Source organism: Nonomuraea sp. NPDC001831, from assembly GCF_042892035.1.
Lineage (GTDB): Bacteria > Actinomycetota > Actinomycetes > Streptosporangiales > Streptosporangiaceae > Nonomuraea.
The window spans coordinates 1-54,330 of record NZ_JBIATU010000022.1 but is presented as its reverse complement, the minus strand read 5'-3'; the positions used below and the strand labels follow the sequence as shown (position 1 = coordinate 54,330).

Annotated in this window: 59 protein-coding genes and 1 pseudogene (1 of these 60 only partly in view); 34 read left to right on the top strand and 26 right to left on the bottom strand. The window is 73.3% G+C overall.

The genetic code is table 11. The annotated features are described in order from the left end of the window. The 3 genes in view from ACFYYW_RS43865 to ACFYYW_RS43855 are tightly spaced (at most 33 nt apart) and all read right to left on the bottom strand, a layout consistent with a single transcriptional unit that may run on beyond the window. On the bottom strand, positions 1-67 hold the 5' end (the start) of the coding sequence (locus ACFYYW_RS43865; protein ID WP_387659156.1) for a class I SAM-dependent methyltransferase. The gene continues 746 nt to the left of window position 1, outside the view; 67 of the gene's 813 nt are visible here — the first part of the coding sequence; it begins with the start codon at positions 65-67; the stop codon falls past the left edge of the window. Positions 68-76: 9 nt separating this feature from the next. Further along, positions 77-532 (bottom strand): transcriptional regulator, encoded by a 456-nt coding sequence (locus ACFYYW_RS43860; protein ID WP_352330606.1) that lies wholly within the window; start codon positions 530-532, stop codon positions 77-79. A 33-nt stretch (positions 533-565) separates the two neighbouring features. After that, complete coding sequence (locus ACFYYW_RS43855; RefSeq protein WP_387659152.1) at positions 566-1,495, bottom strand: alpha/beta hydrolase; 930 nt, start codon at positions 1,493-1,495, stop codon at positions 566-568. Between the two features lie 129 nt (positions 1,496-1,624). Between ACFYYW_RS43855 and ACFYYW_RS43850 the strand changes: the two genes are divergently transcribed. Next, positions 1,625-1,846, top strand: coding sequence for a hypothetical protein (locus ACFYYW_RS43850; RefSeq protein WP_387659149.1), 222 nt, complete (start codon positions 1,625-1,627; stop codon positions 1,844-1,846). 237 nt (positions 1,847-2,083) lie between these two features. Next, complete coding sequence (locus ACFYYW_RS43845; RefSeq protein WP_387659146.1) at positions 2,084-2,914, top strand: DUF4240 domain-containing protein; 831 nt, start codon at positions 2,084-2,086, stop codon at positions 2,912-2,914. A gap of 21 nt (positions 2,915-2,935) precedes the next feature. Here the strand turns inward: ACFYYW_RS43845 and ACFYYW_RS43840 are convergent, their stop codons facing one another. Beyond that, on the bottom strand, positions 2,936-3,781 hold the full coding sequence (locus tag ACFYYW_RS43840; protein ID WP_387659143.1) for a DUF4158 domain-containing protein: 846 nt from the start codon (positions 3,779-3,781) through the stop codon (positions 2,936-2,938). Positions 3,782-4,129: 348 nt separating this feature from the next. On the opposite strand from ACFYYW_RS43840, the gene ACFYYW_RS43835 reads away from it, so the two are divergent. From ACFYYW_RS43835 to ACFYYW_RS43825, 3 genes are read left to right on the top strand one after another with little or no spacing between them, the layout of a single operon-like run. Next, complete coding sequence (locus ACFYYW_RS43835) at positions 4,130-4,672, top strand: sigma-70 family RNA polymerase sigma factor (RefSeq protein ID WP_364394084.1); 543 nt, start codon at positions 4,130-4,132, stop codon at positions 4,670-4,672. Beyond that, positions 4,669-5,550, top strand: a complete 882-nt coding sequence (locus ACFYYW_RS43830; RefSeq protein WP_387659139.1) for a hypothetical protein — start codon at positions 4,669-4,671, stop codon at positions 5,548-5,550. Before ACFYYW_RS43835 ends, ACFYYW_RS43830 begins: the two co-directional genes overlap by 4 nt. A gap of 46 nt (positions 5,551-5,596) precedes the next feature. Continuing rightward, entirely contained in the window at positions 5,597-6,820 is a 1,224-nt protein-coding gene (locus tag ACFYYW_RS43825; protein WP_387659136.1) for an acyltransferase family protein, read from the top strand. Between the two features lie 32 nt (positions 6,821-6,852). On the opposite strand, the gene ACFYYW_RS43820 is transcribed toward ACFYYW_RS43825, so the two are convergent. Together ACFYYW_RS43820 and ACFYYW_RS43815 are read right to left on the bottom strand one after the other, a co-directional pair. Beyond that, positions 6,853-8,235, bottom strand: coding sequence for a DJ-1/PfpI family protein (locus tag ACFYYW_RS43820; protein WP_387659133.1), 1,383 nt, complete (start codon positions 8,233-8,235; stop codon positions 6,853-6,855). 119 nt (positions 8,236-8,354) lie between these two features. After that, the gene (locus ACFYYW_RS43815; protein ID WP_387659130.1) at positions 8,355-9,335 is read right to left on the bottom strand and encodes a GlxA family transcriptional regulator; all 981 of its coding nucleotides are present in this window, start codon (positions 9,333-9,335) and stop codon (positions 8,355-8,357) included. Positions 9,336-9,493: 158 nt separating this feature from the next. On the opposite strand from ACFYYW_RS43815, the gene ACFYYW_RS43810 reads away from it, so the two are divergent. From ACFYYW_RS43810 to ACFYYW_RS43785, 6 genes are all read left to right on the top strand, one after another. Next, a complete protein-coding gene (locus ACFYYW_RS43810) occupies positions 9,494-10,333 on the top strand; it encodes an alpha/beta fold hydrolase (protein ID WP_387659127.1) in 840 nt (279 codons plus the stop codon). A 514-nt stretch (positions 10,334-10,847) separates the two neighbouring features. Then, positions 10,848-12,995, top strand: coding sequence for a peptidase domain-containing ABC transporter (locus tag ACFYYW_RS43805; RefSeq protein ID WP_387659124.1), 2,148 nt, complete (start codon positions 10,848-10,850; stop codon positions 12,993-12,995). A 59-nt stretch (positions 12,996-13,054) separates the two neighbouring features. After that, positions 13,055-13,216: a hypothetical protein gene (locus ACFYYW_RS43800; RefSeq protein WP_352328664.1), complete on the top strand. Its 162-nt coding sequence runs from the start codon at positions 13,055-13,057 to the stop codon at positions 13,214-13,216. 82 nt (positions 13,217-13,298) lie between these two features. Beyond that, a complete protein-coding gene (locus ACFYYW_RS43795) occupies positions 13,299-13,457 on the top strand; it encodes a hypothetical protein (protein WP_352328666.1) in 159 nt (52 codons plus the stop codon). An 89-nt stretch (positions 13,458-13,546) separates the two neighbouring features. Continuing rightward, positions 13,547-14,530, top strand: a complete 984-nt coding sequence (locus ACFYYW_RS43790) for an MvdC/MvdD family ATP grasp protein (RefSeq protein ID WP_387659120.1) — start codon at positions 13,547-13,549, stop codon at positions 14,528-14,530. Positions 14,531-14,560: 30 nt separating this feature from the next. Further along, positions 14,561-15,652: a TIGR04500 family putative peptide maturation system protein gene (locus ACFYYW_RS43785; RefSeq protein ID WP_387659117.1), complete on the top strand. Its 1,092-nt coding sequence runs from the start codon at positions 14,561-14,563 to the stop codon at positions 15,650-15,652. A 147-nt stretch (positions 15,653-15,799) separates the two neighbouring features. On the opposite strand, the gene ACFYYW_RS43780 is transcribed toward ACFYYW_RS43785, so the two are convergent. Beyond that, a complete protein-coding gene (locus ACFYYW_RS43780) occupies positions 15,800-16,459 on the bottom strand; it encodes a DUF998 domain-containing protein (protein WP_387659114.1) in 660 nt (219 codons plus the stop codon). A gap of 63 nt (positions 16,460-16,522) precedes the next feature. Here ACFYYW_RS43780 and ACFYYW_RS43775 point away from each other — a divergent pair, with 63 nt between their 5' ends. Then, a complete protein-coding gene (locus ACFYYW_RS43775) occupies positions 16,523-16,837 on the top strand; it encodes a YciI family protein (protein WP_352328917.1) in 315 nt (104 codons plus the stop codon). Beyond that, positions 16,837-18,921, top strand: coding sequence for a sigma-70 family RNA polymerase sigma factor (locus ACFYYW_RS43770; RefSeq protein WP_387659111.1), 2,085 nt, complete (start codon positions 16,837-16,839; stop codon positions 18,919-18,921). Before ACFYYW_RS43775 ends, ACFYYW_RS43770 begins: the two co-directional genes overlap by 1 nt. Here ACFYYW_RS43770 and ACFYYW_RS43765 read toward each other — a convergent pair whose 3' ends face one another. Both ACFYYW_RS43765 and ACFYYW_RS43760 read right to left on the bottom strand, forming a co-directional pair. Then, a complete protein-coding gene (locus ACFYYW_RS43765) occupies positions 18,922-19,233 on the bottom strand; it encodes a GNAT family N-acetyltransferase (protein ID WP_387659306.1) in 312 nt (103 codons plus the stop codon). A 27-nt stretch (positions 19,234-19,260) separates the two neighbouring features. Then, positions 19,261-20,172: a LysR family transcriptional regulator gene (locus ACFYYW_RS43760; RefSeq protein ID WP_387659108.1), complete on the bottom strand. Its 912-nt coding sequence runs from the start codon at positions 20,170-20,172 to the stop codon at positions 19,261-19,263. A gap of 108 nt (positions 20,173-20,280) precedes the next feature. Here ACFYYW_RS43760 and ACFYYW_RS43755 point away from each other — a divergent pair, with 108 nt between their 5' ends. Both ACFYYW_RS43755 and ACFYYW_RS43750 read left to right on the top strand, forming a co-directional pair. Beyond that, positions 20,281-20,739, top strand: coding sequence for a nuclear transport factor 2 family protein (locus ACFYYW_RS43755; RefSeq protein WP_387659105.1), 459 nt, complete (start codon positions 20,281-20,283; stop codon positions 20,737-20,739). Then, on the top strand, positions 20,736-21,260 hold the full coding sequence (locus ACFYYW_RS43750; RefSeq protein ID WP_387659102.1) for a YceI family protein: 525 nt from the start codon (positions 20,736-20,738) through the stop codon (positions 21,258-21,260). The genes ACFYYW_RS43755 and ACFYYW_RS43750 overlap by 4 nt, the downstream gene beginning before the upstream one ends. A gap of 27 nt (positions 21,261-21,287) precedes the next feature. Here ACFYYW_RS43750 and ACFYYW_RS43745 read toward each other — a convergent pair whose 3' ends face one another. Further along, positions 21,288-21,716, bottom strand: coding sequence for a VOC family protein (locus ACFYYW_RS43745; protein WP_387659303.1), 429 nt, complete (start codon positions 21,714-21,716; stop codon positions 21,288-21,290). A gap of 186 nt (positions 21,717-21,902) precedes the next feature. On the opposite strand from ACFYYW_RS43745, the gene tsaA reads away from it, so the two are divergent. Continuing rightward, complete coding sequence (gene tsaA, locus ACFYYW_RS43740; protein WP_352331243.1) at positions 21,903-22,307, top strand: tRNA (N6-threonylcarbamoyladenosine(37)-N6)-methyltransferase TrmO; 405 nt, start codon at positions 21,903-21,905, stop codon at positions 22,305-22,307. A 16-nt stretch (positions 22,308-22,323) separates the two neighbouring features. Here tsaA and ACFYYW_RS43735 read toward each other — a convergent pair whose 3' ends face one another. Further along, the gene (locus ACFYYW_RS43735; RefSeq protein ID WP_352331247.1) at positions 22,324-23,010 is read right to left on the bottom strand and encodes a response regulator transcription factor; all 687 of its coding nucleotides are present in this window, start codon (positions 23,008-23,010) and stop codon (positions 22,324-22,326) included. A gap of 21 nt (positions 23,011-23,031) precedes the next feature. Beyond that, positions 23,032-24,234, bottom strand: coding sequence for a histidine kinase (locus ACFYYW_RS43730; RefSeq protein ID WP_364420721.1), 1,203 nt, complete (start codon positions 24,232-24,234; stop codon positions 23,032-23,034). A gap of 278 nt (positions 24,235-24,512) precedes the next feature. Here ACFYYW_RS43730 and ACFYYW_RS43725 point away from each other — a divergent pair, with 278 nt between their 5' ends. Further along, the gene (locus ACFYYW_RS43725; RefSeq protein WP_387659097.1) at positions 24,513-27,983 is read left to right on the top strand and encodes a BTAD domain-containing putative transcriptional regulator; all 3,471 of its coding nucleotides are present in this window, start codon (positions 24,513-24,515) and stop codon (positions 27,981-27,983) included. Positions 27,984-27,995: 12 nt separating this feature from the next. Here the strand turns inward: ACFYYW_RS43725 and ACFYYW_RS43720 are convergent, their stop codons facing one another. The 7 genes from ACFYYW_RS43720 to ACFYYW_RS43690 all read right to left on the bottom strand — a co-directional run bounded on the left by ACFYYW_RS43720 (position 27,996) and on the right by ACFYYW_RS43690 (position 37,610). Continuing rightward, on the bottom strand, positions 27,996-29,813 hold the full coding sequence (locus tag ACFYYW_RS43720; RefSeq protein WP_387659094.1) for an ABC transporter ATP-binding protein: 1,818 nt from the start codon (positions 29,811-29,813) through the stop codon (positions 27,996-27,998). After that, entirely contained in the window at positions 29,795-31,543 is a 1,749-nt protein-coding gene (locus ACFYYW_RS43715; protein WP_387659091.1) for an ABC transporter ATP-binding protein, read from the bottom strand. The genes ACFYYW_RS43720 and ACFYYW_RS43715 overlap by 19 nt, the downstream gene beginning before the upstream one ends. A 117-nt stretch (positions 31,544-31,660) precedes the next feature. Then, positions 31,661-31,783: an ALQxL family class IV lanthipeptide gene (locus ACFYYW_RS43710; RefSeq protein WP_189652211.1), complete on the bottom strand. Its 123-nt coding sequence runs from the start codon at positions 31,781-31,783 to the stop codon at positions 31,661-31,663. Positions 31,784-31,869: 86 nt separating this feature from the next. Next, positions 31,870-33,699: an alpha/beta hydrolase family protein gene (locus ACFYYW_RS43705; RefSeq protein ID WP_387659087.1), complete on the bottom strand. Its 1,830-nt coding sequence runs from the start codon at positions 33,697-33,699 to the stop codon at positions 31,870-31,872. Further along, entirely contained in the window at positions 33,609-36,485 is a 2,877-nt protein-coding gene (lanL, locus tag ACFYYW_RS43700) for a class IV lanthionine synthetase LanL (protein WP_387659084.1), read from the bottom strand. The genes ACFYYW_RS43705 and lanL overlap by 91 nt, the downstream gene beginning before the upstream one ends. A 148-nt stretch (positions 36,486-36,633) precedes the next feature. Continuing rightward, positions 36,634-36,918, bottom strand: coding sequence for a hypothetical protein (locus tag ACFYYW_RS43695; RefSeq protein WP_387659081.1), 285 nt, complete (start codon positions 36,916-36,918; stop codon positions 36,634-36,636). A 110-nt stretch (positions 36,919-37,028) separates the two neighbouring features. Next, positions 37,029-37,610 (bottom strand): TetR/AcrR family transcriptional regulator, encoded by a 582-nt coding sequence (locus tag ACFYYW_RS43690; protein WP_387659078.1) that lies wholly within the window; start codon positions 37,608-37,610, stop codon positions 37,029-37,031. Positions 37,611-37,734: 124 nt separating this feature from the next. Between ACFYYW_RS43690 and ACFYYW_RS43685 the strand changes: the two genes are divergently transcribed. The 3 genes from ACFYYW_RS43685 to ACFYYW_RS43675 all read left to right on the top strand — a co-directional run bounded on the left by ACFYYW_RS43685 (position 37,735) and on the right by ACFYYW_RS43675 (position 40,242). After that, positions 37,735-38,559, top strand: coding sequence for an SDR family NAD(P)-dependent oxidoreductase (locus tag ACFYYW_RS43685; RefSeq protein WP_387659076.1), 825 nt, complete (start codon positions 37,735-37,737; stop codon positions 38,557-38,559). A gap of 34 nt (positions 38,560-38,593) precedes the next feature. Beyond that, entirely contained in the window at positions 38,594-38,920 is a 327-nt protein-coding gene (locus ACFYYW_RS43680) for an SDR family NAD(P)-dependent oxidoreductase (protein ID WP_387659073.1), read from the top strand. Between the two features lie 218 nt (positions 38,921-39,138). After that, complete coding sequence (locus tag ACFYYW_RS43675; RefSeq protein ID WP_387659070.1) at positions 39,139-40,242, top strand: serine hydrolase domain-containing protein; 1,104 nt, start codon at positions 39,139-39,141, stop codon at positions 40,240-40,242. Here the strand turns inward: ACFYYW_RS43675 and ACFYYW_RS43670 are convergent. Then, positions 40,239-40,562, bottom strand: a complete 324-nt coding sequence (locus ACFYYW_RS43670; protein WP_352331263.1) for a helix-turn-helix transcriptional regulator — start codon at positions 40,560-40,562, stop codon at positions 40,239-40,241. The genes ACFYYW_RS43675 and ACFYYW_RS43670 overlap by 4 nt on opposite strands. Positions 40,563-40,688: 126 nt before the next feature. Between ACFYYW_RS43670 and ACFYYW_RS43665 the strand changes: the two genes are divergently transcribed. Then, positions 40,689-41,849, top strand: a complete 1,161-nt coding sequence (locus ACFYYW_RS43665; RefSeq protein WP_387659066.1) for an MFS transporter — start codon at positions 40,689-40,691, stop codon at positions 41,847-41,849. A 52-nt stretch (positions 41,850-41,901) separates the two neighbouring features. Here ACFYYW_RS43665 and ACFYYW_RS43660 read toward each other — a convergent pair whose 3' ends face one another. Together ACFYYW_RS43660 and ACFYYW_RS43655 are read right to left on the bottom strand one after the other, a co-directional pair. Continuing rightward, on the bottom strand, positions 41,902-42,330 hold the full coding sequence (locus tag ACFYYW_RS43660) for an NUDIX domain-containing protein (RefSeq protein WP_387659063.1): 429 nt from the start codon (positions 42,328-42,330) through the stop codon (positions 41,902-41,904). Positions 42,331-42,373: 43 nt separating this feature from the next. After that, positions 42,374-42,628 carry a hypothetical protein gene (locus tag ACFYYW_RS43655; RefSeq protein WP_387659060.1) on the bottom strand — a complete coding sequence of 85 codons (255 nt, stop codon included), beginning with the start codon at positions 42,626-42,628 and terminating at the stop codon, positions 42,374-42,376. Positions 42,629-42,760: 132 nt separating this feature from the next. Here ACFYYW_RS43655 and ACFYYW_RS43650 point away from each other — a divergent pair, with 132 nt between their 5' ends. Together ACFYYW_RS43650 and ACFYYW_RS43645 are read left to right on the top strand one after the other, a co-directional pair. Continuing rightward, complete coding sequence (locus ACFYYW_RS43650; protein ID WP_387659057.1) at positions 42,761-43,534, top strand: alpha/beta fold hydrolase; 774 nt, start codon at positions 42,761-42,763, stop codon at positions 43,532-43,534. A gap of 65 nt (positions 43,535-43,599) precedes the next feature. Then, positions 43,600-44,343, top strand: coding sequence for a VOC family protein (locus ACFYYW_RS43645; RefSeq protein ID WP_387659054.1), 744 nt, complete (start codon positions 43,600-43,602; stop codon positions 44,341-44,343). A gap of 10 nt (positions 44,344-44,353) precedes the next feature. On the opposite strand, the gene ACFYYW_RS43640 is transcribed toward ACFYYW_RS43645, so the two are convergent. Then, positions 44,354-45,262: an RNA polymerase sigma-70 factor gene (locus ACFYYW_RS43640; RefSeq protein ID WP_387659052.1), complete on the bottom strand. Its 909-nt coding sequence runs from the start codon at positions 45,260-45,262 to the stop codon at positions 44,354-44,356. Positions 45,263-45,451: 189 nt separating this feature from the next. Here ACFYYW_RS43640 and ACFYYW_RS43635 point away from each other — a divergent pair, with 189 nt between their 5' ends. The 5 genes from ACFYYW_RS43635 (at position 45,452) to ACFYYW_RS43615 (ending at position 49,822) form a co-directional block, all read left to right on the top strand. Further along, positions 45,452-45,970 carry a carboxymuconolactone decarboxylase family protein gene (locus tag ACFYYW_RS43635; RefSeq protein ID WP_387659049.1) on the top strand — a complete coding sequence of 173 codons (519 nt, stop codon included), beginning with the start codon at positions 45,452-45,454 and terminating at the stop codon, positions 45,968-45,970. A 14-nt stretch (positions 45,971-45,984) separates the two neighbouring features. Then, positions 45,985-46,737, top strand: a complete 753-nt coding sequence (locus ACFYYW_RS43630; protein WP_387659046.1) for an SDR family oxidoreductase — start codon at positions 45,985-45,987, stop codon at positions 46,735-46,737. Between the two features lie 170 nt (positions 46,738-46,907). Continuing rightward, the gene (locus ACFYYW_RS43625; RefSeq protein ID WP_387659043.1) at positions 46,908-47,870 is read left to right on the top strand and encodes an ankyrin repeat domain-containing protein; all 963 of its coding nucleotides are present in this window, start codon (positions 46,908-46,910) and stop codon (positions 47,868-47,870) included. A gap of 97 nt (positions 47,871-47,967) precedes the next feature. Then, complete coding sequence (locus ACFYYW_RS43620; protein ID WP_387659040.1) at positions 47,968-48,849, top strand: alpha/beta fold hydrolase; 882 nt, start codon at positions 47,968-47,970, stop codon at positions 48,847-48,849. A gap of 265 nt (positions 48,850-49,114) precedes the next feature. Beyond that, positions 49,115-49,822, top strand: a complete 708-nt coding sequence (locus tag ACFYYW_RS43615) for a hypothetical protein (protein WP_387659037.1) — start codon at positions 49,115-49,117, stop codon at positions 49,820-49,822. Positions 49,823-49,846: 24 nt separating this feature from the next. Here ACFYYW_RS43615 and ACFYYW_RS43610 read toward each other — a convergent pair whose 3' ends face one another. After that, entirely contained in the window at positions 49,847-50,623 is a 777-nt protein-coding gene (locus tag ACFYYW_RS43610) for a hypothetical protein (protein WP_387659034.1), read from the bottom strand. Between the two features lie 146 nt (positions 50,624-50,769). Between ACFYYW_RS43610 and ACFYYW_RS43605 the strand changes: the two genes are divergently transcribed. Next, positions 50,770-51,513: a hypothetical protein gene (locus ACFYYW_RS43605; protein WP_387659031.1), complete on the top strand. Its 744-nt coding sequence runs from the start codon at positions 50,770-50,772 to the stop codon at positions 51,511-51,513. A gap of 188 nt (positions 51,514-51,701) precedes the next feature. Further along, on the top strand, positions 51,702-51,848 hold the full coding sequence (locus ACFYYW_RS43600) for a hypothetical protein (RefSeq protein WP_387659028.1): 147 nt from the start codon (positions 51,702-51,704) through the stop codon (positions 51,846-51,848). Here the strand turns inward: ACFYYW_RS43600 and ACFYYW_RS43595 are convergent. After that, positions 51,845-52,279, bottom strand: coding sequence for a DUF3995 domain-containing protein (locus ACFYYW_RS43595; RefSeq protein ID WP_387659025.1), 435 nt, complete (start codon positions 52,277-52,279; stop codon positions 51,845-51,847). The two genes, ACFYYW_RS43600 and ACFYYW_RS43595, sit on opposite strands and share 4 nt — an antisense overlap. Before the next feature lie 72 nt (positions 52,280-52,351). On the opposite strand from ACFYYW_RS43595, the gene ACFYYW_RS43590 reads away from it, so the two are divergent. The 4 genes from ACFYYW_RS43590 to ACFYYW_RS43575 all read left to right on the top strand — a co-directional run bounded on the left by ACFYYW_RS43590 (position 52,352) and on the right by ACFYYW_RS43575 (position 54,149). Continuing rightward, positions 52,352-52,867, top strand: a complete 516-nt coding sequence (locus ACFYYW_RS43590) for a hypothetical protein (RefSeq protein WP_387659022.1) — start codon at positions 52,352-52,354, stop codon at positions 52,865-52,867. After that, positions 52,864-53,352, top strand: coding sequence for an RNA polymerase sigma factor (locus tag ACFYYW_RS43585; protein ID WP_387659019.1), 489 nt, complete (start codon positions 52,864-52,866; stop codon positions 53,350-53,352). Before ACFYYW_RS43590 ends, ACFYYW_RS43585 begins: the two co-directional genes overlap by 4 nt. Positions 53,353-53,445: 93 nt before the next feature. Beyond that, the gene (locus ACFYYW_RS43580) at positions 53,446-53,856 is read left to right on the top strand and encodes a DUF2871 domain-containing protein (RefSeq protein WP_352329743.1); all 411 of its coding nucleotides are present in this window, start codon (positions 53,446-53,448) and stop codon (positions 53,854-53,856) included. Positions 53,857-53,975: 119 nt separating this feature from the next. Next, on the top strand, positions 53,976-54,149 hold the full coding sequence (locus ACFYYW_RS43575) for a hypothetical protein (protein WP_387659015.1): 174 nt from the start codon (positions 53,976-53,978) through the stop codon (positions 54,147-54,149). A gap of 22 nt (positions 54,150-54,171) precedes the next feature. Here the strand turns inward: ACFYYW_RS43575 and ACFYYW_RS43570 are convergent. After that, positions 54,172-54,330: pseudogene (locus ACFYYW_RS43570) on the bottom strand (IS5/IS1182 family transposase); the annotation flags it as partial.

Sequence of the window (54,330 nt, the reverse complement as noted above, 5' to 3'; positions counted from 1 at the left end):
CTCTGGCGTGGAGAGTGAGCAGCAGCGTTTCCTGGATCAGCCCGAGCTTGGGTTGCCAGCGGTGCATGGGGGTTCCTTAACGGCGTAGCGGATGACGGGCCGCGAGGTTCTGCAGCCACGTCAGGGAGTCGTGGGCGGCTTTGATGCGCTCGGTGCGGTGTCCCTCGCCGCCCGCGATGTCGAGCCCTTCGTCGGCGATCTCGCCGAACGCGCTCAGGCTGTCGAGCTTGCGCTGGATGACCTTCTGCCAGGCGTCGTCTTCGATGCGGTAGTAGGAGACGCGATCGCCGGGCCTTCTCACCTTCTTGACCAGGTCGATGGCCGTGAGGAAGCGCATGTTCGAGGTGAGTGAGGCCCGGCTGGCCTGGATCGCGTCCGCGATCTGGCCGGCGGACTGCTCGGCCGGATCGCAGATCATGAGCCAGCCGAGGATGCGTCCGGTGATGGGCGGCAGCCCCCACTCCTCGACGCAGAAGGCGGCCACCCGCTCCACCCATCGAAGCAGCCTGTCCTGCTGTTCCCCAGCGGTCATCGTCGCGTCCTTCCTTGGTGATCGTGTGCCGGTTCACTGTGTCATGGCGGCCACCGACTCGTAGGTGGGTGTCGGGGTGATGTCCGCGAGCCGCGTCCTGCGCAGGTAGAGGTCGAACCAGTCGATCGCGAGCGCCATCGCCTCTTCCAGGCCCGGGCCGGTGTAGAGCCCGAGCACGTCGTAGGGCAGCACCGCGAGCCGCTTGGGCTCGCCCGCCTTGGCGAAGGCGCTCTGCGCCTCCTCGAGCATGTGGTACGGGTCCCAGCCGCCGTTGGCGATCATCAGCAGCGGCGTCGGCGCGAGCCGGTGGATGAGGTTCTCCGGGGCGAAGGTGAGCAGGTGCTCGGCTGAGTCGAGGGTCTTCTCGTTGCGGTAGGTGGGAAACAGGCGGGTCGACATGTCCGGGGTGTCCTTCACGCTGTCGCCCTCCAGCGTCAGGTGCGGCACGCGAGCGCTCTGCCCGCCTTCGTAGCGCCGTTGCCAGTCCTGCTGCAGTTGGTCGCGCAGCGCGTGGACACCGGCACGGCCCAGGAGGCGTTCCATGTACCGCCATCCGTCCCACACGCTGGGACTCTGCACGACGACGCACTTGATGCGCCGATCGAGCACGGCGGCTTGGGCCGCCACCGAGCCGCCGATGCTCACCCCCCACACCCCGATCCGCTCCGGCTGCACCTCGGGGCGGGTCTGCAGGTAGGACACGGCGCTGCGGAAGTCCTCCACCTGCCGCTCCGGGTAGTCCAGGCCGCGCGGCTCGCCTTCGCTGGAGCCGACCGTGCGGTAGTCGATGGCCAGCACCGCGAAGCCGGCCTTCACGAAGTACGGCGCGAAGAACGCCAGCGCCTCTTTGACCATCACCCCGCTGTGCCCGAGCACCAGCCCGGGGACCGGGTCGCTCGTCTCGGGCAGGTAGAGATCACCCGCGCAGCGGGTGCCGACGCTGTTGAAGGTCACGTGTTCCATGGCTTGCTCCGCATCCATTGGCTAGTTATTTCAAACATGACTGAAATAGCTAGCAATGTCAATCCGGAAGGTTGCGCGGGGAAGAGGTGGCTCCTGCCACTCACGCCGGCGTATGGCGGCATCCGGCCGTTGAAGGTCGCCCCGAACGAGATCGACACCGACCTGCTGGATGGGTCGTGGCGACGCCTAGTGCTGGCGGCCTCGCACGCCGAGATCGGAATGGTCGACTGGAAGGTGTACACCTCCTGCGTGCTGGAGCAGTTCCACCGGATGCTGCGCCGCCGGGAGATCTTCGCTCGCAACTCCTACAAGTGGGGCCGGGCCGGGCGGCCTGACGGCGTGCACAGGTGACCACCGTGGCGCTGCCTGCATCTTCCAGCGATACCGGCACAGACGTGTGCGCCGGCAGCGGGTGAGCGTGTCGTTCGGCAGCAGCTCGCCCACCGCGAGCGGGCCGACCACAGGAGGAACCGGTCCATTTCGGCGGCCTCTGGTCCCTGTCGGCCACGCGCTCGTCGACGGTGGCGAACCGCACCGAGAATCGGGAGCACTGGGCAGGACTTGCGTCGGCTGCCATGATCAGACCCCATGGACATTGACGGCTTCTGGGACCTGGTTGAACGCTCCGCTCAGGAGACCGCTACCAGGCAGGAGAGGGTGAGCTGGCTGGAGGAGCATCTGTCCCGCCTGTCCGCTGAGGAAATCGTGGACTACGAGGCATGGTTCACGCTCTGCGCCAACCGCGCCTGCACCTGGGACATGTACGCGGCCTGCTGGACCATTACGGGCTTTGGATCCTCCGACGGCTTCGAGTACTTCGTGGACTGGCTGATCAGCCTCGGCCGTGACGCCTTCGGCAAGGTCACCGAGTGTCCCGACCGTCTTGTTGAACTTCCCGAGGTGCAGCGGCTCTTCGAACTGTCGCGGAATTTCTCCCACGAGCGGACCTCGGCGTCCAAGGACGGCGCCGTCCACCTCGTACGGCTGACACGGGTCCGGCGTCAGCGCTGGCCGGATGAGAATTGGCCAGAGTTCGAGTCGTTCGCCTACGCGGCCTGCCACGCGTATGAGCGGGTCATCGGGCAGGACACGGCCCACCCGGCCGAAGCCGTCCAGGCGCGCGGAATCACCAGCGCCTTTCCCTTCCTGAGCTTCCTTGCGGAGCCGGAGGACGAGGCATGGGACTTCAACGACAGGGCCGAGTACACACGCCGGCTTCCCCGCCTGGCCCGCCACTACGGGATCACCGAAGAGCCCCGGGAACACGACGAGCCGAGCTCCGCCCGCACGCGTCACACCCCTTGGCCCTACGGTCCGGCATGGGGAGAGGAACGGACTCGCGCCTGGTCCTTCCAGCCCAACGGTTCAGCAGGACGCCGCACTCGAGAGCGACGCCATCGCTCCTACGGGCCGGTGTAGCCGGTCCGGTGGGTGCACTCCTCAGCGGAGCGGGTTCATGCGCACCGTCCAGGCCGCCGCGCCGGCCAGCGCGCCGGTCAGGCGTCCACGCGGTGCAGGACCGGTGTTTGCGGCGCCGAGCGCCCGTTCGGATACCTCAGCGGGGCGGGTGTGGGCGACTTCCCACTGAACGCGAGCGGGAAGTGACCGCGCAACTGTGGTTGCGGCTGAGCGCCGCCGAGTCCGCGCGCGCGTGTTGATCTTCGACAGCAGGCCGATGAACAGATCGACCAGGGCGTCGGTGATCTCTGTCGTCCGCGACCACGCCAACGGGGTCACCAACGTCAACCGGACCGGCGGCTGGTTCGCCGCGAAGTCCGACGGGTGCGAGGCCATCGCCCGCGCCCGCCAGGAGGCCACCAGCCGGTCGGAGTACCCGCCGAACAGATCGCCCGACAGTACCAACGCTTTGGCCCGCCGTAGCTGGACGATCTCCTCCAGCAGTGCCTCCAGTCCCAGCCGTCCCGCCGAATGCGCCGGCAACCCGTTCAGCACATGCAGGCAGAACTCCCACTCGAACCGAGCCCGGCCCGCGCCCACGATCCGGTCCACCCGCCCCCGCGGCTCGATCTTCAACGTTCGGCACCGCCTCAGCGGCGCAGCTCGCAGTCCCTGGTCCGTGCACACCATCGGGCAGATCTTGTCCGCCAGCCACGCGGCGAGCACGTCCTCATCCGCTCGGGTCGACTCCCGAATCCCCAGCGAGTCCCGCACCTGGACTCGGTGCCGCTCCATTGATCGGCCCGACCAGTCGTACTCCGCCGGCAACACCGGCTCGACCTTCACCTGGCCGGCCACGTAATCCATCCGCGACCTTGGGCAGTTCACCCACGTGACGCGGGAACCGCCCGCATGCTCGAAACTTCGGCCATCCTGAGCGCCGCCTGTCGGTGAAGCTCTGCTCCGCCGCGCGGGTGTGCGCGAACGCGGGACCGTCGCCTGCCGGATCGCGGGTCCTCCATCCGAGGGGGCTGCGGGCCTTGGAGCCGTGGACGAGCCGCTTGCGACCGAGCCGTTGGCGAATCATCGCCATGTGCCGGCCGAAGCGGCCGAGCACTCTCGCCCCGAGGTCGTGCCGACAAGCCAAATGTCCCGGCCCGCGAGATCCCCCGGGGAAATGCCCCCAAAGTCCTGGACATGGACTTAAGTGACAGATGATCCAGGTAAGGAGACCGGATGGGAGCCGATCCCCGTAGCCGGTTCGTGGAGATCTACGAATCCGCCTACGAACCCATACTCGGGTACGTCCTGCGGCGCTGCCCGCACCCCGAGGACGCGGCCGACGTGGTGGCCGAGACGTTCACCACGGCGTGGCGTCGCATCGAGGAACTGCCCGAGGGGGACGAGGCGCGGCTGTGGCTGTACGGCGTGGCGCGGCGGGTGCTCGCCAACCACCGGCGCGGCGAGGAGCGCCACGAGCAGCGCACGGCGGCCCTGCGTGAGCGGCTCGCCGCCTTCCCCGCGCTGGCCCGCTCCCCGGAGGACGAGATGTCCCAGATGGGAAAGGTCTTCCGCGGTCTGTCCGACGACGACCGGGAGCTGCTCTCCTTGGTCGCCTGGGAGGCGCTGGACCACGGGCAGATCGCCCGCGTCCTCGGCATCTCCCGCAACGCGGTACGGATCAGGCTCTACCGCGCCCGCAGGCGTTTCGCCCGGGATCTGGCCAAGGCCGGCTTCGACCACCCTCGCGCCGTCGCCCTCGAAGGGAGCCCGTTGTGAACCTCGCCGATCTCGCCCGCGTCGATGACCAGGACCTCAGAGGAGAGGCGTCCGCGCCGGAGACTCAGCAGCTCATGCACGCGATCATGTCGGAGGAGCGCGAGCCCGCCGTCGTGACCACGCCCCGCCGCCGCCGCCGACGGCTGGTGCTGGGGCTCGCGACCGTGGCCGCGGCGGCGGCCGTCGCCGTCGGCACCAGCGTGGTCGGCGGCCCGGTGACCAGCTACGCCAACGCCGCGGTCTCCATCGAGAACGCCGGCCCGTACTTCAGCGTGACCATCACCGACCCCACGGCCGACCGCCGCCGCTTCGAGGAGGCGTTCCGGGCGGTCGGGCTGAACGTCACGGTCAAGGTGATCCCGGTGGCGCCGTCCGAGGTGGGCAAGCTGATCGGCCCCGTCGTCCCGGACGGCTTCAAGTGGCACGGCAGCATCGGCACCCAGGGGATCACGCCGTGTTCGTCGGCGTTCTGCGGGAAGGTCTGGATGCCGGCCGACTTCCCCGGGCGGGTGGTGTTCGGCATCGGCCGTCCCGCCAGGCCCGGCGAGCCGTACGCCGATGACGGCCCGGTCGACCCGGAGGGCGACGAGGCCCTGCCCGGCTACACCAGCCACGGCAGGACGGTCGTCGACGTACGGGCCGAGCTGGGGCGGCGCGGCCTGAAGGCCGGTTACCGGCTGTTCTGGAAATACGCGGAAAAGGACGACGGGAGCATGTCATGGTTCGACGAGGCCGTCCCCACCGGGCGGGTCAAGGACGACTGGATCGTGGCGTCCACCCGCTTGCACAGCTCCGACACCGTCGACCTGTACGTGATCCCCGGCGCGGACGCGGGTCCCGCCCCCAGCCCGTACCCGCAGCCCCGGTGGTACGACTGAGCGGCGCGCCGGGCCGGGACGCGCTGGAGGTCAGGTGGGGGTGGCGTTGAACGGTCCCCGGGCCGCCCGGCGTCTGGCCTGGCTGGACGCGCTGCGCGGGCTGGCCGCGATGGTGGTGGTCTTCGAGCACGCGCTCAAGCCGCTGTGGCCGGAGGCGCGGCTGCCGGTCAAGGCCGTCTTCGATCCCGGCTGGTACGGCGTGCTGGTGTTCTTCCTGGTCAGCGGCTACATCGTGCCGGCGTCGCTGGAGCGGCGAGGCAGCCTGCGGGCCTTTTGGATCTCGCGAATCTTCCGGCTGTGGCCGCTCTTCATGGTGTGCGTGGCCGGCATGCTGCTGCTCGTGGCGGCCGGCTGGGACGACCTGCACGTCTGGTGGGGCACCCGGACGGTGGCGCTGGCCCTGGCGCACGCCGGCATGCTGCAGAACCTGCTGTACGTCCCGAACCTGGTCAACGTGCTGTGGACGTTGTCGTACGAGATGGCCTTCTACCTGCTGCTGACGGCGATGTTCACCCTGCGCGTGCACCGGCGCAGCACCGCAGCCGCGCTCACGTTCGCGGCGGCCGCGGTGCTCGGCGCCGGGCTGCTGCCGGTGACGCTCCTGTCGGCCGGCGGGGCGGGGCGCATGCTCACCGTCGTGGTCGTCGTGAGCGCCGTGCTGGGGGCCGGGCTGGCCGCGGTGCTGTCCGGCGGCAGGCGGACGCGGCAGGCGGGCGCTGTGGCCGTCGCGGCCACGGTCCTCCTGCTGCTGGCGGTCAACCAGAGTTATCCCGGCCCGTGGCAGGGGCTGTTCATCCTGGCGACCATGTTCGCCGGCACCGCGCTGTACCGGGTCGAGACCGGCGAATTCGGCCACCGGCACCTCGCGTCCGTGGCGCTGGTACCGGTGGCGGGGTTATGGCTCGCGCGCGCCGAGCCGGGAACCCAGGTGGCGACCGCGGCGGCCTGGCTGACGTTCGCCGCCGCGACGGCGCTGCGCCGCCGTCCGATGCCGTCGTGGCTGACCTGGCTGGGGCTGGTGTCCTACTCGATCTACCTCATGCATCCGCTGCTGCTGGAGAGCGTGGAGTTCTTCCTGCCGGACCCGCCGGCCGTGCCGGTGGCGGCGCGCCTGGCGCTGCTGGTGGCGGTGTACGCGGCGCTGCTCGGGCTGTGCGCGCTGACCTGGAGGTGGGTGGAGTCACCGGCGCAGCGGTTGGGACGGCGCCTGATCAGCCGGTCCGGATCCCCTCGGGCGGCGCCCAGCCCGGCGCGGGCGCCCGGCGGGTGAGTCCGCTGCGCCGTCCGGCGGGGCAACGCCACTCAGGCGCGCCGCCGCACAGCCTGCCGGATCGCCGTCGGCAGGAACCCCGCACCGACGCTGACCGCGGCCGCCACGACGGCCAGCAGGGTTGACCGCCAGGGCCAGGCCGCCCCGGTGAGCGTCAGATGGGCGGAGGGGTACTCCGAGAACTTCGCCGTGACCCGGGCCGTGGAGCGGTCGCTGTGGCGGGCGAGGTCACGCAGGACCGGATCAAAGCCGAACTCACCGGCATGCCGTCCTCCGCCGGGCAGTTCGACGGCCAGCTTGTTGCGGTGCGCCCAGGTGCGCAGCGACGTGTCGACGGCCGACACGTCCGCGACGCCCGGCACCACGAAGCGGTCCACTCCGTGGGAGCTGGAACCCGTCGGCTGGGCGATCAGGACGAGGCCGTGACGAGTGGTGACTGTGCCCCGGCTGCCGAGGACCACCGTACGTGCGCTGAAGGACACCCCGCCGTACGCTTCGAAGGCGGCTGCGGCGTCGATCTCGTCGACGCCGTCGACCAGGCCGATCCCCACCGTGGAGCGCCGCCAGGGGAACGCGGCGTTCAGCGCGTACGGCAGGTCGCCGAGTGTGAGGTGGTTGGCCGGGATCGTGGTCGGCCCGTCCGGAGTCCAGCCTGGATACGACAGGTCCTTCCCGATTCGGGCGGCTTCGCCGTTGCCTGCCAGTTCCTCCACGACCCGTAGGGCTCCGACCGTACCGGAGGTGATGCCGGCGGTGGTGGTGACCCGGCCGTCCTCCACATACCGCCGGCCGCGCTTCCAGTGCACCCGGGGGTAATCGCGCTGCAAGGAGCCGATGTTGGACCAGAAGGAGGTCGCGTCCCGGCCGTCCAGCAGGCCGGAGGCCGCCAGCAGCTCCGAGCCCGCGCATACTCCCAGAACACGCGCGCCCTTGCGGTGCCGCTCCACGATCCACTCGCGCAGCCGCGCCTCCTTGGCGTCGGCCGGTTCGGTCACCGCGGGCACGACCACCACGTCGGGCTCAGGGATCGCTCCCCTGCCCACCTCGGCCAACGTGTGGTCGGGCAGGAGATGGGCTCCGCCGGACATCGGGGAGACGCGGCGCTCGGCTGCCACGGTGTAGACGAAGAACTTCTCCGACTCGGCGAACACCCGGTACGGCGCCATCACGTCGGTGGCCACAGACCCCTCGTTGCTGACCACCACGGCCACCGTGATCCGGCCGGTCGGCACGGCCCGCGCCGTCGGCCACGCACGCGCGTCCGATGCGGTCGGTGCGGGGGCGAAACTGTCCGCCATCGACATGCTCACCCCCGCGAAGGCAATGCCGGCGAACGACGCCACCGACAACGCCGTGCCCATGAGCACCCAGCCCGCACGGCGGACCACCCAGCGCCCCCTGTTCAATCTTGACACGACATACCTCCATAAAGCGGTCGATGGATGGCGGTGTGGCACACGCAACCGCCCCCATGGGGAGAACAAGAAAGGAAGTGGCCGAGGGAAGGCGTCAGGAGCCGTTCCCGGCGGGCGTTTCAGCCGGCGGGGCGCAACTGCCCGCGGAGTCGGGACGGCGAAACGCCGAAGCTCGCGGTGACCAGGCGGCGCAACTGCCGTGCGTCACGGAAGCCGCAACGGGCAGCGACCGTCTCCACCGTCAGGTCGGTGTCCGTCAGCAGGGCACGGGCCCGTTCCAGGCGCAGCCGGCGCTGGTAGGCCAGCGGAGTGATCCCGGTGGCCGTGGTGAAGGCCCGCGTCAGACCACGCGGCGACAGATGGGCGACGGCGGCGAGCTCGTCGAGGGAGTGCGGGACATCCAGGTTCTGCGCCAGGTGGTCCTGCACCCGGTGCACGGCGGGCTGCACATGGTCGCGGTAGCGCAGGAATGGGCTGATCTGGGCGGCATCGCCGTCCCGCCGTAGATAGAGCACCAGCTCACGGGCGACGGCGGCGGCCAGTTCCGGGCCGTGGTCGCGTTCGACGAGGGACAGTGCAAGGTCGATCCCGGAGGAGATGCCCGCGCTGGTACTGATGCGCCCGTCGTGGACGTACAGGGCCGCCTCGCGGACCCGGGCTGCCGGATACCGCTCGCGCATCGCTCCGGTCAGCGACCAGTGCGTCGTGCACGCCCGGCCATCCAGCAGCCCCGCCTCTCCCAGGGCCGCGGCGCCGCTGCACACCGATGCCACCCGCGCCCCCGCGTCGTAAGCCTCCCGCAGCCATCGCACTGCGGCGCTCGACACCAGCCGGTCGGATCCGGTCAGTCGTGGCCCCGGTACCAGCACCAGATCACCCGGTCCCGCCTGCGTCGCCGCGAGCGCCTGGAGCCCGGCGAGCTCGAGCCCCTGCGCCGAGCGCACCCCACCGGTCTCGGCGACGTACTCCAGCCGGTAGCAGCCGCCCAAGTGGGCCGCTGCGCTGAAGACCTGGACCGGGCCGCCGAGATCCAACAGGTTCACCTCGGGCAGCACCAGCACGACCACCCGTCCCGTACGCCCGCTCGTCACGTCACTCACACGGACACAGTAGGCAAGCTCCACCGATGCCCACGAGGGCAACCAGCGCCGGAGACCGGACGGATCAGGCACTGCGAGGTCCGCCGGCCCAAGGCGGAGCTGACAGTGTCGCAGAACGAGCGGCCGGTGCGAGGGGTGGGCCGGTAGCCTCACGGGTCATGATCGAGAAAATCGCGGACGTGCGTGGTCTGCGGCTGGCCTGGTTCGACTCTGATCCTGATGCCGATGACCGAGCTGGGGCGAGCGCGGGAGTCGTGCTGGCTTTGCACGGGCACTTCGGCCGAGCGCGTGCCTTCGCGCCGCTCGCCGCCGCGCTGGCGCCGGGGCATCGGGTGATCGCGTTGGAGCAGCGCGGGCATGGGCGCAGCGAGCGGGGTGACGGCGATTTCAGGCCGGATGCATACGTGGAGGATGCTGCCGCGTTCCTGCGAGGGCTCGAGGTCGGGCCGGTGGTGGTGTTGGGCCACTCGATGGGAGGCGTGGTCGCCTTCCGGCTTGCCGCTCGGCATCCCGAGCTCGTACGCGCGCTGATCGTCGAGGAAGGGGGTGCGCTCAACCGGCGGCCCGAGATCGCGCATCCCGTTCTTGACGTGCGCGGGTGGACTCGGCGTGCCGACACCCTGGCGGGTTTGCGCCGCGCGATCGAGGAGCAGGGGATTCCGGACGCGAGCTACTTCCTGGAGAGCGCCGTCGAGCGGCCCGAGGGGTGGGGGCTGCTGTTCGACCATGACGACATGGTGGCCTCGCAGGAGGCGCTCATGGGGGACTGGTGGAGCGACTGGCTCGGCTCGGACTGTCCGGCGCTGCTGGTGCATGGCTTGGACAGCTTCGTACTGCCGACCGTGATGGCTCGGGAGATGGCGGCGCGGAGGCCGGGCACTGTGCTTCGGGAGCTGGCGGGGTGCGGGCACTGGGTGCATGACGATGACCCGGTGGCGTTCGCCCAGGTTGTGGGGGAGTTTCTGACGGGTTTGCACGCCCCGGATGAGGTGGTTTGAAAGGACGGCCGGTCTCTCGACCGGAGGTTGGCTGCCGAAGGGCAGGTGGACACTGTCGTCCTGTCCTGCGCGAGGAGACGGCGGGGCTGGCGCAGGCGGGATTCGAGCGCAACGGTGCGCTACTGGGTCAGGTGCGCACCGCCTGGCGGGCTGAGGACGCCGCGCGCGCGGCGCTCCGAGGCGACGTCGAACGGCGGGGTGAGGCAGCCGCGCCATGCGAGCGGCTGCTGCGGGGCTGGCTTTCTCCCCACCGGGCAGGCGCTGCCCCTCAGCGCGAACGACGTGAGCCCGCCGGCGTCCAGCGCAATGACATCCGTGTCATGGTCATCCCTGTTCTGGGTGCGCCGTCAGACGGCCTTCGTCGATGTGGTCCGCGAGATGGGTCATGACGCGACGGCGGTTGATCTTCTGGAGTCGTTCCAGGACCAGCCTCCGCACCCGTTCCCAAGGTCTCCCACGTGCCTCCCAAGTGAGCACCAGCGGTTTCGAAGGAGGAGGACGGAGGCTGCCGCGCATGCGTGTTCCTGTCGTACTCCAGCACAGCATGGTCGAATGCGGCGCCGCATGCCTGGCGATGGTCCTCGGCGCGTACGGGCGCCGCGTCTCGCTGCCCGCCCTGGCGGCCGAGATGGGCGTGGGCCGGGACGGTGTCAGCGCGCTCGCGCTGGTGCGCGTCGCCCGCGCGCACGGCCTGGACACCCATGCGCTCTCGGTGCCCGCCGCCCAGGTGCCGGAGCTGCCGTTCCCCGCCATCGTCCATTGGCGGGCCAAGCATTTCGTCGTCGTGGAGCGTGTGGCCGGGGACGTGGTGACGATCGTCGATCCGGGCGTCGGGCGGTTCAGGATCGGCAGAGCGGAGTTCGCCTGTGACTACAGCGGCGTGGCGCTCACGTTCGCTCCCGGGGCCGGGTTCCAGCGCGGGCACTTCGGGGATCGGCGGCCCTGGTGGGCGCGCTATGTCCGGTTCAGCGTCCTGGACCACCGGGCGCTCGTGGCCGCCTTGGTGCTGCTCAGCCTGCTCCTTCAGGGGCTCGGCCTGGCCCTGCCCGTCGTCACGGAGAACGTGGTCGACCGGGTGCTCGGGCACGCCGAAGTGGGTCTGCTGCCCTTGCTGGGGGCGGCTGCGGCCGGGGCGGTGCTCGCCCATCTGGCGGTGAGCGGGATGCGGGCCTGGGCGCTGGCCGTGCTGCGGTCGCGGGCCGACGCGGTGCTGTTCGACGATCTGGCCGGGCGGCTGCTCGCCCTGCCGTTCCGGTTCTTCGCCCACCGGGGCTCGGCCGACCTGGTCTCGCGGATCAACGCGGCCGGCGTGCTGCGGGAGGTCCTCACGGGCCAGGTGCTGTCGGCCCTGCTCGACGCGCCGCTCGCGGCCGGCTATCTGATCGCGGTCACGGTACGGTCGCCGCTGCTCGGCAGCGTGCTCCTGGGGCTGGCGGCGGCGCAGATCCTGGTGCTGCTCCTCACCAGGCAGCGCCTGCGGGACCTGGCGCACCGCGAGCAGGAGGCCCGCAACGACGCGCAAGGACTGCTGGTCGAGGCCGTCAGAGGCATCGAGACGATCAAGTCGGCCGGGGCGGAGACCCAGGTCCTGGAGCGCTGGGGGAAGCTGCTGACCGTCCAGACCCGGTGGGTGCGGCGGGGTGCGTCGGCGCAGGGCGCGCAGGACAGCCTGCTCGCGGCGCTCGGGTTCGCCGCGCCGCTGGCACTGCTGTGGGCCGGTGCGTGGCAGGCGGTGGACGGCGTGCTCACCCCGGGCGCGCTGCTGGGAGTGCAGGCGTTGGCCGCCGCCGCCCTGGCCCCGCTGGCCTCGCTGACCAGAAACCTGCGCGGGCTGCAGACCGCCCGCGCCCAGGCGGACCGGCTGGCCGACATCTGGGAGGCCGAACCGGAGCCCCTGGCGCCGCCCCTGCCCGCCACCGGCACGCCGCGGACCCGGATCGAGCTGCGCGGCGTTGGCTTCCGGTACGCGCCCGAGAGCCCCTGGATCGTCCGAGGGGTCGACCTGCGCATCGCCCCCGGGCAGAAGGTCGCGCTCGTGGGCCGATCCGGATCCGGCAAGACCACGCTGGCGCGGCTGCTGCTCGGGCTGGTCCCGCCGGTCGAAGGCCAGATCCGCTACGACGGCGCGCCGCTGTCGCACCGGCCGCGGCCCCGGTTCGGAGTGGTCACGCAGGAGCCGGCGCTGTTCACCGGGTCGATCGCGGACAACATCTCGCTCGGCAGCCCCGACGCCGACCCGCGCGAGGTGGCGCAGGCGGCGAGGCTGGCCTGCGTGCACGACGACATCCTGGCCATGCCCCTCGGCTACCACACCCTGCTCACCGAGGGCGGGGGCCTGTCCGGCGGCCAGCGCCAGCGCATCGCCCTGGCCAGGGCCATCCTCGCCCGGCCCGAGATCCTCCTGCTGGACGAGGCCACCAGCCATCTCGACGCGCACACCGAGGCGGCGCTGAGCGCCAACCTGGACGCCCTCCCGCAGACCCGGATCGTGATCGCGCACCGCCTGAGCACGATCCGGGACGCCGACCTGATCCTGGTGCTCGACCGGGGCCGGATCGTCGAGGGCGGCACCCACGACCAGCTGGTGGCGGCGAGCGGCTTGTACGCGTCCCTCGTCCGCTCACAACTGTCCGGCAGGCCCCTTCAAGCCGGCCCAAGCTGACGCCAAGGGCTGATCAGCAGTCTCGTTCGTGGCGAACGACAAAAGAGAGGAGGACCTCCATGGACGTCAAGCCGCGTACCGAACTCGGGGACATCACCCCGATCGGCGCCGAACTGGACGAGAGCGCGCTCAGCACCCTCAACGGCGGCATGTACGACGACGAGCAGTGCAAGCGCCTGTCGTGGTACGACCCGCCGGGCATCTGCACGCACGACTACTGATCCATCCGCAGGGCTCAGGGCCGCCACTCCGCGTCATCCGCGGGGCGGCGGCCGCGACGCCGCCGACCGTAAGGAGAGTTCCGTGAACGCCAAGCCGCAGACCGAACTCGGGGACATTGCCCCGATCGGCGCCGAACTGGACGAGAGTGCGCTCAGCATCCTCAACGGCGGGCAGGACCCCGACTGGGGTGACGTCATGATGTGCTACTTCGACCCGCCCGGCTGGTGCGGGATGGACTGATCTCCGCTCACACCGCGGCCGCCGTCCCCCTGGTCCCGGGAGGCGGCGGCCACCCTTCCGAGAAGCCCGGCCTCGCCCAAGGAGTTTCCGTGTCCTGCCCGCATGTCCTCGTCCTCACCTGCGACGGCGACGTCCACGCCGACCGCGTCAGGGAGCTGCTGGTCCGGCGCGGCGTCCGCACCAGCGTCTTCGACAACGGGGACTATCCCGCGCGGGCGCACGTCGAGCTGGCCTACGACGGCCGGGGGCTCACCCGGCGGCTGCTGCACACCGGGTCGGACACGCTCGACCTGGACTCGGTGACCACCGTGTGGTGGCGGCGCCCGCGGCCGCCGGCGGCGCATCCGGCCGTCACCGACCCCGCGGTGGCCGCCTACACCGCCCAGGAGGCCGCCGCCGTGCTCGCCGGCCTCTGGGAGTCCCTGCCGTGCCGTCCGGTGCCCGGCCGGGAGTCGGCGCTCACGCGTGCCAGGCACAAGCCGTCCCAGCTCGCGCTGGCCGCCGAGCTGGGGTTCGAGATCCCGGAGACGCTGATCACGAGCCGGGCGGACGCCCTGTGGGACTTCCACAACCGGCATGACGGGCACATCATCACCAAGGCCATCGGCCAGCCGTGGGTGGAGGATCTCGCCGGGGGCCACTCGGTGCTGCGCAAGTGCGAGTTCGTCTCGGGCCGCGACCTGGCGTACGCGGAGGGGCTGCGGTTCTGCCCCGTCATCGCGCAGCCGTACGTCCGCAAACGCATGGAGCTGCGGGTCACGGTGGTCGGGCGGCAGACGTTCACGGCCGAGATCCACTCCCAGGTCAGCAACCGGGCCAGCGTGGACTGGCGGAGCTACGACCTCGGCGCCACGCCGCACGCCGTCCACGCGCTGCCGGACGAGATCGCCGACCGGTGCGTGGCGCTGACCGAACGCCTCGGCCTCGTCTACGGCGCCGTCGACCTGATTCTCACGCCGGACGGCCGGTACGTGTTCCTGGAGATCAACCCCAACGGCCAGTGGTTGTGGATCGAGGACCTGACCGGCCTGCCGATCAGCCAGGCGCTGTGCGACCTGCTCGCCGAGCCGTGATCCGCGCACAGCCGAACGAAAGGATTTGACGTGAACCTGCCGCCTGACGGGTCGCAGCAGCGGGCCGGACTGTCGCCCGCTCTGCTCGGCGACGCGCTGGAATGGCTGCGCGGCCTCGACGGCGTGCCGCCGGAGAGCGCCCGCGAACGGCTGACGGCCCTGCGCACCCGCCATCCGGGGACACCGATGCGGCTGCTCTGGCAGAGCGAGGCCGCGACCGGCGACTACCACTACGACCTGCTGTTCCCCGTGCCAGGGGCGACCGTGTCGCTGGCCGTGGCGCCGGACCGCGCCATCCCCTGGCCACTGCGCGGAGGTCAGCGTTCCGGCGGCCATCTCCTGCTGCGCGTCAACGGCGCCGACGTGACGTGGGAGAAGGCCGTCTCGGTGCTCGACGTGTTGTGGGAGGACACCGACCTGGCCCGCCGGCTGGTCAACTCCGCCCTCGTCGAACAGGCTCTGGCCACCCGGGACCTGGACCCGGACCCGGACCGGCTCCAGCAGGCCATGGACGCCTTCCGCCGGGCCCGCGGCCTGCTGACCGCGGAGGCGACGCGGCGCTGGATGGGCGAGCGCGGGCTGACCCACGCCCGTCTGGAGGAGATCGTGGCCGGCGAGGCAGCGGTGGCGGACCTGCGTCGTGAGGTGCTCGGCGGGCGCGTGGAGGAGCGTTTCGCCGCCCGTCGCGCGGACTTCGACTGGTTGCGTGTGGTCAGGCTGCGGTACGCCGACGCGGACCGCGCCGCGACCGCCGCCGCGGCGCTGCGGGGCGGGAAGGCCGACCCGGTCGCGCTGGCCACCGAGGAGGTGCTGGCGGGGGCGGCCACGTGCCGCATGGAGGCGAACGACAGGAGCTCGCTGATCGGGCTCTTCGGCGCCGAGGCCGAGGAGGCCGCCGCCGGTGACGTGCTCGGGCCCGGGCGGCTCCCGGACGGCGGGCTCTGCGTCGCGCACGTGCTGGCGGTGGAGCCGGCGGTGCTCGACGAGATCCGCCGCGGGCTCATCGAGCGGCACCTGTTCGAGGAGTGGCTGACCGAGCAGCGGCGGACCGCCCACCTGGAGTGGTTCTGGGGCAGCCGGGCCCGCACGGACGCGGCCGACGCCGAGCTGCGCGCCTCCTGAGCCCCCGACGCCGACGGAGATCGGGACGGGACCGGAGCGCAGCGCGGCGACGTCCGGCTCGCCGATCCAGCCGTGCACGACCTGATCGACCTTGTCGAGAAGGGCCTGCGACCAGACGCCGGGCAGTGCCGACCAGCGGACGTCCCGTCAGGTGAGGGAGCCCCGGCGGCGCAGCCGGAAGGCGACGGCGGACATCCACAACATCGCGCCGGTGACGCCGACGGCCAGGGTCACCGAACCCCCTGGGCCGCCGCCCATCGTCCAGCCGTTGCCGGCGATGACGGCCACGCCCGCCAGGAAGGACGCGACGGCCGAGCCGGCGGCTCCGGCGCCGGAGAAGTGGCGGCCGAGCACGAAGCAGGCCGCCGCCAGGGCGATGAAGGCGATCGAGCCCGAGGCCATGTGCAGCCCGGCGTGCCAGCTCATCGTCGCGGGCGGGCCGGCGGGGGTGCCGACGGGGAAGCCGTCGCCGGCGTCCATCCGGAAGATCCCCGCGAGGATCATCCCGATGCCGTTGACCAGCAGGAGCCGGGGCAGCCACCGGCCGGGGACGGTCCGGCGCAGCCCGTACGAGCCGGCGATCACCAGCGCGCCGACGACCAGGAAGTCGGCCACCTGGACCCAGCCGAGCGAGCCGGTCGACAGCTGGCTGAGCGGGTGGCGGACGATGTCGAAGCCCTCACGGGTGAGCACCTGGGCCAGGTTGACCGCCGTCCACAGGGGAGCGGCGACGGCGCCCGCGGTCAGCAGGGCGCGGGTCGAGGAGGTGGTGGGGGAGGCGGGGGAGGTGGGGGCGATGGCGGTCATGTCCCGTGTCCTTTCGTGTTCTACTGCATACGCGACGAACGAGCGATGTGACAGGGAACGCACATGAGATTTCTGCTGACGAACGTGAGCGAGCGGCGCGACGACGAGACGTTGCACGCCGAGATGGGCAGGTTCATCCAGGAGCTCACCGAGGCGGGCGTGCTGCTCGCCACCGGAGGCATGGAGCTGGGCGGCACCGTGCTCAGGTCCGCGGGCGGCGAGCTGACCGTCACCGACGGGCCCTTCGCCGAGGCCAAGGAGATGGCGGGCGGGTTCGCGCTGGTCGAGGTCGGTTCGCGGGAGGAGGCGCTGGAGGTCTCGCGGCGCTTCTTCGCGGTCGTCGGCGACGGCGAGTGCCACATGCGCCAGATCTACTGATGGACGCCGTCACGGCGGTCTGGCGGGAGGAGTCCGCGCGGATCGTCGCCGGGCTGGCCCGGATGCTCGGCGACGTGGGCCTGGCCGAGGAGTTCGCCCAGGACGCGCTGGTCGCCGCGCTGGAGACCTGGCCGCGGGACGGCGTGCCGGACAGGCCGGGCGCGTGGCTGACGACCGCCGCCAAGCGGCGCGCCCTCGACCACCTGCGCCGCGCCCGGCGGCACGACCGGGCCGTCCGCGACCTGGAGCCCGAGCAGCCCGGACACCCCGGGCAGACCGAGCACGCCGAGCACGCCGAGCACGCCGAGCAGGCCGAGGCCGGCGACGACGTGTTGCGGCTGATGTTCGTCTCCAGCCATCCCGTGCTGCCCGCCGAGGAGCGGACCGCGCTGACGCTGCGGCTGCTCGGCGGGCTGACCACCGCGGAGATCGCCCGCGCGTTCCTGGTGCGGGAGGCGGTCGTGGCCGGACGCGTCGCGCGCGCCAAGCGCACGCTCGCCGACGAGGGGGTGCCGTTCGAGCTGCCGCAGGGGCCCGAACTGGCGGTACGGTTGGCGTCCGTGCTGGAGGTCATCTACCTGATCTTCAACGAGGGTTACTCGGCCACGGCGGGCGAGGACCTGACGCGGCCCGCACTGGCGCTGGAGGCGCTGCGGCTCGGACGGCTGCTGGCCGAGCTGGCGCCGGGCGAGTCCGAGGTGCACGGGCTGGTGGCGCTGATGGAGATCCAGCAGTCGCGCGCGGACGCCCGTACCGGGCCGTCGGGAGAGCTGGTGCAACTGCACGAGCAGGACCGGGGACGGTGGGACCGGGAGCTGATCGCGCGCGGCTTCGCCTCCATGCTGAGGGCGCGAGAGGCGGGCGGGGGGCTCGGGCCGTACGTCCTTCAGGCGGCGATCGCGGTGTGTCACGCGCAGGCGGCCGGGGCGGCCGACACGGACTGGGACCGGATCGCGGCCCTCTACGGCCCGCTGGCACGGCTGCTGCCCTCGCCGGTGGTCCGGCTCAACCAGGCGGTCGCCGTCGGCATGGCGACCGGGCCGGAGGCGGGGCTGGCGCTGATGGACCCGCTGCTGTCGGACCCGGCGCTGCGGGACTACCCGCCGCTGTCCGCCGTCCACGGCGACCTGCTGGCGCGGGCCGGGCGTTACAGCGAGGCCGCGACGGCGTTCGAGCGCGCCGCCGCCCTCACCCGCAACGCCGCCGAACGCGCCTTCCTCCTCGCCCGCGCCGCGCGCCACCGCACCGCCTCCCCCCTCGCCCGCGCCGCCCGCCACCGCACCGCCTCCCCTCTCGCCCGTACGGCCGGCACACCCGACATGGCCCTGCTCGGCGACGCGGCGGACCGGTTCCTGGCCCGTACGGACCTCGACGCCGGGACGATCCGGTCCTACGGGCAGACGTTGCGGCGGCTGCGCCTGGACCTGGGGGCCGCCACGCCGCTGGCCGACCTCACCCCCGCCCTGGTGGCCAGGGTGTTCGCCGCCGCCTGGAGCACGGCCGCGCCCAGGACCTGGAACCGCCACCGCGCGGCCGTACGGTCGTTCGGCGCGTGGGCGGGCCTCGGCGACCTGCCGGCCGAGCTGCCCAGGAAACACGACGACCGCAGGAGACGCCCCGCCGTCGACGATCAGGCGCTGGCCGCGCTCTGGCGGCACCCGTCGACGCGGGAGAGGGCGCTGTGGCGGCTGGTGCACGAGTCGGGCGCCTCGGCCGCCGCCGTCCTCGCGCTCAACGTCGAGGACCTCGACCTGCCCGCCCGCCGCGCCGCCACGCTCACGTGGGGCGACGGGGCCGCGGCCCTGCTGGAGGAGCTGGTCGCGGGCCGGGCCCGCGGCCCCCTCTTCCTGGCCGACCGCAGGCCCGCCCCCGCCCGGACGCCGGACCCGGCCGACCTGTGCCCCGAGACCGGCAGGCGCCGCCTGTCCTATGAACGCGCCGAGTACCTGTTCAAACAGGCCTCGGGCGGCTACACCCTGAGCCGGCTCGCGGCGTCCGCACGCCCGCCCGGCAGCGGCGCGGCCCGCCGGCCCGGCCCGCACACGCTGCCGGACTCGGCCGACGTCAGCGGCTCGGACTGCTGATCAGCCCGCGTTCAGTTCCTTGCCGAGCAGCAGTCCGTGGTCGCCGAATCCGGCCGAGGAGTAGAAGCCGACGGCGTCCTCGTTCGGGGCGAAGATCACCGCAAGGAGGAACTCGACGTCGCGGTCCCTGGCGGTCCGCTCGGCCGCGGCCAGCAGAGCGCGGCCGACGCCTCGCCCGCGATGGCGGTCAAGGACCACGGTGTGGACCTCCGCGGTGCGCCGCGGAATCAGGATCTGATGGTCGGGAGGCGCCGATCGCAGGACGACCTCCGCCATGCCCGCCACCTCACCGTCCGCCTCGGCCACGAACAGCAGGTCGTCCGGCCCGCCGAGCGGGCCTCAGCCCGGCGCGCCGCTCCCGCCGAGCGAGAGGGGGCCGAGGTCGGCGGCGGTTCTGGCCAGCGCGCGGACGGCGGGACCGTCGGCGGTGGACGACCAGACCAGGGCGAACCGGAGAGCCGGGGCGTCGTGGAGCGGCACGAAGACGACGCCGGGCGGACGGTTGTAGCGGGCGGCGATCTCGCCCAGCGGATGGACGCACTGCCCGGCGGCGACCAGGGCGAGGATCTCGTGGAACGTCCGCGCGACGGGCCCGCGCGGGATGCGGCGGCCCAGCGGCGTGCGGGTGGGGACCATGGACGCCACCCAGTACTCCGGGGCGGCCGGGCCCAGGTCGACGACATGCTCGTCGGCCAGGTCCTCCAGCGACGCCCCGCCCCGCCCGGCCAGCGGATGCCCGGCCGACACCGCCAGCACCCGGCCCGTTTCGAGCACGGTGGGGCCGACGGTGAGGTCGGGTTCGGCCACCGGCAACCACAACACGTGCGCGTCGGCGTCCCCGGCGCGCAGGGCGGCGAACGGGTCGCCGCCGGTGACCTCGCTGAAGCGGACGTCGGCGCCGGGATGGCGGGCGCGGAAGGCGTCGACGAGCGGGCGCAGCTCGTAGCCGGCGTGGCCGAACACGCCCAGGCGCAGCGTGCGGCCCGCGCCCACCCCCGCGGCCTCGGCCCGGGCGAGCCCCTCCTGGAGCAGGTCGTAGGCCTGCCGCAGATCCTCGCGCAGGCGGCGGCCGACCGGGGTCAGGGCCACGCGGCGGCTGGTGCGGTCGAACAGCGCCACGCCGAGGCGCCGCTCCTGCCTGCTGACGGCCTGGCTGACGCGCGCCTGCGAGACGCGCAGCCGTTCGGCGGTACGGCCGAAGTGCAGTTCCTCGGCGAGCGTCAGGAAGATCTCGATGTCCCTCAGCTCCACGGATAACCCCCAGGTTATGGATCGCCCCACGAACCCTACCTTGTTCGCCCTCCGACCTGCCTCGATGCTGAACGCACCACCTTCCACCCGAGCGAGGGAGAGATCCGCATGCTCGACATGCAAGCCATTTCCGACCGCGTCGAGATCGAGGCGCTGCGCGGCGAACTCACCGACGCGGTGATGACCCGCGACTACGACCGCGTCGAGTCCCTGTTCACGCCCGGCGGCGTCATGCGGTGGCCGCACATCGGCAAGGAGTTCGCCGGCCGGGAGGCGATCCGCGCCGGGATCGAGTGGGGGCAGGGCCTGTGGGAGTTCTTCGTGCAGAACGTGCACCCGGGCGTCATCCGGATCGACGGCGACACCGCGACCGGCCGGGTCTACGTGCACGAGTTCGGGCGGATGCGCGACGGCGGCTCCCACGCGAACCACGCCCTCTACCACGACCGCTACCAGCGCACCGGCGACGGCTGGAAGTTCGCCGAACGCGTCTACGAGGTCAGATACCTCGACATCAGCCCGCTGCCGGGCTCGGCTCCCGCCGGCGACCAGGAGCGCCCGGCATGACCGCCGGCCTTCGCGCCCTGACCGGCGACTACGTCCTCGACCAGGCCCGCACCCGGATCGGCTTCGTCGCCCGGCACACCGTCGGCCCCGCCGTACGCGGGCAGTTCGACCGGTTCGCCGGAACCGGCCACCTGGACGGCGACGACCCGTCCAGGTCACGCGTCGAGCTCACCGTCGAGGCGGGCAGCGTCCAGACCCGCAACCCGCAGCGCGACCGGTACCTGCGCGGCAAGTACCTCAAGGACGCCGACCACCCGATGATCACCTTCACCTCGAACCGGGTGGAGCGGACCGGTGAGACGGCCTTCCAGGTCACCGGTGACCTGAGCATCCGCGGCGTGAGCAACCCGATCACCCTGGACCTGGAGCTGACCGGCGACGGGGACGACCTCCGGCTGCGGCTCAAGGGCGGCGTCACGATCGACCGTACGGACTGGGGCGTGAAGTGGAACGCCGCCGCCGGACTGGTCGCCAGGAAGGTGGCGCTGGAGCTCGACCTCGCCGCGGTCCGGCGGCCCTAGCGGCACGGACGCACGGGGAGCCCCGCCTCACCCGCCGAGCTGCTGGGCCAGGCCGACGACGATCCCTTCGGGGCCGCGGACGTAGCACAGCAGGTAGTTGTCCTCGAACCGCTCCAGCGTGCCGACGAGCTCGGCGCCGTGCCGGCGCAGGCGGGCGACGACGTCCTCGACGTCGTCGACGGCGAACATGACGCGGCGCATGCCCAGCGTGTTCGCCGGCGGGTCCGCCGGCTCGGGGCGGATCGGCTTCGGCGTGTGGAACATGGCCAGCTCGATCCCGCCGGGGGCGCCGGGGATCCGCAACATCGCGACCTCCTGCCGGACGCCGTCGAGCCCGATGACCCGCTCCGCCCAGCGCCCCTCGATCGGCCCCCTGCCCTCCAGCTCCATGCCGAGTTCGAGGAAGAACGCGATCACCGCGTCAAGGTCTTCGACGACGATGAGCACGTTGTCCATCCGCTGAATCGCCACTCCGGGCCTCCTTCGTCACACGCGGCCGCTCGCCGGCCGCCGATGTTCCCAGGACGGAGCCGGCGCCGCGTTCTCGACACGCCGCCGGCGAAACACCGATCCTTGCCCGGCGGGGTTCGGGGGATCGACGGTCTTGACCGGCGTCCCCGCACGGGGAAAGATCCAGGACTCGTGACCGAACACACGCTGCGCCCGGTCGGGCGCGTCGAGTCGACACTGACCGATCGCGCGGCGGCGCCCCGGCAGCCCGACGAGGGAGCCCCCGACGCCTGGCTGGTCTTCGACGACCGGTACGCCCCCGCCCTCGACGGCCTGACCCCGGGCACCGACGTCCTGCTGCTCACCTGGCTCGACCGCGCCGACCGCGACACCCTCGCCGTCCACCCGCGTGGCGACGCCGCCCGGCCGCTCACCGGCGTCTTCGCCACCCGCGCACCCGACCGGCCCAACCCGATCGGCCTGCACACCGTGCACATCCTGGCCGTCGAGGGGCGGCGGGTGCACGTCCGCAACCTGGAGGCGCTCGACGCGACCCCGATCCTCGACGTCAAGCCCCTGCTCACGCCCGACCGCTGACCGCGGCCGTCCTGCGCTAACCCTGGTCGTCGGCGGCCGTCCGGCGGGACAGGGAGTGGCCGGGACGGACGAGGCCGGCGTCGTACGACACCACTACCACCTGCGCCCGGCTGCTCAGCCCCAGCTTGGCCATCAGCCGGTTGAGATGCGTCTTGACCGTGCCCTCGCTCACCGACAGCCGCTCGGCGATCTCCTTGTTCGACAGCGCGTGCCCGACCAGCCGCAGCACCTCCGTCTCGCGGCCGGTGAGCCGGTCGAGGGCGGGGGAGGGAGGCGGGGCGGGCGGTTCGGCGAACGCCTCGATCAGCCGCCTGGTCGCGGCCGGGGCCAGCAGGATGTCGCCCGCCGCGACCGTGTGGATGGCGGCGATCAGGCGTTCGGGCGGGGTGTCCTTGAGCAGGAACCCGCCGGCGCCCAGGCGCAGCGCGTTGTAGACGTACTCGTCGAGGTCGAACGTGGTCAGGATGAGCACCTTGGGCGGCGGGTCGTGCGCGGCGGCCAGGATGCGCTCGGTCGCCGTCAGGCCGTTGATGCCGGGCATCCTGATGTCCATGAGGATCACGTCGGGCCGCAGCGTGGCGGCCAGGCGCACGGCCTCCTCACCGTCGGCGGCCTCGCCCACGACCTCCAGGCCCGCGGCGCGCAGGAGCGCGGCCAGACCCGCGCGGATGAGCACCTGGTCGTCGACGACGAGGACTTTGATCTCGCACCTGCTTCACGGTCGTCACGGCGGCCGATCGTCGGCGCCGGGCACGGGGAGCGGGAAGGTCGCCAGCACCTCGAACCCGCCCGCGGGCAGCGGCCCGGCGGTGATCGAGCCCTGGTAGAGCCTGACACGTTCAGTCATGCCGATCAACCCGTGGCCGCCGGACGGCCCGTCTTCCGCCTGGACGGCGGCGCCGTCGTTGCTGACGCGTAACGTCAGCGTGGCCGGGCCGTAGCCGATGTGGATCTCGACCCGGCCGGGGTCGGCGTGCTTGAGCACGTTCGTCAGCGACTCCTGGACGATGCGGTAGGCGCACAGGTCGAGGCCGGACGGCAGCGGCCGAGCCCGGCCCTCGACGACGAGCTCGGTGGCGACGCCCGCCCCGCGCATGCGCTCGACCAGCGGGTCGAGGGCCAGCAGGCCCGGCGCGGTGGCGTAGAGGCCCTCGTCGTCGTCGTGGGCCTCGATGCGCAGGATCGACAGCAGCCGGCGCATCTCGGTCAGCGCCTCGTGGCTGGTGTCGGCGATGACGCCCAGCGTGGCGTGGGCGGTGGCCGGGTCGCTCAGCGCCACGTAGCGCCCCAGCCCGGCCTGTACGGAGATGACCGACATGTGGTGGGCGACGACGTCGTGCAACTCGCGGGCGATGCGCACCCGTTCGCGGGTGACCGCCCGCCGGGCGGCGGCGTCCTGCTCGGCGCGCAGCTGCGCGGCGAGGTCGGCGAGCTGCGCGGTGCGCTCCGACAGCAGCCGCACGCTGGTGCCCGCGCCCACCCCGCAGGCCGCCACGATGCACGACTGCGCGGCGGCCGACCACAGCGCGACGCCGGGCTGCTGCGCCGAGGCGTAGGTCCACTCGACGACGATCAGCACCGAACCGGCCGCGCACCACGCCCACGACCGGTGCGCGGCGACGGAGTAGAGCGCCACCAGCGGCCCGATGCTGTTCAGCCCGAGGTGGTAGCCCAGCACGTGGTAGACCAGCGAGGCGCCCACCGACACCAGCAGCACCGCCACCGGGGTCACCCTGCGCAGCGCCAGCGGCGCGTTGACCAGCACGGTCAGGGCCACCGACAGGGCGTCGCCCGGCCGCCCCCGGCCCGGCTCGAACATCTCCCACAGCCAGGTGCCGACGACGAGCGTCAGGGCCACGGCGCCGTCGAGCAGCAGCGGGTGGACCGCGAACACCCGCCGGACGATGGACGGGGCGGTGAAGGGCACCCGTCACGCTAACCCCGGCGCCACCCCCGGCGCATCAAACCGGGGGTGGACATCGACTGCCGCGGAAGTTGCAGAGCGCCCGCGTCCCGCCCGGGACGGATTTCCGCATCACCCTCACGAGTGACGTGACCGGGCCGGGCGGCGGCCACGATGGAACGATGTCGCGAACCTCTCGTCACGAGGAGACAGCCGATGGGGAACGGTGCGGAGGGCTCGGACAGCACCACGGCCCGGACGGCGGGACCGGTGAGGCGGGCAGCCGGGAGGACAGCAGTCGGGTGGACGGCGGCCGGCAGGACGGCGGCCGGGTGGAGGTCGTGCGGTTCCGGGTGCTCGGGCCGTTCGAGATCCTCGGCGCCCGCGGCCCGATCAGCCTCGGAGGGCCGCGGCAGCGCGCCCTGCTCGCCCGGCTGGTGGCCGCCGCCGGGACGGTCGTCTCCACCGACACGCTGATCGAGGACCTGTACCGGGGCAGGCCGCCGGCGTCCGCGGTGGGCTCCGTCCACGTCTACGTGTCGAACCTGCGCCGGGTGCTGGAGCCGTCCCGCGCGCCGCGCACGCCGCCCCGGCTGCTGATGGCCCGCCGGCCCGGCTATCTCCTGGCCACCGCGGACGTCGACGCGCTGCGCTTCGGCAAGCTGGTCACCGACGCCGAGCTGCGCCCGCCCGCGGAGGCGCTGCCCCTGCTGGAGGAGGCGCTCGGGCTCTGGCGCGGCGTCCCCTACGGCGAGTTCGCCGACGAGCTGTGGGCCGCAGCGGAGGTGAACCGCCTGGGCGAGCTGCGCATGAACGCGATCGAGTCCCGCGCCCAGGCGCTGCTGGACGCCGGCCGCCCGCAGCCGGTCGTCCACGAGCTGGAGCCCGAGACGGCCGAGCACCCGCTGCGCGAGCGGTTGTGGTGGTTGCGCGCCCTGGCCCTCTACCGGTCCGGGCGGCAGGCCGACGCGCTGGCCACGTTACGCAGGGCGCGGCAGGTCATCGCCGATCAGCTCGGCCTCGATCCCGGGCCCGAGCTACGGGAACTGGAGAAGGACATCCTCCGGCAGGCGCGGTCGATCACCCCGCCGCCCGAGCCGGGCCCCGTGCGGCTGTCCCTCGTCCGTCCGGAGGCCGTCACGGAGGCCGTCACGGAGGCCGTCACGGAGGCCGTCACGGAGGCCGTCACGGAGGCCGTCACGGAGGCCGTCACGGAGGCCGTTCCGGAGGCCGTCACGGAGGCCGTTCCGGACGCCGTTCCGGACGCCGTGGCGAGCGGCGGTGCGGCCGCGTCCGGGCGGGCCGGTCAGGCCCGGCGCGCGGCGCGGGGACGGCTGATCGGCCGCGAGCGGGGGCTGGCGGAGCTGACGGCGCTGCCCGGCGCGACGCAGCACAACGGCGTCGTGGTCGCCGCGGTCAGCGGCGAGCCCGGCATCGGCAAGACCCGGCTGCTGCAGGCGTTCCGCGACGAGTGCGTGGACCTGGGACATCTGGTGCTGTGGGGCCGCTGCCGCGGAGGGGAGGGCGTGCCGCCGCTGTGGCCGTGGCTCCAGGTGCTGCGCGCGCTGGCGGGGACCGTGCCGCCCGCGGAGCGCCAGGCGCTGAGCGGGCTGCTGGACGACGACTGGCCCACTGGCGCGCCGGCGTCGCCGCACCGCAACCGGGCCGTCGCCCGGTGGCTCGTCGAGGCCGCGCGCGCCCACCCCCTGGTGATCATCCTGGACGACCTGCACTGGGCGGACTCCGCCACGCTCGAACTGCTCAGGGACGTCGCCGTGCTGTCCGAGGCGTACCCGGGCGAGCGCCCGCTGCTGCTGGTCACCGCCTTCCGCGACGCGGTGCACCACGACCGGACGCTCACCCCCGCCGCGTCCTTCAACCTGTCGGTGGACGAGGTCCTGTACCAGCTCGCCCGCTACGACCTCGTACGCATCCGGCTGAGCGGCCTCGACGCCGCCGACGTCGGGACGCTCGCCCGGGAGATGGGCGTCCTGGTGGACGGCTGCACGGCCGACCTGCTGACCCGGCGTACCGGCGGCAACCCGTTCTTCGTCCGCGAGAGCGTCCGGCTGATGGCGCAGGGGCAGGGCCTGGAGGTGGTGCCCGACGCGGTGTCCGACCTGATCCGCCGGCGGCTGGCTCTGCTCGGGCCGCGGGCGACGGAGATACTCCAGCCGGCCGCCCTGATCGGCCGCAGCTTCGATCCCGGCCTGGTCGTCGAGGTGTTCCGGGCCTGCGCGTCGTGGCCGGAGCAGACCTACGAGCTGCTCGACCGGGCCGCCCAGGCCGGGCTGGTCACCAGCGGCGACGGGGTCATGACGTTCGTCCACGACCTGGTCAGGGAGACGCTGATCGCCGGCGTCCCGCCGCTGCGCAGGGGCGTGCTGCACCGGGAGGTGATGCGGGCCCTGTCGGCCAGGCCCAGCACCGACGTGACCGTCATCGCCCACCACGCCGTGCAGGCCGGGCCGCTGGCCTACCGGGAGACGGCGCACTGGGCCCGCGCGGCGGCCGGGCAGGCGAGCCGGCGCATGGCGCACGAGGAGGCCGCCGCCTGGTGGGGACGGGCCGTCGCCGCTCACGGCGCCTGCGACGGCGACCCCGCCCAGCACGTGGAACTCCTGCTGCACCAGGTGCGCGCCCTGCTGGACGCCGGAGACGCGATGGGCGCGCGCGACCTGCGGGCCCAGGCCCTGCGCGTGGCCCAGCGCGCCGAAGCGGACCCCGCCCTGATCACCCGCGCGCTCACCGCACTCGACGCGCCGGCCATCTGGACGCTGCGCAACCCGTACGAACCGGTGGAACTGCGGCTGGTCGAGCAGTTCGAGGCCACGCTGAGCGCGCTGCCCGAGGCCGACGGCGTCGAGCGCACGTTGCTGCTCGGCGGCCTGGCGCAGGAACTGTACAACGGCAGCGACGACGACCTGCGATGCCTGTCGCTGTCGGCCGAGGCCGTCGCGATGGCCCGCCGGATCGGGGACCCGCACCTGCTCATGCGGGCGCTGAACGCCCGCGCGTTGTCCGTGCCGCAGGCGACCCACATCGCCGAGCTCATGGAGATCGCCGAGGAGCTGCACGACCTGGCCGCGCGGACCAGGACGCCGGGCTTCGAGCTGCTCGCCCACATGATGGACACCCACTACCGGCTGGAGATGCACGACCTGGCCGGCGCGGACCTGGCGGCCGCCCGCTGCGAGGCGCTGCTCGACGACCTGCAGCTGCCGTGGCCGCGGTTCCAGCACACCATGTGGCGGGCCAACCGGCTCACCCTGGCCGGCCGGTTCGCCGCGGCCGACGCGCTGTACGGCGAGGCCGAACGGCAGGCCAAGCGGATCGGCATGTGGTACGCGGGCGCCGTCGCGGTGAACGGCCGCCTCATGCTGTACTACCAGCGCGGCGCCATGGCCGAGGCCGGCCCGCTCATCGACCTGATCAGCGGCATCCACCCCACCGTGGAACACGACGCCCGGGTGCTGGAGCTGTGCGCCCAAGGACGCCGGAGCCAGGCCGTGGCCCTGGCCGGGCAGGGGTGGCCCGCCCCGCCGATGGACTGGTCGTGGCTGACCATGACCTGCCTGCAGGGCGCGGCCCAGGCCGCCGCCGGCGACGTCGCGGCCTGCCGGACGACGTACGAGAAGCTGCTGCCCTACGCCGGGCGGATCTCCGGGGGATCGGCGGTGGCCTGCATCGGGCCGGTCGACCACTTCCTGGCCGTGCTGGAGTCCGCGCTGGAATCCGGGCTGGAGTCCGGCGCCGACGCCGCCGGGGCCTGACCGGCCACCGGCCTACCGGGTCCCGCCGTGCCAGCGGCCGACCAGGTCGGCGTACAGGGGCGACCGGTCGATCAGCTCCCGGTGGGTGCCGGTGAGCACGGTGGTCCCGTCCATCAGGAGGACCTGGCGCGCCCTGGCGGCCGAGCTGATGCGGTGGGCGATCACGACCAGGGTGCCGGGACGGGCCGCCAGCGCCGACTCCGCGCGCAGCTCGGCGGCCGGATCGAGGTGGCAGCCCGCCTCGTCCAGGATCAGGACGTCGGCGGGGGAGGCGTGCACGCGGGCCAGCGCGACGAGCTGCCGCTCCCCGGCCGACAGCGCGGACGGCTCGTCGATCTCCCCGTCGATGCCGCCCAGCCGCTCGACGAGCGGTCCGGCGCCGACGGCGGCGACGGACGCGCGCAGGCGTTCGTCGTCCGGGCTCTGGCCGAGCGGCCACAGGTACGCCAGGTTCTCCCGGACCGTCCCGGCGAAGACGTACGCCTCCTGCGGCACCAGCGCGACCCGGCTCCGCACCGACGCGGCGGGGATCGAGGCCAGCGGCCGCCCGCCGAGCCGCACCCGGCCGCCCGTGGGCCGCAGCAGCCCGGTCATCAGCAGGGCCAGCGTGGACTTGCCGACGCCGCTGGGCCCGACCACCGCGAGATGACCGCCTTCGCCGATCGTCAGGTCCAGGTCCCGCACGACCGGCGTGGCCCGCGCGGCATAGGCGAACGTCAGGCGTTCGGCCCGCAGCTCGTGACCGGCCGGCCCGGCGGCCACCGGGGTGCCCGCCTCCTCGGTGCCCGCCTCCTCGGTGCCCGCGTCCACCCGGCCCGCCTCCTCCGGGCCGGGGGCGGCGATCGTCTCGGCGATCCTCCGGGTGGTCGCCGCGAGCCCGACCCCCCACCCGCCGAGGGTGTCGAGGATCGTGCGCAGCGCCGGCTCCAGCCCGGTGAACAGGTACGTCACCGCCCCCACCACGTCGCCCGCGCTCAGCCGGCCGCTCTCGATCAGGGGACGGGACAGCAGGAGCAGGCCGACCAGCGGCGCGTGCGCGCCGAGCAGGACGGCGACCCGCCGGCCCGTGCCCGCCCAGGCGAGCGCGCGGGCCGCCGCGGCCTGCGCGGACACCAGGGCCCGCAACGTGTCCGCGGCCTGGACCCGCGCCCCGCAGGCGGCGACGTCGCGCAGCCCCGCCACGATGGGCGTGGCCTGCGCCGTCAGCCGCTCCTCGGCGAGCACGAGCGCACGCTGCCGGGCCGTCAGCGCCGGCATCAGCCTGGCGAACGCGGCCAGCGTCAGCACCAGCGGCCCGGCGGCGACGGCGGCGGCCACCGGCGACAGCACGAGCAGCCCCACCAGCGCGGCGATCACCGACATCCCCAGCTCACGGCTGGTGCGCAGCATCGTGGACACCAGCTTGCGCATGGTCTCGACCTGCCCGGTGAGGCGGTTGAGCGCGGCGGCGTCCGGCGCCTGGCCGCCGTCGGCCGCGCGGCGGACGGTCGCCCCGGCCACGGCGCGGACCAGCTCGTCGCGCATGGGCTCGACCACCGCGGCGAGATGCGGGAACATCAGCCGGGTCGCGACCGACCTGACGACCATCGTCGCCCCGAGCAGGCCCAGCCAGGCCATGCCGACGCCCGGCCGGCCGGCCAGGAACCCGCGGTCCACCGCCGTGGCGACGAGCAGCCCGGCCAGCAGCGCGGGCGCGGCCTCGACCAGCGACCACGCCAGGGCCAGCACCAGCGGGCGCCGCCGGGCGCGCAGCAGGCCCGCCAGGAACCGCCACGGCCGGACGGCCTGCCGCCGGTCCGCGGCGGCCCCGGTCACCGTGCGGACGTCCATGTGTCCTCCTCGTCCCGCTGCGGGGTGCCGGCCTGCTCGGCGGACGCGAACAGGGCGCGGTACGCCGGGTCCCGCCACAGCTCCTGGTGGGTGCCGCGCCCGCGCACCCGGCCGGCGTCCAGCCAGACGACCAGGTCGGCCAGGGCGGCGGTGGCCGGGCGGTGCGCGATGACCAGGCGGGTGCGCCCCCGCATGCCCTCGGCCAGGGCGCGGCTCACCCGGGCCTCGGTCGCCGTGTCCAGGCTGGAGGTGGCGTCGTCGAGGACGGTCACCCGGGCCTGCCGCAGGAACGCCCGCGCCAGCCCCAGCCGCTGCACCTCGCCGCCGGACAGCGGCGCGTCCGCCGCCGGGGTGGCGTACCCGGAGGGGAGGCGGCGGATCACGTCGTCCACGGCCGCCGCTGTCGCGGCGGCGCGCACCGCCTCGGGGGTGCACGCCGGAGCGCCGTAGGAGATCATCCCGGCGATGTCGCCGCCGAGCAGCATCGGGCGTTCGAACGCGTACGCCACGGCATCGCGCAGCGCCCCGGGATCGACGTCGCGCAGGGGCACGCCGTCGAGGAGGACCTGGCCGCCGTCCGGGTCCGCCAACCGGCCGGCCAGCAGCGCGAGGGTCGACTTGCCCGCGCCCGAGCCGCCGACGACGGCGGTCATCGCCCCGGCCGGTATCTCCAGGTCGACGTCGTCGAGCAGCGAAGTCCCCCCGCGCCGCACCGTCACGCCCCGGAACGAGAGCGTCCCCGGGCCGGGAGGCAGCGGCCGCGTGCCGGCGGCCGGGACGGGCAGGGCCAGCACGTCGTGCACGCGGACCGCCGCCGACCGGCCGAAGGCCATGCCCAGCAGCGGGTCGATCTGCTCGACGAACACCAGGCCCAGGGCGGTGTAGCCGGCCGTGGCCAGGAGCGCGCCCGCCGGCAGCCGTCCCTGCGCGACGCCGAGCCCGGCCACGGCCAGCACGAGGACCTCCACGAGCGGCAGGATCAGGGTGATCCGCCACACGCTCTGCGCCTGTGCCCGCCACAGGGCGTGCCCGGCGGCGCTCAGCTCGGGCAGCGGCCGCAGCACGCGGGCGATCTCCCGGTCGGCGGTGCCCGCGGCCCGGACCGTCCTGATGCCGGCCAGCGTCTCGGTGAGGCGCGCGGCCAGCCGGCCCTGGGCCCGCTGGTAGTCGCCGTACAGGCCGGAGACCCGGGCGACGAACACCCGCATGACGACGAGCGCCACCGGGACGCCGCTCAGGAAGGCGACGCCCACCCGCCAGTCGATCACGAAGAGCGCGACGACGCCGCCCGCCGACAGGACGAGCCCGGACACGATCTGCAGCAGCGTCGCGGGCACGTAACCGGTGGTCGCGGTGTTGCCCACCAGGCGGTTGACGAGCTCCCCGGCGGGAAACGCCGCTGCGCCCGCCGCGTCGGTCCGTAGCACGCGGTCGATCGCGCGCAGGCGCAGCATCCTGGTGGCGGAGGCGACGGACGTGATCCCCGCGACGCCCGAGACGACGTCGGCGAGCGCGGCGGCCAGGAGGAGCACCGCCAGCTCGGCGTAGACGGCGGTGGAGCCCGTTCCGGCGAGGACCGCGTTCACCGCCGCGCCCACCGCCGAGGGCAGGGCGAGGGAGACGGCGATCGAGGCCGCCGCGGCGGCGGCAGTCCCCGCCAGGGGCGCCCACGTCGCGCGGGCCGTCCAGGCGATGAGCCGGTCGCCGTGCCGGTGCCCGACGTTCATCATGAGAGGTCCCTTCACTCCATCGGCTCGATGGCGTGGGTCGTGTGTCGGCGCGGTGCCGGCTCCGGGAGCCGGCACCGCTGGGGGACGGGTCCTAACGCAGGGTCAGGAACCGGGAGGTCACCTGGTGACGTAGCAGCTGTTGCCCTCGTTCTCGCAGGTGAAGCTGGAGACCTGGCAGGCGGCCAGGCCGGACTCCTCGCGGGCGGGGAGCATGTCCAGAGCGGTGATGTCGAGTTCCATCGGTTTCTCCTTCTTCTCGGTGCGGAGCCCGCGGGTGCGGGCCTTGCCACCGGTCCGGCGCCGGGTGAGGACGCCGGCCGGCGGGATCATGGGCGCCGCGGGGAGCGGCGGCGGAGGAAGGCGACCAGGCGGTCGAGCACGAGGTGGCCGTCCGGTCCGGTCAGCGGGTCGTGCCCGGCGCCGGGCACCTCGACGTAGGTGAGCTCGGGCCCGCCGGGACCGGCCCGCGCCAGCCGGTCCCGCAGCCGCCGGGAGTGGCCGACGGGGATGGTCGCGTCCAGCTCGCCGTGGACGACCAGCAGCGGGCCGCGCAGCCGGTCGGCCAGCCGGATCAGGTCGCGGGGCCCGAGGTCGTCCTCGATCTCCGCGCAGCCGCCGAGCCGGTCGAGCATGTTGCGCACCAACGGCGGCCCGTCGGCGTGCAGCTCCCGCCCGGACAGGAACGGCGCGACGACGGCGGCGCCGGACCACAGGCCCGGTTCCGCGGCGGAGGCGAGCAGGGCGAGGTGGGCGCCGTAGCTCACGCCGTACAACAGGGGCGGGGCGGCGCCGGTCGCGCGGGCGGCCGTCAGGGTGCGGCCGAGGTGGAGGACGTCGGCCAGATCCGGTCCGCCCCAGGCGCCGCGGATCGCGTCGCGGTGGGCGGGCCCGTACCCGGTGCTGCCGCGCTGGTTGGGCGCGACCACGGCGACGCCTTCGTCGGCCAGCCGCTGGAACAGCGGGTCGTAGCCGAGCCGCCAGGCCGACTCCGGGCCTCCGTGCAGCGCGAGCACGACGCGCCCGGCGGCGACGGGGTCGCCGTAGACGACGGCTTCGACGGGTCCGGCCGGGCCGTCGAAGCAGCGCGCGGCGGCGCATGTCCGCCCGGTCCCGCCGTCCGGTCCCGGGACCGTCACCACGTGCGGCGGCAGGCCCGGAGCGGAATGCACCAGCCGCAGCCTGCCCGCGCTCCAGGCGGCCATCGGCAGGATCGTGCCGGTCGCCGGCCCCGCCTCCAGGAAACCGTCCTCGGCCAGGTCGTACAGCACGGCGCGGCAGCGCACGCCCGCGGCGACCGCCAGTGCCAGGCGCCGGCCGGCCGGGTCGAGGGCGAGCGGGGTGACCACGCCCTCGACGGCGTTCAGCTGCTCGGAGAAGACGGTGGGGGCGTCCGCGTCGCGCGGGCGGATCCCCAGGCGGTGGCCGTCCGGGGTCTCGCGGACGGTCAGCAGGACGCCTGCCTCAGGGGCGGCGAGCAGCAGGCGCTCGCGCCGGTCCAGGCCGGGGAGCGGGGACACGGCGCCGTCGGACAGGTCCAGCACCACCGTGCGCGTCCGGGAGCCGGCCGGCACGGCCAGGGCCAGCAGGCTCCCGGACGGGTCGAGCCAGACGCCCCCGGCCAGCGGCCCCGGCACATGGGCCACGAGCTCGGGCGGCTCGGGCCGGCCGGACAGCCGCCACACGGCCGTGCCGCCCGCCGGGGTCGTGCGGAAGGCCAGCGCCGCGGTTCCCGCGCCGCGGCCCGCCACCAGCCGCAGCCCGCCACCCGTGACGGCGGCCAGGTCGTGCGCCGACCAGCCCGTGCCGTCCCGGTCCGGGACGACGAGGAGCAGCCGGTGCGTCCCCTCGCTTCCGGCCCGGCTCAGCAGGACGGCGCCGTCGTCCGTCGGGACCGCGGTGCTCGCGGGACTCTCGCCGTCCCAGGAACGCAGGACGCGGGACCGGGGACGCGCGCCGGTCAGGTCCCACAACTCCGGGGCCAGGGGACGGCGGCCCTCGGCGGTCAGGCACACGGCGTACCGCCCCAGGCCGGAGAACCGGAAGCCCAGCCGGAGCATCGTCCCGCTCACGATCCCGCCGATGCCGATGCCGATGCCGATGCCGATGCCGATGTCGGTGCCGGTGCCGGGACGCGCGCCGGGACGTCGGCCGTCCACGGACGCGGGCCGCCGTGACGCAGCCGCAGCAGGAAGTCCAGGACGCCCGCCAGCCCGGTGTTCCAGCCGAAGCTCACCGTGTCGCCGTTCTCGTCCGGCACCACCAGCAGCCCGTCCCGCAGCACCGCCCGCGCCTCCAGGCAGGCGGCCAGCTCCGCGGCCTGGGCGCGGTAGTCCGCCTCGCCCAGCAGGCCGGCCATGTCCAGCAGGAACTGCCCGTCACCGGCCAGCCCGTGGCAGGCGGCGGTCCCCGAGGACAGCCGCGAGCCGCGGACGGCGACGGCGGCGGCCTTCGCCGCGTCCAGGAAGTCCGGCTCGCCGGTGACGGAGTGGAGCCGGACGAGGAAGCTGCCGACCCCGGAGGAGCCGCTGCACCAGTGCGTCATCCGGACGCCGCCGCCGGGGAACTCCGGCCACCAGGCCGCCGCGCCGGTGCGCTGGGCGGCGGCCAGCAGCGTCCGCCCGGCGAGCAGGGCCGTTTCCAGGTACTCGTCGCCACCCGGGGCGGCGGCTGAGAGCAGGAAGGTCCCGATCCCCGCCACGCCGTGGGCGAAGCCGTAGTGCACGGCGCCGGCCAGCGCCGACGGGAAACGTTCCGGGATGGGCCACAACACGGTGCCGGGGGTGCGCTCGGCGCCGGCCACCAGGGCGTCCGCGCACCGTGCCGCGCGCTCCCGGAGGCGTTCGTCGCCGGTGGCCCGCCAGAGGTGCAGCGACGCCAGGCCCGTGCCGGCCACGCCGTGGCAGACGTCCGGGTTCGGCCACGACGTCGGCAGGGCCAGCGCGAGGTCGATGCCCGCCGTGCGCAGCGCGTCGTCGCCGAGGGCGCGGCCGGCCTCGTGCAGCGCCCAGGCGATGCCGGCCCGGCCGAAGTGGAGCCCGGGCGAGGGCCTGGGCTCGCTGCCCAGCCGCCGGACCGTCCAGGCGGCGGCGTGGCGCAGCGCGGCGGCGATGCCGTCCCGCCCGGCCTCGCCGCTGCCCAGGACCGAGGAGTCCAGGACCGAGGAGTCCAGGCCCGTCGTGTCCAGGGCCGGAGAGTGCAGGACCGGAGAGTGCAGGACCGACGCGAGCAGGGTGAGCACCCCCGCCGAGCCGTACTGCACGGCGCAGGGGTCGGCGCTCTCGCCGAACCCGGAGACGGGCCACAGGCGCCGGGCGCCGGGATCGCGGTCCATCCGCCGGAGCGTGTGCACGATCCCGTCCCGGAGCAGTCGGTCCTGCCCGGCGACGGACAGACGGCGGGCGGCGCCCGCGACCGCCGTGACTCGGTTTGCGATCGTCGTGCCCCGGCTCGCGGCCGTCGCCGACGGGGGTGCGGCGTGCAGGTCGGAGCCGGGCAGCGGCTCCAGGTCGTCGAGGAAGGCGCCGACGCGCCGCAGGTCCCAGCGCCGGGCCGGGTCCTCGCGCATCAGGCCGAGGAGCATCGGCCGCAGCGCCCGGGCCACGGCGTCGCCCTCGGTCGCCACCTCGACCAGCCCGCGCACCCGGGTGTCCCACGAGCGGCCCGCGGGCGGGTCGTCGGAGCCGAGCAGCGGCCGGCACCCCGTGGCCAGGTGCAGCACCGTCGCGCCCAGGGCGTACAGGTCCGCCTCGGCCCCCGCGGCCGGCCCGTACATCGGCCCGCGCACCTGCTCGGGCGGCGCGTAACCGGCGGTGTAGGCCTTGGTGACGGGCGTGCCGGGGAGAGCGGCCATCTCCAGGTCGACCAGCCGGCAGGAGCCGTCCGGGCCGGCGATGACGTTGTTCGGCGTCAGGTCCCGCAGCACGAAGCCCCGCTCGTGCACGGCGGCGACCAGCCCGGTCAGCGCGCGCACCGCGGTCAGCGCCACGCGGGGCCAGCCGTCCGGGTCGGCGGCCCTGGCCTGCTCCGCCCAGGTGGTCAGTACGGTCCCGTCGAGGTGTTCCTGCGCGAGGAACAGGTTGTCCCCCTGCGTGAACAGGCCGACCTTGCGGCTCGTGACGCCGAGCGGCCCGAACACGTCCAGCATGTCGGCCTCGTGGCGGAGCCGGTCGCGTTCGTCCTGGCCCTGCAGGGTGGCGCTGATGTGCGGGCGGGCCTGCTTGATCACGACCTGGGCGCCGGAGAGCCGGTCCTCCGCCAGGAACACCCCGCCCTTGGCGCCGTGGCGGATGGCCTGACGCACCACGAACCGTCCGGCCAGCTCGACGGCCTCCGGCGCGGCGGTCCGCGCCGGGGCCCGACCGGACTCGAACGGGCAGTCGGCCCACTCCGGCGGCGAGTACCAGGCGTTGCGCCGGTCCACCAGGCAGGCGCCGTCTGGGGCGGTCAGCGGCGAGCTGTAGACGCCGTCGTTGTCGAGCACGCTGCGCGCGGAGAACACGCCGTAGCGGTAGTGGACCAGGCTGCCCGGCCGGTAGGCCCGGTCGGACAGGACGGGCGGGCCCGGCAGGCCGTACGTGGCGCGGTGCAGGTCCTCGGCGATGGCCGTCGCCGCCTCGTCGTCCGGGGGATAGACGGTGATGAACTTGCCGGCCGATCCCCGGTGGACGTTCCTGGACAGCAGGCCGGTCAGGTCGGCGAACGTGGCCGCGAACTTGAACGGGCACCGATGCCGTACCAGCACCTCGGCCGCCCGTGCCAGCACGACGGGGGCCGACAGCGGCGTCGCCGACACGTGCAGCTTCCATCCCTGGTCCCGCGTCCCGGCCTCCCGGGGAGCCACGTACGTCCACGGAGGGCGGTGGCGGACGTCCCACCCGTCCCCGGCGGACCGTCGCAGGGCGGCCCGCACGAGGTCCTCCAGTACGTGGAGATCCGCGCTCATTTGCTCGTCCGTGCCTGCGGTGCTCATGCTCACGCCACAACCTCACGCCTGATCGGATTCGGGACATTCCCGTCGGCCGCCGGGGCCCGCCGGTGAACGGCGAACGGCTGCACGGCGGCGGCCGAGCGGGCCGCCGCCGTCGGGTCGATCAGTAGAAAAGGCTGAGCGCGAAGCGCGAACCGGACACCTCGCACCGGAAATCCTGGACGATGCCCCCGCTGGTGACGGCGCTGAAACCGGCTCGCACGCACTGGTCGCGGTACTGGTAGTAGCCCGCCAGGTGCCACGACCCGGACACGGCGGATGCGGACACAGCGGACGCGGACACAGTGGACGCGGACACGGCGGACGCAGGCATGGCCGAGCCGGTGACGGCGCCGAGAGCGAGCCCACCCGCGACGAGGGCGGCCGCGGTCAGACGTCGAGTGCTCATGTTTCCTCTTCTCCTCAGGGAACGGCGTTCTGCCGTCAAGATCTGCCAGGAGACTTGGGAAACACTTGTGGGCCGCCCTTAAGGCTGCGGCGGCGTCCTTAATGCGGCCTTCAGGGCGTGCTGCGTCCGGTGCGCAGGCCGTCGAGGATGAGCGCGAGGTAGCGGCGCCACGGTTGCGCGGCGCCGGAGGACGGCAGGTCCATCACCGAGTCGATCATCGAGACGATGGGCGCGATGTCGTCCACCGTGATGTCGGCGCGCAGCGTGCCCTGTTCCCTGGCGCGGGCGATGAGGCGGCCGCAGGACTCGGCGATGCCCTCCCGGGCGCGCTCGATCGGCTCGCTCTCGCCCGCGCCGCGCCGCATGAGCTCGCGCAGCCCGCGGTCGGTCGCGGCCTGTTCCAGGGCGTGCTCGATGAAGGCCCGCAGGGCCTGGTAGGCGTCCTGGGCCGCCTGCGCGGCCTGTGCGGCGGCGCGGATCTCGTCGAGCTTGCCGGCGTAGACGGCCTCGGCCAGGGCCTCCTTGTTGGGGAACCGGCGGTAGACGGTGCCGACGCCGAGCCCCGCGTGGTGGGCGACGTCGTTGAGCGTGGCCTGCAGCCCGCGCGCCGCGAACACCTCCCGCGCGGCCGCCAGGGTGCGCTGCCGGTTGTGCTCGGCGTCGCGGCGCAGCGCCGGTGTCTCTTCGCTCATGGCATCCCGTCCGTCGGCTAACTGGATACATAATATCCGCTTCGTGTTAGGCTCCATGACGTAAGCGGATATGCCATATCCACTTCGGTGGATGTGTCGACGAGAGCAGGTGAACATGCGGACCGTGATCATCACTGGGGGCACCGACGGGCTCGGCAAGGGGCTGGCCCTCCACTACCTCCGGCAGGGCGCTCACGTGGTGGCCATCGGCAGCACCGCCGAAAAGGGGGAGGCCCTGCTCGCGGAGGCGGAGGCGGAGGCGCCGGCCGGGCGGGTCACGTTCGTACGCGCCGACCTCACCTCGCTGGCCGCCTGCCGGGGCGTCGTCGATCGCCTCGCCGCGGACCATCCGGTCGTGGACAAGCTGATCCTGTGCGCCCAGCGCTACCGGCTCCTCGGCGGCCGCGCGACCACCGGCGAGGGCTTCGAGCACAGCTTCGCGCTGGCCTACCTCAGCCGTTTCGTGCTCAGCCACGGCCTGCACGACGTGCTGCGGGCCGCGCGGCGTCCGGTGGTCATGAACGTGGGCACGCCCGGCGTCCCGCTGGGCCGCATCCATTGGGACGACCTGCAGCTGACCCGGGCCTACAGCGGCGCCAAGGCCACCCTGCAGTCCTTCCGGGCCAACGACCTCCTCGGGGTCGCCTTCGGCGTCGTGCACGCCGGCAGCGGCGTCTCCTACGTCGGGTACAACCCCGGCGTGGTCTCCACGGGCATGCCGGCGAGCCTGCCGCAACCGCTGCGTGCGGCGACCCGGGCGTTGTTCACCGTGCTCGCCACGTCGGTGCCGAAGGCGACCGGGCCCATGACCGCGCTCCTGGACGACCCGCCGGCCGAGCCCTTCACCGCCCACTGGGGCAAACGCCGGCTGCCGCTGGACGGCCGCGCCTTCGACCGGGACGACGCCCTGCGCCTCCATGAGCTCACGCAGGAACTGATCGCGCGCTGACCCCCGGTGCCCCGACCCCAAGGAGACAGGCACGATGACATTGAACGACCTGACCGGCAAAACCGCCCTGATCACCGGCAGCACCGGGGGCATCGGCATGGAGACCGCGCGCGGCCTGGCCGGACTCGGGGCCTCCGTCATCCTGGTGGGGACCGACCGCGTCCGGGCGCAGCGCGCCGCGCAGGAGATCCGCGCCGGCGCCGGAAACGATCGCGTGGAGGGCCTCACCGGCGCCTACTTCGACGACCGGTGCCGCCGTAAACCGCTGCCGGCCGGCGCGCTCGACGAACGCAACCAGAACGCGGTGTGGGACCTCTGCGTCCGGCTGAGCGTCGGCATCCTCAACGAATCTACAATGTAAAGGCGGGCTCCAGGTTCGTGAACCTGTCCCGTCCATCGACAACCAAGCATCGACGAACGCGGCCAGAAGGCCGGTAAGGCGTCCTTCCCAAGTCGGAGATCGCCGATGGGGAATCAGGGTTTTCGTAGGGGATTCCTCCGACGCCGTACCGCCCTCTCGTGCCGGATCTTGATACGGCGGAGGCCGAGAGCCGGGCTCCGTTGATCAGGAGGGGCAACGTGAGGGGAAGACGCACCAGCGCGGCCGTCGTGGCGTGCCTGACCGTGTCGTTGACGGCGGCGCCTGCCGTGGCCGCACCCGCACCCGCGTCGGCGGAGGCGAGTCCGCGTGTGCAGGCGATGCTGGACAAGATCGTCGCAGGCGGTGCGGTCGCCGCGATCGCCGAGGTTCGCGACGGGGGCAGGACCTGGCGGGCCGCCGCCGGCAGGGCGAGGATGAACGACGCCCGACCGGCCCCGGTGGACGGGCGCTTCCGGGCCGGGAGCGTGACCAAGTCGTTCACGGCGACCGTGGTGCTCCAACTGGTGGGAGAGGGAAGGCTGCGCCTGTCCGACAGTGTGGAGCAGTGGCTGCCGGAGCTCGTGGACGGGGGCGCCGACATCACGATCAGGCACCTCCTCCAGCACACCAGCGGCCTTCCCGAGTACTCGACGGGCATGATGGACGAGGCGGGCATCCCCAAGGAGCGCTACCGCACCTGGTCGGCCCGCGAACTGGTGGAGAGGGCGGAGAAGCTCCCGCGCGACTTCCCGCCGGGGTCCGGGTACGGGTACTCCAACACCAACTACATCGTGCTCGGCATGCTGATCGAGAGGGTCACCGGCAGGCCGTACGCGACGGAGGTCGCGGAGCGGATCCTGCGGCCGCTCGGCCTGCGGCACACCCGCCTGCCGGGAGCCTCGCCGGAGGTGCACGGCCCGCACGCCCACGCCTATGTGCCGGTCACCAGGGGTGGCCGGGTCGTCCCCGTTGACGTCACTCGGTTCAATCCCACGATGGCCGGTGCGGCGGGCGAGATCGTCTCCACCACCGCGGACGTCAACCGGTTCTACCGTGCCCTGTTCCAGGGCAGGCTGCTCCGCCCTGGTCTGCTGAAGGAGATGCAGGATCCCGGGCCGACCGGGGGGTATGGGCTGGGGCTGGAGCTGGCGCCTCTTCCCTGTGGCACCGCGTTCGGTCACGGCGGCGGTGCCCCGGGCTACCTGACGGTGGCGTTCAGCTCGGCCGACGGTTCGCGGCAGGTCACGTTGTCGATCACGCCGTTCTCCGGCGACCCTCATCAGGCGGCGATGGCCGTGCTGACCTCTGCGTTGTGCCCTTAGGGCTCGGAGGTGCGGCGTTGTGCGCCGAGGACGGAGTCGAGCAGGCCGGGGAAGAGTGTGTCGAGGTCCTCGCGGCGCAGCCGGACGAGCCGGGATCGGCCCTGCACCGTCGTCCAGGTCACGCCGGCCTCGCGCAGCACCCGGTAGTGGTGCGACAGCGTGGTCTGGTGCACGTCGATGTCGGCGCCGATGGCGTTGCAGTGGTCCTCGCCCATCCGGTCGAGCCGCTGGACGAGGTCGAGGCGCACGGGGTCGGCCAGGGCGCGCAGCACCTCCACCAGCCGGATGGCGTCGGTGGCCGGTTGTGACACCTCACGCATGGTCGCTCCCTGTGTTCCGCACGCCTGTCACGCTACCAATTGATGGATATATGGACAACCATCCATGTATTGCCTAGGGTTCCCCTCGATACGTCCGAGGCCCCTACGGAAAGGTGGCACCGTCCGGTGTTGCGACGACTCCTCCCTCTGGCCCTGGCGACCTTCGCCGTGGGCACCGACAGCTACGTCATCGCGGGGCTGCTCCCGGCCATCGCCGCCGACCTGCGGGTCTCCACGCCCGCCGCCGGGCAGTTGGTGACGGTGTTCGCCCTGGTGATGGCCCTGTCGGCGCCGATCATGGGCGCGCTCACCGGCGGGCTGGACAGGCGGACGGCGCTGCTGATCGCGTTGGGCGTCTTCGTGGCCGGCAACGCCGTCACCGCCCTGGGAACCGGTTACGAGGTGGTGATGATCGCCCGCGTCGTCACCGCGGTGGGCGCCGGGATGATCAACTCCGCGGCCTCCAGCGCCGCGGGGGCGATCGCGCCTGCGGAACGTCGGGGCAGGGCTCTGGCGTTCGTGCTGGGCGGGCTGACGGCGGCGACGGCGTTGGGTCTTCCGCTCGGCACGCTGATCGGCCGTGCCGACTGGCACGTCACCCTGTGGGCGGTCGCCGGGGTCGGCCTGGTCGCGGCCCTCGGGATCGCCGCCGGGCTGCCCAGGGTGCGGCTTCCCGCCGCCTCGCTGGGGGAGCGGCTGCGTCCGCTGAAGGAGGGCCGGGTCGTGGCGCTGCTGGCCGTCACCACGCTGGTCTTCCTCGGCGCCTACACCCTCTACACCTACGTCGGGCCGGCCCTGCGGGAGGCGACGGGCGGCTCCGGGCCGCTGTTCGCCGCCGTGCTGACGGCCTGGGGGGTCGGCGTCCTGGCGGGGAACATCGTCGCCGGACGGCTGGTCGACCGGTACGACCCCGCGCACGTGCTGACCTGGCCCCTCGCGGTCGCCGTCGTCGCGCTGGCCCTCACGCCGGTGGTGACCGCCGCGTTGGCGCCGACCCTGGCATGGGCGGCGGTCTGGGGTGTGGCCCTGGGCGTCGTCGTCGTGCCCCAGCAGCATCGGCTGATCGCGCTCGGCCCGGCCGCGGCGCCGGTCCTGCTCGGCCTCAACTCCTCGGCCGTCTATCTCGGGATGGCTCTCGGCGGCGGTCTGGGCGGGCTGGCCCAGGAGTGGTTCGCCGTCGTGCCCGCCGCGTTGGGGCTGCCGGCCGCCGGCGTCACGGCCGTGGCGCTGCTCTGCCATCTGACGGCCGCCCGCCGCCGTGCGCCTGCCGTGCCTCGGCCGTCCTGAGCACGGGCCGCGGGGGGAGAGCCGGACGGCGATCGTGGCAGACGGCCCGGCCTCAGCCCTCGATGCGTCCCAGCCAGGCGTCCTGGGCGTCGGCCAGCTTCTCCGCCAGCGGTAGCGGGACGAAGCGGCAGGCGAACTCCATGCCGGCGTCCGCGCCGTCGCCATGGACCCGGTGGCGCCAGGCGTCGGCGCTGTCGGGGGCGGCGGTGAGGTGGAAGAACGTCGTGCGCCGGGGCCGGCCGTTGTCCTCGCGGGGTTTGTGGTCGACCGCGACGGGCCCGACGAGGGTGACCTCGGTCAGGCCGGTCTCCTCCGCGAGCTCCCGCAGGACGGCCTGTTCCAGGCTCTCGTCCGGCAGCACTCCGCCCGCCGGCACCTGGGTGCCGGCTTCGGGCGCGTCGACGTGGTCGAAGACGAGGAGTTCCGGGGTGGTGCGGTGGCGGATGACGTAGGCGGCGACGCGGATTCTCGGCTCGGGCATCCGTTCATGATCGCAGGCGCCGAGCCGAGAAAACGCGTGCGGTCTAGGAGACGTACAGCAGCCAGTAGGGGGGCTTGGCGTAGATGCTGTTCAGGCGGCAGGTGGCGGTTCGGCCCGCGGCGGTGTACGCAGCCGCCGCACGGGCGCAGGCGTCCGACGTCGGGTAGACGCCGTACAGGACGGGGGTGGCGGAGGTCTGCGCCGTGGCGGCCTGGGCCGCGGCCGGGAAGGCGAGGGTGGCCAGGACAAGTCCGACACCGGCCGCGGCGCGGCGGAATGTGTTCGTGTTGATAACCATGGGGGGAACGGTAGAAGTCGTCCGCTTCCGCGGTCGTCAAAGCGATCCTTGATTCCCCGTCCCCCTCGGGGATGATTTCCGCGGCCGGGACGTCGTCCTCCCGGAAGGCGGGAGTGTGGTCGAATCGCTCCCATGACGATCGAGTGCCTTCCCGTCTCCGGTGACGGCCGCCTGTGGGCCGAGCAGGCCGGCGACGGACCTCCTGTGGTCCTGCTGCACGGCTCCGTGCACGACAGCCGCCTGTGGGACGGCGTCTTCCCCGAACTCGCCCGCCACCGCACCGTGATCCGGTACGACGCGCGGGGCCTGGGCCGTTCGACGCCGCCGACCGCGCCGTTCCGCTACGAGGACGACCTGCTCGCGGTCCTCGACCACTTCGGCGTCGAACGTGCCGCGCTGGTGGGGCTGAGCATGGGCGGCGAGGTCGCGCTCGACTTCACCTTGGAGCACCCGGCGCGGGTGCGCTCCTTGACCCTGGTCGCGGCGTCGGCCGGTGGCCACGACTGGCCGCGCTCTGCCGAGCTGGACGCCTACGCGGCGGCCGACCGCGGGGACGACCCCGGCCGCCTGGCCGAGACGGAGCTCATGCTCTGGGCCTCGCTGGGCGAGCGGGCGCCGGGTTACGCGGCGATCCGCGAGATGGTCACCGAGAACGCAAAGCTGCGGGTGGCCGCCGAGAAGGGCCATGCCCTGTTCGCGGAGGTGGGCGCCGTCGAACTCCTCGACCGGGTCGCGGTGCCCACGACCGTGGTGGTCGGCGACCACGATCACCCGGAGATCGGCGTGATCGCCCGCCGGCTCGCCGCGGGCATCGCCGGCGCGCGCCTGGAGATCGTGGCCGCGGCCGACCACTACCTGCCGTTGCGCGCGCCGGAACGGCTCCTGGAGATCCTCCTCGCCGGCTGACCGGCGCCGAGACGGCGGTCCGGCCCGCAGAGGGCGGCCCGGTCGTCGGGCATAGGGTGATCGGCATGGCATTGCGGCTGGTTCAGGTGAACTTCAAGGCCCGGGACGACGCGGCGCTCGGCCGGTTCTGGGCGGACGCGCTCGGCTGGGGTGTCTCCAGCGAGGGCCCCGGCGTGACCAACGTCGAGCCCGTGGGATTCGCCTGGCCCGATCCCAGCGCCGTCTGCGTCGACGTCGTCACCGTTCCCGACCCCGAGACGGTGAGGTACCGCGTGCACCTCGATCTCGCCACCACCTCCGAGGCCCATCGGGCGGAGCTGGTCGCCCGGCTGGAGGGGCTCGGCGCGAAGCCCGCCGACGTGGGGCAGGGTGACGTCCCGTGGGTCGTGATGGCCGATCCGGAGGGCAACGTGTTCTGCGTGCTGGAGCCCCGGGAGATCTACCGGGACACCGGGCCGATCGCCGCGGTGGTGGTCGACTGTTCCGACCCGCGGGCCATGGCCCGGTTCTGGGGCGAGGCGACGGGCTGGACCGTGCACGAGACGAGCGACGATCACGCGCGGCTGCGTGCGGCCGAGGGCGTCGGGCCCTACCTGGAGTTCCTGCGCACGACGCCCGGCCCGAAGAGCGTGTGGAACCGCGTGCACATCGACCTGCTGCCGCACCGCGGCGCCGATCAGGCGGTGGAGGTGGCCCGGTTGGAGGGGCTCGGCGCGACGTCCGCGGACGTGGGGCAGGGGGACGTCCCGTGGGTCGTGATGGCCGATCCGGAGGGCAACGTGTTCTGCGTCCTCGGCGCCCCGCGCTGACCCGCCGTGCTCAGCGGGTCACGGTGGTCTCCCGTCCCATCCGGGAGAGCTTGTCGGGATTGCGCACGTGGTAGGCGCCGGTGACGTAGCCGTTCTCCACGCGGACCGCCACCACGCCGTCGATCTCGCCGTCGATCCGCACGAGCAGCCCCGGCCCGCCGTTGACCTGCACCAGCTCGACCGATCTGTCCGCGTCGTGCTTCCACCAGCCGGTGGCCAGCAGGCGGGCCACGTTGTCGATGCCCACGACGGGCCGCGGCAGGGCGTGCCGGAGGCCGCCGCCGTCGCTCAGGGCGACGACGTCCGGCGCGAGGACGTCGAGCAGGCTCTGCAGCTCGCCGGTCTCGACCGCCCGCTGGAAGGCCTGGAGCGCGGCCCGCGTCTCGGCCGGTGAGGTGGTGCCGCGCGGCCGGCGGGCGGCGACATGCGCCCGCGCCCGGTAGGCGATCTGGCGGACCGCCGACGGGCTCCTGCCGACGGCTTCGGCGATCTCGTCGTAGTCCAGCTCGAACACCTCGCGCAGCACGAACACCGCCCGCTCGGTGGGCTGCAGCGTCTCCAGCACCAGCAACATCGCCAGGGAGACGCTCTCGGCGAGCTCGACGTCCTCGGCCACGTCGGGCGCGGTCAGCAGCGGCTCGGGCAGCCACGGCCCGACGTAGGACTCCTTGCGCCGGCCGAGTGCCCGCAGCCGGTCGAGCGCCTGCCGGGTGACGATCCGGACCAGGTAGGCGCGCTGCTCCCGTACGCCGGCGAGGTCGACGTCCGCCCAGCGCAGCCAGGTCTCCTGCAGGACGTCCTCGGCGTCGGCGGCCGAGCCGAGCATCTCGTAGGCGACGGTGAACAGCAGGTTGCGGTGGGCGACGAACGTCTGGGTGGCGGAGCCGGGCGGCCCGGCGTGTTCGTCGTGATCGGTCATGTCCCGCTCCTGCCTGTCCGTTCTCCGCACTGCCACACGCACAGGACGCCGTCCGGCGCCGCCGCGTAACACCTGCGGCCAGTGGGCTACGTCACAGGACCGCCGGTGTTACGGGGGCCGGCGCGGCGGCGTCTCGTGGTCGTCAGGACGCCGCGCGGACGATCCGTGCGGCGCGACGACGAGTCCAGAGTGAGAAGGGAAGTCTTCCTCATGTCCACCTCCACGACGACCGGCCGCCGGTCGCGCATGCCCAACCCCCTCCCTTTCCTCCCCGAGATGGCGGTGGTCGGCGAGGGGCTGCACAAGGCCCTGCGGAACGGGGTGATCCCCCCGGTGACCATCGGCCTGCTGCAGCTGCGCGCCGGGCAGCTGCTCGGCAGCACGTACTTCACCGTCAGGGAGACCGCCGGCCTGCGCGGGCTGGGCGAGCCGGAGGAGCGCATCACCGCCGTGGCCACCTGGCGGGACGCCACCTGCTTCACCGAGGCCGAGCGCGTCGCGCTGGAGCTGGTGGAGGCGGTCCTGACCCCGAACCCTTCGGGGGAGCGCGTCAGCGACGAGCTGTACGCCAGGGCGTCGGCGCTGCACGACGACAGGGCGATGTGGTCGCTGGTCATGGCGATCGCCCACATCGGCTTCTTCACCCCGGCGGCCCTGATCGCCAAGCCGATCCCCGGCATGCCTCCCGGCCGGAACTACAGCGAGTGAGAAAGGCGCCTGACATGAGCATCACCACGTTCGCGGTGGCCGGGGCGACCGGCCGGCTGGGCCGCCACGTCGTCGACGTCCTGACCGAGAGGGGGCACCGGGTCGTGCCGATGTCCCGCGCCACCGGCGTGGACGTCGTCACCGGTCAGGGCCTGGCCGAGGCGCTGACCGGGGCGCAGGTCGTCATCGACGTCGCCTCCTGGCACTCCTCCGACCAGGAGGCGGCGACGGAGTTCTTCCGTGCCTCGGCCCGCAACCTGCACGAGTACGGCCGCCGGGCCGGGGTCGCGCGGATCGCCGTGGCGTCCATCATCGGGGCCGACAGGGCCACCGCCGGTTTCCTGGCCGCCAAGAAGGTGCACGAGGAGCTGCTGCCGGCCGGACCGCTTCCCGTGCGCGTCCTGCGGGCGGCGCAGTTCCACGAGTTCGTGGGCCAGTTGCTGGACTGGCAGCCCGGTGACGTCGCCTACGTCCCGGAGCTGCCCACCCAGCTCGTGGCCTGCCGGGTCGTGGCCGAGGAGCTGGCCGACCTGGCCACCGCGGACGCCGTGCCGGGCACGCCGATCCCCGAGATCGCCGGCCCGCGCAGGGAGACGCTGGCGGAGGCGGCCCGGCTCCTGGGCGCCCGCCGGGGTGTCAAGGTCGTGGGCGTGGACGGCGCGGGCATGCCCGATGCCGCCCTGGCCGCCGCCGGTGCGTTCCTGCCCGGCCCGCACGCCAGGCTCGCCGGCCCGACCTTCCGGGAATGGCTCGACGCCCAGCCCTGATCCGGCTCCGCCCTTGTCCTCGGTGGGCCGCCGGGGACAAGGGTTTGCCCGTGCGGGCGTCCCCGGCGAAGGGCGGCCGCCCGCCGTCTGGACGATCTTCGAAAATTGTCCGTGCCCTGCGCCATGATGGCACCGCTCGTCTCCGCATGAGGGATCTTGAAGGAGCTGTCATGACCGCACAGGAAACGCCCGACTGGTCCGATCTGGGGTGGGACGGCTGGAGGAACCTGCCGCTGGTCCGCGCCAAGCTGGCCGCGGGCGCCGACCCCGACGAGGGCGCGTACTTCTTCGAGCGCCCCCTGCACGTCGCGGCCGAGCGCGGTTCGCCGGAGGTGGTCGCCGAGCTGGCCGGCCGGGTCGCCGACGTCGACGCCGAGTGCGAGGGCCGCACCGCGCTCTGGGAGGCGGTCTTCCGCGACCAGCCGGACAACGCCCGTGCGCTGGTCGCCGCCGGAGCCGACCCGTGGCGGCCGATGATGGGCGGCTGGTCGCCCGGCCGGCTGAGCCTGGCCGGTCCGACGCCCGGCCTGTTCTTCCCGTTCCCGCCCGGCCACGCCCGGCTCACCGAGGCCGAGACGGCGGCCGTGGCGGAGGCCGCGCGCCTGGTCGGCGTCCTGGACGGCCTCGACGGCGACGGCTTCAGCCTGACGTGCGTGCGCGGTGTCGGCGCGGCGGAGGCGGCGCGCCTGCTGGCCGCCGAACCCGCCACGGAGGAGGAGCTCGAAGAGGTCGAGGACGATCCGTTCGACGACGACGCGCTGCGGTTCGTCGGCGTCACCGACGTGCCCGGCGGGTGCGTCGTCTTCCAGGAGTGGGGGTACATGGCCGCCACGCCCGGCGTCATGAAGGCGCTGTCGGCGGGCACGGTCGCCTACGGCATGTACGCCAATCCCAAGAGCGGCAACCAGGGCAGCGTCTACCGTGACGGCGAGGTCGCGGAATGGGACACCCATCCGGGTGGCGGCGACGCCTCCCTGGAGGACTCGCCGGAGGAGATCCTGCGCAAGTACCTGTACGACGGGTGCGCCGAGGCGTACTGCTTCGCCGGCGCGGGGCTGCGCCCGGCCGACGCCCGCTCGCTCACGGAACCGGACACCTACCTGCGGCTGCCCGACGGCGACTACTGGGACTGAGCGTTCTCCTGCCGGGCGCCGGTGCCAGCGTTCTGCCAGCCGGGCGACAGCCCCGGCGGCCAGGCTGCTGTCTCCACCAACGTGAAGGCAGGGCTTGATGGGCGGCGAGAAGTCGATGCGGTGGCAGAGCGCGGACGTGACCTCGAAGGACGGCACGACGATCGCCGTGCTCAGCGCGGGCCGGGGGCCGGGGCTGCTGGTGATCCCCGGGAACAACCGGCGCGCCCACCACTACGGGGCGCTGGCACGGGCACTGTCCGGCACGCACAGCGTGCACGTGATCGAGCGGCGCGGACGCGGCGGCAGCGGTCCGCAGGGCCCGGCGTACGGCGTGGACACCGAGGTCGACGACGCGCTGGCCGTCATGGACCGCACGGGCGCGCGCCTGGTCTTCGGGCACAGCTACGGCGGTCTCGTCGCCCTGCACCTCGGGTTGCGGCGCAGGGTGGCCGCGCTCATGGTCTACGAACCGGGCGTGAGCATCGACGGCTCCTTCCCCGCCCGGTGGCTGCCGGCGTTCGAGCGGCTGCTGGCGGCGGGCAGGCACACCGCGGCGATGGCGGCCTTCCTCAAGGCCACCCGCCTGGTCCCGGTGGGCGACGCGCCGGCTCCGGTGTTCCATGCGCTGGCGTTCCTGATGCTGCGCGGGGCGGAGGGGCGCGACATGCGGGCGATGATGGCGACCACCCCCGCCGAGATCGGCGAGATCGTCCGCCTGGACTCCGACGGCGCCAGATACGCCGGCGTCGGCTCCCCGGCGCTGCTGCTCGGCGGCGACCGGTCCCCCGGTTACCTCACCGGTGTGCCGGCTCGCCTGGCCCGCCTCATGCCCGACGCCCGGCACGAGATCATCGCCGGGCTCGACCACAACGCCCCCGACCTCAACGCCCCCGACGTCATCGCCGAACGGATCCGGGCCTTCACGCGGTCGCGGGGTCACGGGTTCCGGGGGGACGATTTCGCTGAGCGGCGCCCCTGAGCCATGGCATTCCGACAACTGAATCTTGCCGGTCACCGGGAATGCGGTTTCGGTGTGGCGTCGATGAGTGATTCGTGGCAAGTGTAAACATCGTACCGGTCTAGATGCCCTGATCGGCGTGCGAAAAGGCCGCATTCCGGTTCAAGGGTTCGGATGGCGACTACGGGCTGCATTCCGAAAGGAACGGTACATGTTCTCACCCAAAATACGAGCAAATGCCCTCAGCAACCCCACCCGGCCGACGGCACCTCGTCTTGGGCGGACCATGACACGAGCGGCCGTGCGCGGCTCGCTCTCGACGGCCCTCGTCCTGGCCATGACCCCCGCCGTGAGCCCGGCCGCGTACGCGGACGGCGACGGGCGGTGCGACCCGCACACCTTCTTCAAAATCCGTTCGCTCTCACCGAGAAACTTCTTCATTCCCCGCACCCGCTACATTGACGGCCCCGGCGGCACCATCACGGTGACGGTGACCCGCGAATACGAGGTGAGGGCGTTCCGGGAGACGGAGAACGAGCAGCAACTCGTGATCACGACCGGAGATCTGGTGCGCAACCTGCGCAAGATGGGCGTTCCGCATCTCGAAGAGCGGCATATGGTCTTCACCGGCCATGAATACAGCCGGACCATCACTAAAGGGATGTACGGCAATATGTGGTATCGCGTTTTCGGCTACCGCATCGGCTGGTCGGCCTGGTCGGTCCTCGGCACCTGCAAGCAGGTCGAGGTCGGCTCGGGGATAGCCAACGTGCCGGCCAGGGTGGAGGGCTGGCGGTACTGGGAGACCAGGCACCCCAAGTTCAGGGGCCGCATCCTGTCCATCGACGGCGGGAATCCCGACGACGACAAGCGGTCGGGGCCGGCCAGGCCGCAGTGGCAGGGGCCGTCGCTGGCGCCCCTGGCCAGACCGTCGTTGCCGCGGGAGACCCCCTCGACCGAGCGGACCGAGCGGACCAGGCAGCGCAGACGCTGAGCCCCGGTTCGCCGGCCCCCGAGCTCAGGCCTCCAGCGTCGCTTCGGGGGCCGGTCGGCGGCGCGGGGCGGCGAGGTCGTGGGCGGAGCGGGCCAGCCAGATCATCATCAGGACGTTGGAGACCACGCCGAGAGCCTCGACCGCGCTTTCCTCGCCGGTGAACGGCAACGTCGCCAGCACCAGGACCAGCGGCGTCACCACGGCGGCGACGCCGTACGCGACGGTCGCCGTCGCCCAGCGGTCGTCGGAGCCCTGGGCCCGCAGGACCAGCGCCGTCCAGACCAGACCGGCCAGGCCGCAGACCAGCTCCAGCCCCTCCGGGACGGGCCGGCCGAGCAGGTCCAGCACGCCGATGACGGTGTATCCGCCGTACCCCAGCAGCCCGGCGCCGCGCATGTACGGCCGGCCGCGGCCCAGCACCCGCATGAACAGCACCACGAGCACGCACATCACCGCGGAGTCGATCACCGTCGTGTCGGCCCAGATCGACGTGGTGAGGTGCAGCAGGAACAGCGAGGCCGCCGCGGCGTACAGCGCCAGGCGCAACCGCAGGAGGTCGGCGTCCTGCGGTGGTGGCGGCCCCGCCGACGGCCCGCGCAGGATCTGCCAGATCCCCCAGGACCACGACAGCCCGGCCAGGACCAGGAGGAACAGGTTCGGCCCGGTGGCCGTGACGCCTTCGGTCACGGCCGAGAACAGGGTCAGCCCCCACAACGGGCCGAGCTCACCGGAGACCAGGGCGACGACGGCGGCGACCGTCAGCGCGGCACCGTACAGAACGGTGAGAAGCAGAGCGGGCACGGCCGAACGGTGACGACGTAACACAGGGGGCTTCCTGCCGGGGGAGGGGACGAATGCCTCACTCTACAATCGATCATGAGAAGTGACGCCAGACGGCGGGCACGCCGCGTGTCACGATCCCCCCACTGACGAAAGGCGCGAACGTGATGTCCGCCCCCACCACCGGTGACGACTGGGAGTCGTCGCTGTGGCAGGCCTTCGGCGTCCTGCTGGAGCACCCGCTCTCCGGCTTCGACGCCGAGGCCGAGTACGCGGCCTGCTACAGCGGCAACTGGCTCGCCGAGACGGGGTTCGACACGGATCCGGCGTGGCTGGAGCCGGCCGCTCTGGCCGGCCGCGCGACGATCTCCAACGAGAACCTGCTGCTGCTCGACGAGGTCGGCTACCCCGAACTGCGGTTCGACCCGAGCCGGTCGCTGTTCGAGATCGACGCCGCGGCGCCGTTCCCGGCCGGCTTCCGGGACGAGCTGGTGGCCGTCAAGCCCGCCGGTTCCGACCGCTGGCCCCAGGTCGGCGGCGCCGAACTGGCGCGCCTGACGGCCCGTCACGGGGTCGGCCTGCCGACGGGGTCCTGGTCCGTGACGAGCGCCGCCATCGCCTCGGACGGCACGCTCCTGGACGCCCTCCGGGTCGCCACCGGCATGGGCGACGGCTTCGACAGCCTGGTGCCCTACGAAGGGGACGACCCGGAGACTGCGGCGGCCGTCGCGGCCGTGGAGCACGCCGGGCTCCGGGCGCACCTGCGCGCGTTCTGCGACCCCCGCTCCGACGAGCTGGCCCTGTGCCGTGAGGACATGCGCAGGGCCAGGGACGAGGGCGGCGCGCTGGTGGCCCGGTGGGAGGGCGCCGTGGACCAGTACGAGATCACCGTACGACGAGTCCGCCCCTGACCGACCACCCACCACCCAGTGCCCCCGCCCGGCCGTGGCCGGCCCGCGGGGACCGGCCCTCGCGGGACGGCCGGCCGGGCCCCGCCGGCGGTGCGGATCAGCAGCCCGGCCCGGCATCCTGATGGTCGTGGTCCTGCGGCGTTGCTGGGGCTCGGGATGCCGGAGCGCGGCCCGGGGTGCGGGCTGAGGTGTCCGGGCAGGAGGGCGCTGACCTGCTGTACGGCCTGCTCGGCCCCGAGCTGTGCCTGCTGTTCGTGCACGCCCGCGGCTGGCCGCGCGAGCGCTGGGAGCAAGGGGCCTTCCGCACCCTGCGCGCCCAGCTCTGCTCCGGCTAGAGCCGCCGGGAGCCGCGGCGGGAGGCGACGAGGGCCGCCGACGTGGCCATGACCACGCAGAGGGGCGTGTAGAGGAACAGGTTGAGCCAGTAGAACGGGGTCGCGGTGTCCGCGCCGACGCCGGCCACCCACACCAGCCCGACCGCCGCGCGCACGAGGGTCCCGGCGGCGACGGCGGACGTGACCAGACGGGCGGGCAGCCCGCCGCGGCCGCGCGAGCAGGCGAGCACCGCAACCGCCCCGGTGCCGAGCACGACGACGAGCGGCACCAGCACGCGCGGGGTGAACGGCACCTCGAAGTTCAGCACCGCCAGCGAGAGGGATCTGACGTCGTGGGCGGGCCAGGTGCGGCCGGTCAGCCAGTACAGGTGCGCGGCGGCGTCGGTGAGCAGGACGGAGGCGGTCAGGGCGCCGAGGCGTGTGATGTTCATGTCCGGCAGGAGTCGGCGAAATCCGTAATGGTTCCATGGAACCTTTCGCGCCCCTCCTGCCTCTGGATGGACATGAGCTGGCCTGTTGCCGATCTGGACCCCGTACGCCGCCTGCGCGCGCTGGCTGCGGCCATTCCCGGGGCGTCCGTCGCCGAGCGCGTCATTCCCGCACCCTTCGCGGCGGTCTGGGCCGTGGTGAGCGATCTGGAGGGGGAGTTCGGCACGTTCGAACCCGACATGCGGCATCTCACCGTCGAGTCCGCGGGCCCGGACGAGGGCCGCCTGGTGGCCAGGGCCCGCAGCCGGTACGGCATGCGCGCCCGGTTCGACGTCGACCTGCGGCCGGGCTGGTGCTGGATGCAGAGCCGGTTCCTGCTCGTCGGCCTGGCCGCGACCGCCGTGCCGGAGGGGACGCTGGTCGCGCAGACGGGCGGAGTGCGCGTCCCGGGCCGCGCGGCGCTGGTGCCCTGGGGCGTGCGGGTGGCGGGGGAGAAGGCACTGGCCAGACTCGCCTCCCGTGTCACGGCCGCCGACGCAGCCGACGACGCAGGTGGGGACGCGGGCCGGGACGCTGGGGGCGCGTCATGACGGTCGCCCGGGTGCTCGCCGCCCAGCGGGGCGACACGATGGCCATGAACGACCTGCTCGCCGAGCTGACGCCGTACCTGGGCCGGATCTGCGGGCCCATCGCGTTGGACAGCGGGCCGGACGCCGTGCAGGAGGCGCTGATCGCGATCTTCCGGCATCTGCGCGACCTGCGCGAACCTGAGGCGCTGCTCGGCTGGGCGCGGGCGATAGCCGTGCGCGAGGCGGTCCGGATCGCCCGGCGTGACGGTCGTTCCAGCCCGGCCGAACTGGCCGGCGTGCCCTCGCCGCACGACGTCGAGCGGGCCGTGGACATCCGGGACGTGCTGGAGCGCCTGTCGCCGGAGCATCGGGCGGTGCTGGTGCTGCGCGACCTGGAAGGGGTGCCGGAGGACGTCGCGGCGCGGATGTTGCGGGTCCCGTCGGGCACGGTCAAGTCCCGGCTGCACCGGGCCCGGGCCAGCTTCCGCCGGGCCTGGCAGGGCTGAGAGCCGTCCGGCGGGGCTGAGAGCCGTCCGGCGGCGGGACGTCGGTGGAGTGCCGGTACGAATGGTGCCAAACAACCCTCTAAGGTCTCAACCGTGAAAAAGATCTACCATGCGGCGCACATCTACATGATCGTCGGCGTCGTCAGCGGCCTCTACTATCGCGAGATCACCAAGCTCAACGACTTCACCGGCGACACCCAGCTCGGCGTGGTGCACACCCACCTGCTCGCTCTCGGCATGCTGTTCTTCCTGATCGTGCTGGTGCTGGAGAAGGTGTTCACGTTGAGCGCCGGCGGCAAGCTGTTCACCTGGTTCTTCTGGGTCTACAACGGCGGGCTGGCGCTGACGGTGACGATGATGATCGTGCACGGCACCCAGACGGTGCTCGGCGCCGAGACCAGCCCGGCGATCACCGGGCTCGCCGGGCTGGGGCACATCGTGCTGACGGTCGGATTGATCCTGTTCTTCGTCAACCTCGGCAAGCGCATCCCCGCCAAGACCTGACCGGAGTCGCGTCGAGCAGGCCCGGCCGGGCCTGCTCGCGGATCTCGCCCCGGATCTCCACCCGGATCTCCACCGTTCGTAGGTGCGACTCCACCCTGCCCTCTTCCTACCGTCGAGCCATGGAGAAGCTGCTCTGGGTCTTCCAGCGAATCCTGGACTCGAATGGGGGCAAGATGAACGGCAAGGTCATCATCAGTCTGGCAGTCGCCGCCGTCGTGGTGGTCGTGGGGTTCATCGCCTTCCGGCTGCTGATGGTGGAGATGGTGGTCAATCTGAGCAGGGGGGCGCACTAGAGCCTGTACGGAGTTCGGATCTCTAGGCTGGTCGGAGGCTTCGGATCCATAAGACGGCCCCGCGTAGGTGCAAGCCAGCCAGATATCTGTCGGGCGTCTTGTCGAACCGGAAAGCCAGCCCACGCCACTGTTTGATCCGGTTGATGCAGCGTTCGGCCGTGTTGCGCTGCTTGTAGAGCTC

Excerpts from the sequence above, each read along its gene's own strand:
- ACFYYW_RS43680 (WP_387659073.1), top strand. The coding sequence starts at position 38,594 with ATGACATTGAACGACCTGACCGGCAAAACCGCCCTGATCACCGGCAGC.
- ACFYYW_RS43810 (WP_387659127.1), top strand. The coding sequence starts at position 9,494 with ATGATCGAGAAAATCGCGGACGTGCGTGGTCTGCGGCTGGCCTGGTTC.
- ACFYYW_RS43755 (WP_387659105.1), top strand. The coding sequence starts at position 20,281 with ATGCTCGACATGCAAGCCATTTCCGACCGCGTCGAGATCGAGGCGCTG.
- ACFYYW_RS43655 (WP_387659060.1), bottom strand. The coding sequence starts at position 42,628 with ATGGTTATCAACACGAACACATTCCGCCGCGCCGCGGCCGGTGTCGGA.
- ACFYYW_RS43615 (WP_387659037.1), top strand. The coding sequence starts at position 49,115 with ATGACACGAGCGGCCGTGCGCGGCTCGCTCTCGACGGCCCTCGTCCTG.
- lanL (WP_387659084.1), bottom strand. The coding sequence starts at position 36,485 with ATGAGCGCGGATCTCCACGTACTGGAGGACCTCGTGCGGGCCGCCCTG.
- ACFYYW_RS43805 (WP_387659124.1), top strand. The coding sequence starts at position 10,848 with ATGCGTGTTCCTGTCGTACTCCAGCACAGCATGGTCGAATGCGGCGCC.
- ACFYYW_RS43715 (WP_387659091.1), bottom strand. The coding sequence starts at position 31,543 with ATGATGAACGTCGGGCACCGGCACGGCGACCGGCTCATCGCCTGGACG.
- ACFYYW_RS43690 (WP_387659078.1), bottom strand. The coding sequence starts at position 37,610 with ATGAGCGAAGAGACACCGGCGCTGCGCCGCGACGCCGAGCACAACCGG.
- ACFYYW_RS43770 (WP_387659111.1), top strand. The coding sequence starts at position 16,837 with ATGGACGCCGTCACGGCGGTCTGGCGGGAGGAGTCCGCGCGGATCGTC.
- ACFYYW_RS43775 (WP_352328917.1), top strand. The coding sequence starts at position 16,523 with ATGAGATTTCTGCTGACGAACGTGAGCGAGCGGCGCGACGACGAGACG.
- ACFYYW_RS43710 (WP_189652211.1), bottom strand. The coding sequence starts at position 31,783 with ATGGAACTCGACATCACCGCTCTGGACATGCTCCCCGCCCGCGAGGAG.
- ACFYYW_RS43780 (WP_387659114.1), bottom strand. The coding sequence starts at position 16,459 with ATGACCGCCATCGCCCCCACCTCCCCCGCCTCCCCCACCACCTCCTCG.
- ACFYYW_RS43660 (WP_387659063.1), bottom strand. The coding sequence starts at position 42,330 with ATGCCCGAGCCGAGAATCCGCGTCGCCGCCTACGTCATCCGCCACCGC.
- ACFYYW_RS43595 (WP_387659025.1), bottom strand. The coding sequence starts at position 52,279 with ATGAACATCACACGCCTCGGCGCCCTGACCGCCTCCGTCCTGCTCACC.
- ACFYYW_RS43605 (WP_387659031.1), top strand. The coding sequence starts at position 50,770 with ATGTCCGCCCCCACCACCGGTGACGACTGGGAGTCGTCGCTGTGGCAG.
- ACFYYW_RS43625 (WP_387659043.1), top strand. The coding sequence starts at position 46,908 with ATGACCGCACAGGAAACGCCCGACTGGTCCGATCTGGGGTGGGACGGC.
- ACFYYW_RS43855 (WP_387659152.1), bottom strand. The coding sequence starts at position 1,495 with ATGGAACACGTGACCTTCAACAGCGTCGGCACCCGCTGCGCGGGTGAT.
- ACFYYW_RS43800 (WP_352328664.1), top strand. The coding sequence starts at position 13,055 with ATGGACGTCAAGCCGCGTACCGAACTCGGGGACATCACCCCGATCGGC.
- ACFYYW_RS43575 (WP_387659015.1), top strand. The coding sequence starts at position 53,976 with ATGGAGAAGCTGCTCTGGGTCTTCCAGCGAATCCTGGACTCGAATGGG.
- ACFYYW_RS43650 (WP_387659057.1), top strand. The coding sequence starts at position 42,761 with ATGACGATCGAGTGCCTTCCCGTCTCCGGTGACGGCCGCCTGTGGGCC.
- ACFYYW_RS43845 (WP_387659146.1), top strand. The coding sequence starts at position 2,084 with ATGGACATTGACGGCTTCTGGGACCTGGTTGAACGCTCCGCTCAGGAG.
- ACFYYW_RS43620 (WP_387659040.1), top strand. The coding sequence starts at position 47,968 with ATGGGCGGCGAGAAGTCGATGCGGTGGCAGAGCGCGGACGTGACCTCG.
- ACFYYW_RS43835 (WP_364394084.1), top strand. The coding sequence starts at position 4,130 with ATGGGAGCCGATCCCCGTAGCCGGTTCGTGGAGATCTACGAATCCGCC.
- ACFYYW_RS43590 (WP_387659022.1), top strand. The coding sequence starts at position 52,352 with ATGAGCTGGCCTGTTGCCGATCTGGACCCCGTACGCCGCCTGCGCGCG.
- ACFYYW_RS43645 (WP_387659054.1), top strand. The coding sequence starts at position 43,600 with ATGGCATTGCGGCTGGTTCAGGTGAACTTCAAGGCCCGGGACGACGCG.
- ACFYYW_RS43640 (WP_387659052.1), bottom strand. The coding sequence starts at position 45,262 with ATGACCGATCACGACGAACACGCCGGGCCGCCCGGCTCCGCCACCCAG.
- ACFYYW_RS43745 (WP_387659303.1), bottom strand. The coding sequence starts at position 21,716 with ATGGACAACGTGCTCATCGTCGTCGAAGACCTTGACGCGGTGATCGCG.
- ACFYYW_RS43750 (WP_387659102.1), top strand. The coding sequence starts at position 20,736 with ATGACCGCCGGCCTTCGCGCCCTGACCGGCGACTACGTCCTCGACCAG.
- ACFYYW_RS43860 (WP_352330606.1), bottom strand. The coding sequence starts at position 532 with ATGACCGCTGGGGAACAGCAGGACAGGCTGCTTCGATGGGTGGAGCGG.
- ACFYYW_RS43630 (WP_387659046.1), top strand. The coding sequence starts at position 45,985 with ATGAGCATCACCACGTTCGCGGTGGCCGGGGCGACCGGCCGGCTGGGC.
- ACFYYW_RS43670 (WP_352331263.1), bottom strand. The coding sequence starts at position 40,562 with ATGCGTGAGGTGTCACAACCGGCCACCGACGCCATCCGGCTGGTGGAG.
- ACFYYW_RS43585 (WP_387659019.1), top strand. The coding sequence starts at position 52,864 with ATGACGGTCGCCCGGGTGCTCGCCGCCCAGCGGGGCGACACGATGGCC.
- ACFYYW_RS43695 (WP_387659081.1), bottom strand. The coding sequence starts at position 36,918 with ATGAGCACTCGACGTCTGACCGCGGCCGCCCTCGTCGCGGGTGGGCTC.
- ACFYYW_RS43720 (WP_387659094.1), bottom strand. The coding sequence starts at position 29,813 with ATGGACGTCCGCACGGTGACCGGGGCCGCCGCGGACCGGCGGCAGGCC.